Annotated in this window: 50 protein-coding genes (2 of these 50 running past the window's edge); 7 read left to right on the top strand and 43 right to left on the bottom strand. The window is 47.9% G+C overall.

Annotation, left to right across the window (positions count from 1 at the left end; translation table 11 throughout):
• From MKY73_RS09490 to MKY73_RS09470, 5 genes are all read right to left on the bottom strand, one after another.
• Positions 1-1,300: the 5' portion of a nucleotide sugar dehydrogenase gene (locus MKY73_RS09490; protein ID WP_339256293.1), read on the bottom strand. Its footprint begins 68 nt before the window's first position; 1,300 of the gene's 1,368 nt are visible here — the first part of the coding sequence; its start codon is at positions 1,298-1,300; the stop codon falls past the left edge of the window.
• An 81-nt stretch (positions 1,301-1,381) separates the two neighbouring features.
• Complete coding sequence (locus tag MKY73_RS09485; protein WP_339235638.1) at positions 1,382-2,185, bottom strand: response regulator; 804 nt, start codon at positions 2,183-2,185, stop codon at positions 1,382-1,384.
• A 65-nt stretch (positions 2,186-2,250) separates the two neighbouring features.
• Positions 2,251-3,651: a glycosyltransferase gene (locus tag MKY73_RS09480; RefSeq protein ID WP_339307069.1), complete on the bottom strand. Its 1,401-nt coding sequence runs from the start codon at positions 3,649-3,651 to the stop codon at positions 2,251-2,253.
• 22 nt (positions 3,652-3,673) lie between these two features.
• Positions 3,674-4,882, bottom strand: coding sequence for a HEAT repeat domain-containing protein (locus MKY73_RS09475; protein ID WP_339307068.1), 1,209 nt, complete (start codon positions 4,880-4,882; stop codon positions 3,674-3,676).
• A 26-nt stretch (positions 4,883-4,908) separates the two neighbouring features.
• On the bottom strand, positions 4,909-7,134 hold the full coding sequence (locus MKY73_RS09470) for a hypothetical protein (protein WP_339307067.1): 2,226 nt from the start codon (positions 7,132-7,134) through the stop codon (positions 4,909-4,911).
• 845 nt (positions 7,135-7,979) lie between these two features.
• Between MKY73_RS09470 and MKY73_RS09465 the strand changes: the two genes are divergently transcribed.
• Positions 7,980-9,224, top strand: a complete 1,245-nt coding sequence (locus MKY73_RS09465; RefSeq protein WP_339307065.1) for a DNA polymerase IV — start codon at positions 7,980-7,982, stop codon at positions 9,222-9,224.
• Positions 9,221-9,562: a YolD-like family protein gene (locus MKY73_RS09460; RefSeq protein WP_339307063.1), complete on the top strand. Its 342-nt coding sequence runs from the start codon at positions 9,221-9,223 to the stop codon at positions 9,560-9,562. Before MKY73_RS09465 ends, MKY73_RS09460 begins: the two co-directional genes overlap by 4 nt.
• Positions 9,563-9,774: 212 nt before the next feature.
• On the opposite strand, the gene glsA is transcribed toward MKY73_RS09460, so the two are convergent.
• From glsA to MKY73_RS09410, 10 genes are all read right to left on the bottom strand, one after another.
• Complete coding sequence (gene glsA / locus MKY73_RS09455) at positions 9,775-10,716, bottom strand: glutaminase A (protein WP_339235652.1); 942 nt, start codon at positions 10,714-10,716, stop codon at positions 9,775-9,777.
• A 139-nt stretch (positions 10,717-10,855) separates the two neighbouring features.
• The gene (locus MKY73_RS09450; protein WP_339307062.1) at positions 10,856-11,338 is read right to left on the bottom strand and encodes a GNAT family N-acetyltransferase; all 483 of its coding nucleotides are present in this window, start codon (positions 11,336-11,338) and stop codon (positions 10,856-10,858) included.
• Entirely contained in the window at positions 11,325-11,504 is a 180-nt protein-coding gene (locus MKY73_RS09445) for a hypothetical protein (protein WP_339307060.1), read from the bottom strand. The genes MKY73_RS09450 and MKY73_RS09445 overlap by 14 nt, the downstream gene beginning before the upstream one ends.
• A gap of 98 nt (positions 11,505-11,602) precedes the next feature.
• Positions 11,603-12,838: an OFA family MFS transporter gene (locus tag MKY73_RS09440; protein ID WP_339308541.1), complete on the bottom strand. Its 1,236-nt coding sequence runs from the start codon at positions 12,836-12,838 to the stop codon at positions 11,603-11,605.
• Between the two features lie 180 nt (positions 12,839-13,018).
• Positions 13,019-13,810, bottom strand: a complete 792-nt coding sequence (locus tag MKY73_RS09435; protein WP_339307059.1) for a LytTR family DNA-binding domain-containing protein — start codon at positions 13,808-13,810, stop codon at positions 13,019-13,021.
• 10 nt (positions 13,811-13,820) lie between these two features.
• A complete protein-coding gene (locus MKY73_RS09430) occupies positions 13,821-15,482 on the bottom strand; it encodes a sensor histidine kinase (protein ID WP_339308539.1) in 1,662 nt (553 codons plus the stop codon).
• Between the two features lie 927 nt (positions 15,483-16,409).
• Positions 16,410-16,697, bottom strand: coding sequence for a stage VI sporulation protein F (locus MKY73_RS09425; RefSeq protein WP_278299015.1), 288 nt, complete (start codon positions 16,695-16,697; stop codon positions 16,410-16,412).
• Between the two features lie 114 nt (positions 16,698-16,811).
• On the bottom strand, positions 16,812-18,857 hold the full coding sequence (recG, locus tag MKY73_RS09420; RefSeq protein ID WP_339307058.1) for an ATP-dependent DNA helicase RecG: 2,046 nt from the start codon (positions 18,855-18,857) through the stop codon (positions 16,812-16,814).
• A gap of 10 nt (positions 18,858-18,867) precedes the next feature.
• A complete protein-coding gene (locus MKY73_RS09415) occupies positions 18,868-19,731 on the bottom strand; it encodes a DegV family protein (RefSeq protein ID WP_339235667.1) in 864 nt (287 codons plus the stop codon).
• 76 nt (positions 19,732-19,807) lie between these two features.
• Entirely contained in the window at positions 19,808-21,619 is a 1,812-nt protein-coding gene (locus tag MKY73_RS09410; RefSeq protein WP_339307056.1) for a DAK2 domain-containing protein, read from the bottom strand.
• A gap of 636 nt (positions 21,620-22,255) precedes the next feature.
• Here MKY73_RS09410 and rpmB point away from each other — a divergent pair.
• The gene (gene rpmB / locus MKY73_RS09405) at positions 22,256-22,444 is read left to right on the top strand and encodes a 50S ribosomal protein L28 (protein WP_017687459.1); all 189 of its coding nucleotides are present in this window, start codon (positions 22,256-22,258) and stop codon (positions 22,442-22,444) included.
• Between the two features lie 193 nt (positions 22,445-22,637).
• On the opposite strand, the gene spoVM is transcribed toward rpmB, so the two are convergent.
• The 19 genes from spoVM to MKY73_RS09310 form a co-directional block, all read right to left on the bottom strand.
• Positions 22,638-22,718 (bottom strand): stage V sporulation protein SpoVM, encoded by an 81-nt coding sequence (spoVM, locus tag MKY73_RS09400; RefSeq protein ID WP_019424875.1) that lies wholly within the window; start codon positions 22,716-22,718, stop codon positions 22,638-22,640.
• A gap of 167 nt (positions 22,719-22,885) precedes the next feature.
• The gene (locus tag MKY73_RS09395; RefSeq protein ID WP_105410212.1) at positions 22,886-23,137 is read right to left on the bottom strand and encodes a hypothetical protein; all 252 of its coding nucleotides are present in this window, start codon (positions 23,135-23,137) and stop codon (positions 22,886-22,888) included.
• A gap of 3 nt (positions 23,138-23,140) precedes the next feature.
• Positions 23,141-23,800 (bottom strand): ribulose-phosphate 3-epimerase, encoded by a 660-nt coding sequence (gene rpe, locus MKY73_RS09390; protein ID WP_062835352.1) that lies wholly within the window; start codon positions 23,798-23,800, stop codon positions 23,141-23,143.
• Between the two features lies 1 nt (position 23,801).
• The gene (gene rsgA / locus MKY73_RS09385) at positions 23,802-24,710 is read right to left on the bottom strand and encodes a ribosome small subunit-dependent GTPase A (protein ID WP_339307054.1); all 909 of its coding nucleotides are present in this window, start codon (positions 24,708-24,710) and stop codon (positions 23,802-23,804) included.
• Between the two features lie 61 nt (positions 24,711-24,771).
• The gene (gene pknB, locus MKY73_RS09380) at positions 24,772-26,985 is read right to left on the bottom strand and encodes a Stk1 family PASTA domain-containing Ser/Thr kinase (RefSeq protein WP_339307049.1); all 2,214 of its coding nucleotides are present in this window, start codon (positions 26,983-26,985) and stop codon (positions 24,772-24,774) included.
• A complete protein-coding gene (locus tag MKY73_RS09375; protein WP_339235676.1) occupies positions 26,982-27,758 on the bottom strand; it encodes a Stp1/IreP family PP2C-type Ser/Thr phosphatase in 777 nt (258 codons plus the stop codon). Before MKY73_RS09375 ends, pknB begins: the two co-directional genes overlap by 4 nt.
• A gap of 7 nt (positions 27,759-27,765) precedes the next feature.
• Positions 27,766-28,806: a 23S rRNA (adenine(2503)-C(2))-methyltransferase RlmN gene (gene rlmN / locus MKY73_RS09370; RefSeq protein ID WP_036614609.1), complete on the bottom strand. Its 1,041-nt coding sequence runs from the start codon at positions 28,804-28,806 to the stop codon at positions 27,766-27,768.
• A 254-nt stretch (positions 28,807-29,060) separates the two neighbouring features.
• Positions 29,061-30,563 carry a 16S rRNA (cytosine(967)-C(5))-methyltransferase RsmB gene (rsmB, locus tag MKY73_RS09365; RefSeq protein ID WP_339307047.1) on the bottom strand — a complete coding sequence of 501 codons (1,503 nt, stop codon included), beginning with the start codon at positions 30,561-30,563 and terminating at the stop codon, positions 29,061-29,063.
• Complete coding sequence (fmt, locus tag MKY73_RS09360) at positions 30,560-31,513, bottom strand: methionyl-tRNA formyltransferase (protein ID WP_339307045.1); 954 nt, start codon at positions 31,511-31,513, stop codon at positions 30,560-30,562. Before fmt ends, rsmB begins: the two co-directional genes overlap by 4 nt.
• A 12-nt stretch (positions 31,514-31,525) precedes the next feature.
• A complete protein-coding gene (def, locus tag MKY73_RS09355) occupies positions 31,526-32,014 on the bottom strand; it encodes a peptide deformylase (protein ID WP_145322836.1) in 489 nt (162 codons plus the stop codon).
• Between the two features lie 117 nt (positions 32,015-32,131).
• Entirely contained in the window at positions 32,132-34,681 is a 2,550-nt protein-coding gene (gene priA / locus MKY73_RS09350) for a primosomal protein N' (protein ID WP_339307043.1), read from the bottom strand.
• Between the two features lie 3 nt (positions 34,682-34,684).
• Complete coding sequence (gene coaBC / locus MKY73_RS09345; RefSeq protein ID WP_339307041.1) at positions 34,685-35,920, bottom strand: bifunctional phosphopantothenoylcysteine decarboxylase/phosphopantothenate--cysteine ligase CoaBC; 1,236 nt, start codon at positions 35,918-35,920, stop codon at positions 34,685-34,687.
• Positions 35,921-36,057: 137 nt separating this feature from the next.
• Complete coding sequence (rpoZ, locus tag MKY73_RS09340; RefSeq protein ID WP_091028645.1) at positions 36,058-36,270, bottom strand: DNA-directed RNA polymerase subunit omega; 213 nt, start codon at positions 36,268-36,270, stop codon at positions 36,058-36,060.
• Between the two features lie 157 nt (positions 36,271-36,427).
• Positions 36,428-37,000, bottom strand: coding sequence for a guanylate kinase (gmk, locus tag MKY73_RS09335; protein WP_017687445.1), 573 nt, complete (start codon positions 36,998-37,000; stop codon positions 36,428-36,430).
• Between the two features lie 13 nt (positions 37,001-37,013).
• Complete coding sequence (locus MKY73_RS09330; protein ID WP_006209218.1) at positions 37,014-37,274, bottom strand: DUF370 domain-containing protein; 261 nt, start codon at positions 37,272-37,274, stop codon at positions 37,014-37,016.
• Positions 37,275-37,325: 51 nt separating this feature from the next.
• Complete coding sequence (locus MKY73_RS09325) at positions 37,326-38,225, bottom strand: YicC/YloC family endoribonuclease (RefSeq protein ID WP_076211386.1); 900 nt, start codon at positions 38,223-38,225, stop codon at positions 37,326-37,328.
• 19 nt (positions 38,226-38,244) lie between these two features.
• Positions 38,245-40,134 (bottom strand): bifunctional homocysteine S-methyltransferase/methylenetetrahydrofolate reductase, encoded by a 1,890-nt coding sequence (locus MKY73_RS09320; protein WP_339307039.1) that lies wholly within the window; start codon positions 40,132-40,134, stop codon positions 38,245-38,247.
• A gap of 212 nt (positions 40,135-40,346) precedes the next feature.
• On the bottom strand, positions 40,347-41,180 hold the full coding sequence (gene dapF, locus MKY73_RS09315; RefSeq protein WP_036614947.1) for a diaminopimelate epimerase: 834 nt from the start codon (positions 41,178-41,180) through the stop codon (positions 40,347-40,349).
• A gap of 183 nt (positions 41,181-41,363) precedes the next feature.
• A complete protein-coding gene (locus MKY73_RS09310) occupies positions 41,364-44,222 on the bottom strand; it encodes a cation-translocating P-type ATPase (RefSeq protein WP_339307037.1) in 2,859 nt (952 codons plus the stop codon).
• Positions 44,223-44,578: 356 nt separating this feature from the next.
• Here MKY73_RS09310 and MKY73_RS09305 point away from each other — a divergent pair, with 356 nt between their 5' ends.
• A complete protein-coding gene (locus tag MKY73_RS09305; protein WP_339307035.1) occupies positions 44,579-46,354 on the top strand; it encodes an NFACT RNA binding domain-containing protein in 1,776 nt (591 codons plus the stop codon).
• Between the two features lie 372 nt (positions 46,355-46,726).
• Positions 46,727-47,173 carry a GNAT family N-acetyltransferase gene (locus MKY73_RS09300; protein ID WP_339307033.1) on the top strand — a complete coding sequence of 149 codons (447 nt, stop codon included), beginning with the start codon at positions 46,727-46,729 and terminating at the stop codon, positions 47,171-47,173.
• Between the two features lie 141 nt (positions 47,174-47,314).
• Here MKY73_RS09300 and MKY73_RS09295 read toward each other — a convergent pair whose 3' ends face one another.
• The 8 genes from MKY73_RS09295 to MKY73_RS09260 all read right to left on the bottom strand — a co-directional run bounded on the left by MKY73_RS09295 (position 47,315) and on the right by MKY73_RS09260 (position 55,621).
• Positions 47,315-48,184 carry a PHP domain-containing protein gene (locus tag MKY73_RS09295; RefSeq protein WP_339307031.1) on the bottom strand — a complete coding sequence of 290 codons (870 nt, stop codon included), beginning with the start codon at positions 48,182-48,184 and terminating at the stop codon, positions 47,315-47,317.
• Between the two features lie 70 nt (positions 48,185-48,254).
• The gene (locus MKY73_RS09290) at positions 48,255-49,178 is read right to left on the bottom strand and encodes a selenium metabolism-associated LysR family transcriptional regulator (protein ID WP_339307029.1); all 924 of its coding nucleotides are present in this window, start codon (positions 49,176-49,178) and stop codon (positions 48,255-48,257) included.
• 143 nt (positions 49,179-49,321) lie between these two features.
• Entirely contained in the window at positions 49,322-49,759 is a 438-nt protein-coding gene (locus MKY73_RS09285; protein WP_017687436.1) for a hypothetical protein, read from the bottom strand.
• A gap of 165 nt (positions 49,760-49,924) precedes the next feature.
• Positions 49,925-50,188: a YlbG family protein gene (locus MKY73_RS09280; protein WP_095290540.1), complete on the bottom strand. Its 264-nt coding sequence runs from the start codon at positions 50,186-50,188 to the stop codon at positions 49,925-49,927.
• Positions 50,189-50,218: 30 nt separating this feature from the next.
• Positions 50,219-50,656 (bottom strand): YlbF family regulator, encoded by a 438-nt coding sequence (locus MKY73_RS09275; RefSeq protein ID WP_339235702.1) that lies wholly within the window; start codon positions 50,654-50,656, stop codon positions 50,219-50,221.
• A 152-nt stretch (positions 50,657-50,808) separates the two neighbouring features.
• Positions 50,809-52,530: a helicase-associated domain-containing protein gene (locus tag MKY73_RS09270; RefSeq protein WP_339307027.1), complete on the bottom strand. Its 1,722-nt coding sequence runs from the start codon at positions 52,528-52,530 to the stop codon at positions 50,809-50,811.
• A gap of 36 nt (positions 52,531-52,566) precedes the next feature.
• Positions 52,567-54,261 (bottom strand): DNA repair helicase XPB, encoded by a 1,695-nt coding sequence (locus MKY73_RS09265; protein ID WP_339307025.1) that lies wholly within the window; start codon positions 54,259-54,261, stop codon positions 52,567-52,569.
• 190 nt (positions 54,262-54,451) lie between these two features.
• On the bottom strand, positions 54,452-55,621 hold the full coding sequence (locus MKY73_RS09260; protein ID WP_339307023.1) for a M20 family metallopeptidase: 1,170 nt from the start codon (positions 55,619-55,621) through the stop codon (positions 54,452-54,454).
• Positions 55,622-55,831: 210 nt separating this feature from the next.
• On the opposite strand from MKY73_RS09260, the gene MKY73_RS09255 reads away from it, so the two are divergent.
• Both MKY73_RS09255 and ftsW read left to right on the top strand, forming a co-directional pair.
• The gene (locus tag MKY73_RS09255) at positions 55,832-56,179 is read left to right on the top strand and encodes a YugN family protein (RefSeq protein WP_017687430.1); all 348 of its coding nucleotides are present in this window, start codon (positions 55,832-55,834) and stop codon (positions 56,177-56,179) included.
• Positions 56,180-56,192: 13 nt separating this feature from the next.
• Positions 56,193-57,482 carry a putative lipid II flippase FtsW gene (ftsW, locus tag MKY73_RS09250; protein ID WP_339307021.1) on the top strand — a complete coding sequence of 430 codons (1,290 nt, stop codon included), beginning with the start codon at positions 56,193-56,195 and terminating at the stop codon, positions 57,480-57,482.
• A 130-nt stretch (positions 57,483-57,612) separates the two neighbouring features.
• Here ftsW and MKY73_RS09245 read toward each other — a convergent pair whose 3' ends face one another.
• Positions 57,613-57,671, bottom strand: the 3' end of a protein-coding gene (locus MKY73_RS09245; protein ID WP_017687428.1) for an Asp23/Gls24 family envelope stress response protein. Its footprint extends 304 nt past the window's final position; the window shows 59 of its 363 coding nt (coding positions 305-363); its start codon lies beyond the right edge, outside the window; its stop codon occupies positions 57,613-57,615.

The following is a 57,671-nucleotide window of genomic DNA, read 5'->3' as shown; positions in this document are numbered from 1 at the left end:
GCGGATGTGTGTACGAACGGAATGCATTACGTGTATCCAGAATCGGCACACCCATCTCGGCAATATCAAAGTAAGGCAAATCGCTGTGGTTGGTGATCAACACGATGCAATCGTATTTCTTGAACTGTTCCAGATTGAACGCTTCGCTGTGTACCGTCTCCCCATGCTTGTCCTTAAAGGAATCCGCGTGTGGATCATAGTAGCTTACGTTGGCTCCACTTTCCTTGAACAGTTCATATACTTCCAGTCCTGGTGATTCACGCAGGTCGGCAATATTCGGTTTGTATGACATACCGAGCAGCAGGATATTGGATTTACGTACAGATTTCGCGTATTCGTTCAGAATCGTTGACGTTTTGTTCAACACATAATATGGCATGTTGTCATTGGTCGATTGCGCCAGTTCTATGAATTTGCTATAGAAACGGAAACCTTTGGCTTTCCACGACAGGTACATCGGATCAAGCGGGATGCAGTGTCCACCGATGCCTGGGCCTGGATAGAATGGCATGAAACCAAATGGTTTCGTTGCTGCCGCATCAATTACTTCCCAGATATCGATGCCCATGCGGTCGCACATCATCGCCATTTCATTCACAAAGGCAATGTTTACACTGCGGAATGTGTTCTCCAGCAGTTTGGACATTTCAGCCACTTTTGGCGAAGATACCGGTACTACGGTTTCTACATACTTGCCATACAGTGCGGTTCCAAGTTTCAGGCAAGCTTCGGTTGTGCCCCCGATCACTTTCGGTGTATTAAATGTTGTAAAACGTCCGTTGGACGGGTCTACACGCTCAGGCGAGAAGCACAGGAAGTAGTCTTTGCCTGCTTCATGTCCAATTTTATCCAATTCATCCTGGATCAGTTCCTCGGTGGTACCTGGATACGTGGTGCTCTCCAACGTAATCAGCATGCCTGGTTTCATATGCAGTTTGATCTGATCTACAACCGTCTCGATGTAAGATGTATCCGGGTCCTGATTCTCACTGAGCGGTGTCGGTACACAGATGCTGAGTGCGTCAATGACGCGCAGCATGCTGTAATCTGTCGTTGGCTGGAAGCGACCGCTTTGCATCACTTTTTTCAACTCATCGGACGAAATATCGTGAATATAGGAATCCCCTTGATAGATACTCTCTACTTTGGACGCATCCAGATCAATTCCGATTACCGTGAAACCTTGATTGACCATTTCCACGGCAAGTGGAAGTCCTACGTAACCGAGCCCGACAACGCCGAGTACAGCTTCTTTATTTTCAATCGCATTCAGTAATGTGTGGAATTGTTGATTCTCCATGATATTCCCTCCGGGTAGTGTATTTGATGGTGCTTCAAATCCATGTAAATAGATGGTTGTCTGTTGCTCTTTTTTTATCTTCTAATGCAGGCAGCGTCTGATTCGGGCATCCAGCTCTACGGGCGAGAACGGTTTGGTCATGTAATCATCGACCCCGCTGCGGAAGCATTGACTGATCGTTTGCTCAACACGTTGCTCGGTCAACACGACAATTTTGGGCGGTTGCTCCATCTCCAGCTTCTGAATATGATGAATGAACGGCAGACCGTCGATGCCATACAGATTCAGTTCGGTGAGTACCAAGTCCGGTGTGACTTTCTCGATCAAGTCCAGTGCAGCCAGTCCATCTACAGCCTCATAGGTTTCGTATCCCTGCATTTTCAAACGCAACTGCAGGAACTCCCGTACCGTAGGATCGTTGTCCACAATCAAAATGCGTTCCGGCTCGTCCGCTGTATTGTCCAGCGTGTAGATATGAATCTCCGACGAATCTACGAGCTTCGAGGATTCAGCCATATGCTGAATGGTTGCTTTCGAAGGGCGCTCACCCTCTGCAAAACTGGCCAGTGTGATCTGTGGATCGGCACCAGGTACGGTCTCTTGAAGCTCATGCTTGATCCGAAGTCCTTTATAGTGAACCTCATCCAGTGACAACCCCGGCAGCAGGACGGCAATCGCCTGTGTCGCCCCATCCTTCCACACCTGGAAGGCAGACTCGCTCGTCTGTTCCAGATGTGTCCTGACCTGCTGCTCAGGTTGAGCGTGTCCTGCACAATGGATGAACATTAAGCCGCATGTTTCGGCACCCGTTTCCTTTAATCCCTGTTCTACACTTCGGTACACATTAACGGCAGCCTCACGCTGCAATGTCGCCGTATTTGGCATGTTCTTTTCCACCCTTCTCCTCGATTATCTATACAAATTGCTGCAACTTACCATGATCTCTGTACTTATGCGGCTTCGCTTGTTTTCTTCTCATCCTCGGACCAGCTTTGACGTGTCATGGTCCCCCATGAGTTGTTGTTTTGCAGGAACTGCACATGTCCCTGCAATCTCCACAGTACGCCCAGCTGATGATAACCCACGAATTTGAGCGCAGAGTAGACCAGCATTTTGACCAGATCGGAGAGTTTGTTGTACCGCTTGAAAGCAATCTCCTCCAGGACAAGTGCGCCTACACTCAGCAGATAACCACTCACGAAGTTCAATAGTCCGAACAGGAGCAGGATCGGCCACTGGGTCATATCCAGAAGGACGTATCCAGCGAGAGCCAGCAGTCCGGTAATTCGGAAATACGGGTTCAGTGCTTCAAAAATGACATTATACGGCATCGTTACCATACCCATCACTTTGTATTTGGGATTGAACAGCATACCTCGATTCTCCAGCATGTTCTTCAGATTCCCGCGGCCCCAGCGCTTGCGCTGACTGGACAGAATCCGGTAGGAATCTGGAGCCTGTGTCCAGCACACCGCCTCAGGGCAGAAGGCAACGCGGTACTTCAATTTGTTTTCCAGCATATAACGGTGAAGCTTGATAATGATGTTCATGTCTTCCCCGGGATAACCATCCCGGTATCCGCCTACGGCAATTACAGCATCCTTACGGAACATGCCGAAAGCACCAGAGACAATGATCAGACCGTTCATATGACTCCAGCCAATCCGTCCGCCCAGGAAGGCTTTGAGATATTCAATCGACTGGAACATGGGCCAGATTTTGCGCGGCAGCGATACATCTTGCACTGCCCCGTTTTCGATTTTGCAGCCATTGGCGATCCGTACATCGCCCCCGATGGCTACTGTCTCTTCCGGATTCTCCATATACATGCGTGCCATACGGATCAAAGCATCCTTCTCCAGCAATGAATCGGCGTCAATGGAAGAGATCAGCGGATAATGAGACAAGTTGATTCCTGCATTGAGGGAATCCGCCTTTCCGCCATTTTCCTTGTCAATGACATACAGATCAGGGAACTCCGGATTATGGTAAATCCCGCGAATTTTCTGACAGGCGATCTTGCCCCGAATCTTCGTATTGGGTACCGGCTTCAGGCGGTATTCATCCAGCAAAATCTTCAGTGTGGAGTCACTGGAACCGTCATTAACGACGATTACTTCATATGTTGGATAATTCAGCGTCATCAGACAGTTCACATTTTCAATAATCGTCAGTTCCTCGTTGTATGCCGGTACCAGCAGAGAAACCGAAGGCACCAGTTCCGATCCTGACAAGGTATTATATTTGGAATAATGCGACCGGCGGAAGATCGTCCAGATGTTACGGAACGATAAGGCCAGGATGGAAAAATAGAGCGTATTGACGAAAACAACATAGTAGATTGCGACCATGCCGTAGATTAATAATAGATCCCTAAGCAGTGTAATCCCCTCCTACCGTAGCGACGCCTGTGCGTTTCTTGCTGGTTCTGTTCTCTCGTACAGGCCCAAAATAACGATCGTACAGCAGCCTTTTTTTGTTATGAGCAATCATCTGCTCTACAGCTCTGTCATCGGTTCTCGTATGCTGCATGGTACTCTCGATCTGCTGCATCGCAATCTCGCGTTCCGCACCTGTTCCTTGTACCGCAGCCTGACACAGCGCTTCAAATCCCGGTTCGCCAAGCTTACTTAGACTCTCCGCACTGTTATAACGAACTCTCCAGTCTTCATCCCGCAGCGCTTTGCGCAGCAGTGGAATACTACCCGATGCATGCTTCGAACCAAGTGCTTGCACCACTTCGGCACGAACTTCCGGGTCAGTGTCCTGAATCAGCTTCAGAATCGTCTCATCCCGCAGTGCCGGACTTGCGCTAAGATACAGCTTCACCGCCTCGGCACGTACATCCTGATGTTCGGCTCCTACAAGTCTGTCCAGTGCAGGCATTACTTCAGGCACAGCCTGTCCCCACATCGCAACGAGTCCGACTTTGACAAAATCCGGATTCCGATCTTCCAGCAATTCAATTAGAATTCTGCTGGTATCCAGACCGGTTTCAAGCAGAATATCTGCTGCAAGATGGTGAATGGACTTGCCTTTGTTCAACAGCAACGCCAGCATGTCTTTTAGTTCCCCTTGACGGGTTGTACATCTTGCGATGGAGCGACCAATCATAATGGCCATCGGCCCCGGCTTCTCATCCTTCAGCAATTCCATCAAGCCGGGAACAGCTTCTGGACAACGCATGCCACCCAAGCGATAAGCCGCATCAATCTGGCGACCGTAACGCAGACGGCCTAATTCCTTCAGATCATGCTCTACAAATCCTGCTTCACGGCATAGTGCAATTAACTTGTCGCGATATTCACCCTTGAACTGGTCGATCCATTCAATCAGCCTGTCCTGAATAACTCTGCGTTCCAGCGGAGCCAGCTTGCCTGGTGGCAATCTCAGCGGGCTATTCTCGGTTAAGGCCGTTTGCAGATAAGTGAAGTAGTCGCGCTGTTTTAATTCATAGAACGCCGTCTTGCGTCGTTTGCCGTTGTGGGACATTTTCATGGCAAACAATACGATGACGCCTACAACAACAAGTGCGATACAGATGTACAAAAACAGATAGGCCAAAGCCAAACTTGGAAACATGTGAAAAGGTCCTCCTTTATACTCATTTATTCGATCTGAAAACTAGGAATTTTATCGTAGCTCTTCTTCATTTTTTCGTAGCTAAGCTTCAGCCGTTCACTATACTGCACCTGCTCCCAAGGCTGCCAGCTATATACCGGCAAAGTCTTCAGATCCAGGGTTGTTTGTTCACCCCCAGGCCAAGATACTTTCTTCGTGGCGCGGTCCGTTAACCATGGAATGAGAGTGACACCTTCCACAGCAACTGTGGAGAACTCACGTCCATTCTTGAGCGGTCCATAGTCAATCGCTTGCAGTGAACTCGGATCACCGAACCCAAGTAACATCCAGGGAATTCGCATCTCCACCTGATTGCCGTTATACTGCCATGCCGTTAACGAATCCGTGTCGGACTGACCGGGAGCTGTCGTTCCCCGTTTCAAAGTTCCGACCTTTTCATTCATGAATGGATGAGCAGATCGGGTATCCGGCGGTGTCATCCTGAGGCTGACTGCCAGATTCCATGGGTGGAACGGATCTGATGAGTCTGCCTGCTGATCTGGCAGCATGTCGTATCCTTCCTTGCCGTACAGACGCTGATTGAAGTCATAATCCTTGGCAATCTCCACCTGAGATTCTTCATCCTGTCCCAGTGTAATCACCGTCTCAAGACCATCACTGAGCGTCCGTCCAGGGAGTAACGTATCAGGCTGACTGCCTCCAGCAAGTGTATCTGTGCCAATTCGCAGCACTGTCTTATCCGGGTCAAAAGGTTGATCCAAGGTCAGCCCAATATACAGATAGGCTTCATCATGGGTCATCTTCATTTCCTGAATGCCATCCACTTGGCCCTGCCAGGTGGTGACTTCTTCATCCTTCAGGTCCTGCCAATCATCCAGTGTTCCATCGATGGTCAACTGTTCCTGTTTACCCGGGTCCATGGCAAGCAGACCAAACATCTTCTCGTTTGTCAGCACGTTCAGCCAATATGCACGTCGATCAGCAGGAATTTCCAGTGGCATCGTGTTCCATGTTTTTTTGAACCATTCATCCTGCCACATGAACACAATGGCTCCCGAATATCCCTCATCATAGATATCCTGCGTCAGTGACGCGTCAATATCTCCCTGCTCTACTTCGTTATGTCCACCCTGATTCCGGCCTCCCATACCCAGATGGGAAATACCAAGAGAAGAAGGTACGCCATACTCCGTAACCATTACAGGCATATCGGAAAACTCGGCTTTTAGTTTGCGCAGATAACTTTTGTACGTGTTGTACTCGCCATTCTCATCCTTGATGGTTTGGAGCGTTTTATCAATATGGAACAGATCCGGGTAATACGGGTACACATGGTAGGCTGCAAAATAACCTCCCTGCCACCCCTCAGGCTGAATATGCCGGGCATCCACACTGACGAGATCCTCTTCATACAGCGGCTCGCCGGGATGATCCAGCACATCGGTCGTTACCCAGTTGGTGAAGGTCATCGGATGCTCCCATCCATACTTCTTCTCCAGTACCGCCGTATGATCCAGCAGCTCTGCGAGCCAGTTCTCAAACGGTGATGCTTCTGGCGTAGCCGAGAAATGAACTCCCTTGTACTGCGGCACGTCCGCATGTTTCTCGTTTGTGTTGTCTACCATCGCCGGGTCCCATTCCGTACCCACATGCCAGGCCATCAGATATTTTCCTGCATTTGTCTTGTATTTGCCGCTGGACTCTCCCTGCTTGGCCGGAATGTCCGCATCGCCATAGACAGCAGATACGGCCTTTTCAATCTCCTGCTTGAACGTCTGCTCAATATGGGCCGCGTAGGCATCCTGCTTCTCAATCAACTCTTCTTCAGGTGACCATATTCCCTGTATAAAATATAACGGTTGCTCCCGTCCACGGTTATATTCGACCAATGCGGTGTAGAAAATCGGTTCGTGAACCGTGTATACCCGGATTACATTGGCTCCCAGATCCTCAATCTGCTGGAACCATCGCAAGTAATCCTCTTTGGTCAGCGGGAATTCTCCCGGGTAATGTCCGGGTGAAGTTGCGCCCAGGTTGACACCTTTGACGAACATCTCCCTCCACGTTCCATCCGACCCATATTCCATGAACCGGTCTCCATCGGTCTTGAATTTCATCTCCGTGCCGTTCTCCGCTGTGTACGTAACAAGCTTGGGTTGCATATAGTGCCATCCGGCAAATATCCCGCCGGTCACCACCACTGCGCCTGTCAACACCGTTAATAACCAGCGTCTTCGTCTTTGTCTGCTCATGTCGTTAGATTGCTCACCTCTCTAATATCATCCTGCTTCAACATCGAATGGTCCAACATGAAGTTTACGAATCATTCCGCTTCGGATGTCCGCTTGGTAGAGATGTCAGCGGTGTAGTTCTCACTATAGCGCTAAGACTCTGCATTTGTAACTAGGCTGATGGAAGCAAACATGAAATGGAACATTCTGCCCATGATTCGTAAAAAGCGCCATCAACGGGTACCCGAAAGCCTTCAGGGTACGTCTGATTCCCGAACACTAATATCTGCTTGAATCGCATGGTTTGGATACCGTGCTGACCTTGCAATTCTGGAACCTTTATTGTTATGTGCAACGCGGGTACAGGCAACGTTTGTCGTTAGAACGCATACCCCATTAAACGCGAGTTATATTTTAAAGTTGCGGACGTTTTTACAGTATTAACCATAAAGATTACAAAATTGATACTATAGTCTGATAACGCATCAGCGATATTCCGCGTCACATCAAGGTTTTCTGAAAAGTGCAGAAAACCAAAAAAGGACATCAGTCCCCCTCTATAGGACTGTACCCATTTATAACCCTTTTACAAAAACCTAAATGAACGCCCGGTCATCACCCTCAAGTCATGGATCACTCACATTAAATGTAAAAAAGCACATCTTATTTCCTAATTACTGACTCTAATATGGTCTTAGGGCAATTGTGTCCAATTTGCAAAATAATTCCGGTTGCCGCATTTCGAATTGTCGGATATGCTTATAAAACAAGAACACTTGTTCCATACTGTAAATAAACTGTTAATTATCGATACTCAAATGAAGATAACAGAAGAGCACAGCATCACGGATAAGGAGAGAAGTCTTATGCCCCGCCAAGACAGACGTGTCATCATGCTGGCCGATTGCCAGTCATTCTATGCCAGTGTGGAGAAGTCTGCACATCCCGAATACAAAGACCGCCCCCTCGTTGTTGCGGGAGATCCGGCGCGCCGTTCGGGGATTATTCTCGCAGCCTGTCCACTCGCCAAGTCCTATGGAATTACGACAGCAGAACGACTAGGCGAAGCACTCGCCAAATGTCCGGATGTTGTGGTTGTACGCCCTCGGATGGCCGAGTACATTCGGGTGTCCCTTCATATTACACGCATCCTTCAGTCTTACACCGATCTGGTAGAACCCTATAGTATTGATGAACAGTTTCTCGATGTAACCGGAAGTCTGGAATTGTTCGGCAGCCCCGAGACGATTGCTCGCAACATACAATCCAAGGTGATGGAGGAGACGGGTGTATACATTCGGATCGGCATCAGTGATACCAAGGTCGTTAGCAAGATGGCCTGTGACCTGTATGCCAAAAAAGTCCCTTATGGCATCTGCACGCTGCCTCGCCAAGATCTGCCGTCCACCATTTGGAAGAAGCCCGTCCGAGACATGTTCATGGTTGGTTCCCGCATGGCTCAGCATCTCTATAAGATGGGGGTCCATACGATCGGTGATCTGGCCCAGACTCCACTATCCCGACTGAGAGAACGTTGGGGTGTGAATGGCGAGGTATTATGGCGTATCGCCCGCGGTATCGATGATTCCCCGGTCAAACCCGGGACATATGCTCATCAGCAGCAGGGAATTGGACATCAGATGACACTGCCCCGGGACTATGACTCATGGGAAGATATCAAGGTAGTACTGCTTGAACTGGCGGAACTCGTCAGTCGACGTTCCCGGGACAAATCACTCATGGGTCATGTCGTCTCGGTTGGATGTCGCGGACAGGATTATGATCGGCCAACCGGTTTCTCCCGCCAGATGAAGGTGAATGAACCCACCAACATTACGGATGAAGTATACGATGCAGCAGCAGCTCTGTTCCTGCGCCATTGGGACGGATTACCCATCCGCCGCATCAGCGTGTCACTGACCGGACTTGTACCCGATTCCGAAGTGCAGCTGTCCTGGTTCGATGACCGCGAACGCAAAAGAGAACTGGAACGTGCGACAGATGATATCAAGCGCAGGTACGGAGATACCGCCATTATGCGGGCATCCTCCCTCTGCTCGTCCGCGCAAGCCCATGAACGTTCTCATAAAATTGGAGGTCATTATAAATGAGTAAAAAATTACAGCAAAACGGTATCTTCGAGTCCTCACGCATGATGCTCCCCGAACACCGGGAAGCCTACATACTTCATCAGGAACAACTTGCTCCCCGCACCCGCCCATCCCTGGATGCCCAGGCCGCGGAAGAAATGTCCCGTCTGCTCAGCAACTCAATGATGCTTGGATATAGGGTCACCATTACGTTGTTTCACGAACATGACGATATTCGGTACACCGGCCAAGTGCTTCGGCTGGACCGTCCTGCCCGGACCCTCAGACTACGGATGGAAGACGGGTCCCGGGATATTCAGATGAACCTCATTACAGATGTGGCCCAAGCCAATGACTGAGGGCGTTTATACCTACCCCAGTGTTGTGGATTCTCCATGATAGGTGCACCTTAGTCGTTACATTCAGGACTGTCTTCCTACACATCCTGATGAATACCAAAAGCAGCCGACAAAACATACCCGGGCCATTCACTTCGTTCAAAAGAAGTAAAATATCGGATACATGATTCATCGGCTACTTATAAGGGTATGGCTTTTTTTTAGAAAACTTTTTAGAAAAAGCTCCAGTCGAATTCCTTGGACAGACGCTCAAGCAGATGCACGCCTGCAAGGCTGTTACCTTTGCGATTCAGAGCGGGTCCAATCACTCCAATACCGAACTGTCCCGGTACCAGAGTCAGAATCCCTCCGGATACCCCACTTTTGGCGGGCAAGCCAACTTCAATGGCAAATTCACCTGACGCATTGTACATCCCACAGGTCGTCATGAAGGTTTTCGCAATCTGTACATACCGACGAGGGATGAGTTCTTCACCCGTAATCGGATCGGTCCCATCGTAAGCCAGAACCAGCGCCATTCGTGCCAAGTCCGCACAGGTCACTTCAATGGAACAATGACGGAAATACACGGCAAGTACATCTTCCACGTCATCCTTGATCACACCATTATGCTTCAAGAAATATGCCAGTGAACGATTCAGGTGACCACTCTCCGACTCGGACTTGAATACATCCTCGTTATAACCCAACTGATCATTATGCGCGAGCCTACGGAAGAACTCCAGGATTCGCCGTGATTTCTCCTCTTTGCAATCTCCTCCAATGAGGGAGGACACCGTAATCGCGCCGGCATTGATCAACGGATTGAACGGAATTCCGGGTTCAACCAGCTCGAGCTTGATCATCGAGTCGTAATCATCGCCTGTAGGTTCTTTTCCTACATTAAAGAAGACTGCTTCTTCTCCATGATCCATTAAGGCCAGAATTAAGGTGAAGACTTTGGAGATACTTTGCATCGTAAATGGCACACCGCAATCCCCTGCCGACACATGATTGCCTTCGGCGTCCATGATATGTATACCCAGCTCATCCTGAGAAGCTTTGACAAGCTCCGGGATATAAGAAGCGACTTTACCTTGCCCTGTGTGCAACCGACTGGTCTCCAGCCACTCCGGCAGTAAATCATTCAGACGCTCCATGGTTGTATTGCTCATATGTCATCTCCTCCACATCTCTATATGTACCTCTTGCATGAAATGTGCATGGTGAGCGCCCATATCATTAATGAGCAAAGAGCTCCATCCATCCCATGCAAGATGCCTCATATGTCTGATTACCCGCAGAACAGTTACTTTACCGCTTCATTTGAAGATCTAACTCCAAAATCTCACCAGGAAGACCATCATAATCACCTGTCCAGGTGGATACAAAGTTCTGTCTGGTTAAAATCTGGCGGGAAGCGACGTTAGACGGATCGATAACAGCATAGAGCGATCCAATCCCTGCGGCTTGTGCCTGGATAATCAACCGTGACGCAATGGATGTGCCTTGGCCTTTGCCCCAATGTTCGGGCAGAATCATATAACCTATTTCAGCCCGATTCGGGTCTGTCTGATCTGGAATCAGTTTGGCATAGGCTACTCCCGCACCTTCTTCACTGAATACTCGGTAATGTCCACATGTGGAACGTTCATTAAACTCCAGCATGGATTCGAATTGCGTTCTCGCCTCTTGCTCCGGTATTGCCCTTTCTGTAATCTGTTTCATCACTTCCGTATTGGAAACCAATGCGTAATAATCGTCAAAATCAGGTTGTGTGTATTTAATGAATTTCATGATATGCCTCCTCTGGGGTACATAACTTGGTCTTGGTGTTGTTGAATTCACCTAGAGTATAACAGAAGCGAATGATGGAATGCACACAAGGTACCCCACTTGCAGGCAGCCAGATGGTCCAATAGGCCAACAGTCTGGTCAGCAATTTGGCAACAGTAGATACCAAAAAACGGTCTCATTTGGAGACCGCTTTGTTTACTTTGTTTTTAATTTGCTTTTTAAGATGAAGAAATATTCTCTGTTCTGTGCTTCCAATGCATGCTATTAGCTTGCCCGTGATGAAGGCTTAAGGTTCATCTGTTTTTCACGTTGACGTGCACGACGACCTTGACCTGGAGGGGTAATGATCAGTGCGAGCAACAGGGAGACTGCACAGAGTACGGCAATCACGATGAAGGTTAGATGGAACCCGCCCAGCAGGGCGCTGATGAATGATCCTGCCAAAGCACCAAATCCAAAGCCCTGATAGATCACGCCATAGTTTTTGCTCTGATTTTTCAGTCCGAAGTAATCAGCCACAATCGCCGGGAATACCGTAATGTTACCGCCGAAGCAGAATGCAACGGCCGCCACACAGGCGAAGAAGATCCCGAAGGTCAATGGAACCAGACTAAGTGTCATGACAGCTACAGCTGTCACCAGCAGCGCACCAGCGATGACTTTCATTCGTCCTACTTTGTCCGACAGCGCACCGAGAATAATACGTCCTGCCGTGTTAAAGATCGCAACCATGGCCACTGCGTTGGCAGCTGTAGCTACATCTAGACCTGCAAGCTGTACACCGATGTCTTTGACAATACCGATCAGATAAAGACCGCTCATACACGCCGTGAAGAAAATAACGAACAACATGTACGCTTCTTTTGTACGCAGCATCTCTTTCACCGTGTAGTCCTGACGCGCCACCACTTGTTTCGGGCCATTCTTGCTTGCCGGAGCCTGTTCACGAACAACCGCTTCACGGATCAGGAATGATCCGGCAACCACCAGAACCAGAACAATAATGCCCCAGTACATAAATGCCTGAGCAGGACCAACGGCCCCGATCAACGCCGAGTTCACATATTTGAACAATAAACTACCGGTACCAAAAGCTCCGACTGAGATCCCCGAGATCAGACCTTTACGTTCCGGGAACCATTTGATCAGATTGGACAACGACGTAATGTACGCCGTACCATCTGCAAAACCAACGACAAATCCAGCCAAAATATACAGCAGAGTTAACGAAGAGACTTGGGAACTTAGAATAAGACCCAGCCCAAGCACAACCCCGGCCACACGGATCAGGCGCTGAAGACCCCAACGTTCCTGCAACCGCCCTGCAAACAATGTGGCAAATGCCAAAGCAAAACTGGTAATTGAAAAAGTTATCGCGACCGAGCTGACGTCCCATCCGAAACGATCAGACAGCGGTTGATTGAATAAACTCCACGTATAGATGGTTCCAAGACCCATTTGTACAATGATAGTCCCCAAAACAATAAGCCAGCGGTTCATTTTTGTAGGTGTAATTGTTGATGTAGGTGCTGATGAAGCGGATGAAATAGCTGCTTTCATCGTGATCTCCCCTTTGCCGATGTCATATACATGAATGCGTTCACAAGGTAATCATACATGAAAGGGGATTCATTACACCGTTTTGAGCATGAGTTGCATCAGATGCGGAATGAAATGCTTCTAGATGCGCATGAGTTGCCTGAACTCTTTGACCTTCCCGCGACTCACGGGCACTTCAGCTTCCAGATCGCGCAGGCGAAGCAGGTACGTATTGTTGAACCAAGGCACGATTTCACGGATTTGCGACAGATTTACAACGTACGAACGGTGGCAGCGAAAGAACGTATCCTGTGGCAGACGGCTGTGAAAATCCGATATGCTCACTGGCATGGTGAACTCCCCATTTTTGGTATATACCTTCGTTACTTTCTCTTGCGCTTCCGCATAGTAGATATCTGCCGTATCCGTAACAATAATATTGTCATTCCGCAGCAGATTAATTCTTCTGTTCGTATGGGAATTCGTATCTCGTACCAGTTCACCGTGCGCAGCAGATCCGTCTTCCATAGGGGCTGGTCCATCCTCAACATGTTGCTCCATCTGCGTATCACGCTTGAAAGCCATCTCCAGCTTATGGAGCATCGCAGCGATTCTCTTCTCGTCATAAGGCTTCAGAATATAATCGAACGCCTCCAATTCAAAGGCTTCTGCTGCATGTTCCTTATACGCCGTAGTAAATACAATATAGGGTTTGGTTGCAAACTTCCCAATATGATGGGCCAGCATCATGCCGTCCAGCGAGGGAATATTGATATCGAGGAAAATGACGTCAACTTCTTGTTCCTGTAAAAATTTCAGTACATCCAGCCCATCTTCAAGGCGATCCACCACCTCAATGTGACTATGTTCCTGAATTAAATAATTCAATTCCTCGCTTGCCAGAATCTCGTCTTCCACAATAAGAGCTCTCATTGATCCATCATCACCTTGTTACGACATCTCCTTTGGGCACATCAAATAAAATATCGGTTCCTTGTTCCAGCCGTGTAATGGTTACACCTTGTCCGTAAATAAGCTTGACCCGGCGATGCACATTATACAGCCCGATCTGGTTACCAGGCATACGGTCATGGTAGACCCGTTCAATAATATCTGCACTGATACCTGCTCCTGTATCACTGACGCTGATTCGCACAAAATCCGGATAATCCTGTACCCGAATTCGAACAGTCCCAGGTCCTTTCACCTTGAGAATGCCATGAATAATGGCATTTTCGACGAGCGGCTGAATGACAAGACTCGGGATATGCACCGCGACCTCATCAATCTCATAGATTACATTCAGTCGGCTGCCAAAACGCGCTTTCTCAATCTCTACATAATTACGGACCTGCTCCAGTTCCTTATGAATATCAATTAACTCATCCGACAGTTCCAGATTGTACCGCATGTACCCGGATAGATTCACAATCAGCTCCCTAGCACGATCCGGTTTGGTGCGGATGGACGAAGCAATCGCATTTAGCGCATTAAACAGAAAATGAGGGTGAATGGTTGTCTGTAATGCGCGTAGCTCCGCTTTGTTGGCAGCAGCCTTGATCTCCTCTACCCGCGATACCTCCATCTGGGTTGAGATGATCTGCGACAGACCTACGGCCATCGTTTGCAAAGGATACGTAATTTTATAGGCTTTGCGATAATAGATTTTGAGTGCACCTGTAATGTCTCCTCGTTCTTTGAGCGGAATGATTAACAGCGAGTGGATATCCGGTGTTTTCTCATCAATGACATCATTACTGATTGTAATCTCCCCGCTGGATATCGTCTTCTTGGTCATCTCACTTATAATTTCATTGCCAATATGATATCGTTCCTCACCAAATCCTACATATGCTAGTACATTCCGGGTATCCGTGATCGCAACGGCATCTGCCTGAATATCCTCCTGAATAATACGGCAGATTTTGCGCAGAGAATCCTCATCAATCGATCGAAAATAAGGCAAGGTCTTGTTGGCAATCTCTAACGCGAGCTTCGCCTGACGAGCCGCAATCATTTCCTTTTCCCCTTCAACACTCTGCACCAGGAGCACAATTAGCCCAATGTTGACTTCACCCAGAATCATAGGCAGCGCAATCTTGGAAACAATATCTGCACCCAATGGATCGGGATAGGAAAATAGCAGGATCAGTAACATCGTGAGCGCTTCACAGATCATACCTGCACCAATACCAATAATCCATCGCTTAGGCTTGGCCGTATACTTATGTATATATCCGGAGACCAGACCTGCAAGGATACTCGTGATTAGACACGGTATGGCTGTGACCCCGTCCATATCGATCAAATACCGATGCAACCCGGAGACTATCCCCGTAATAATACCCACAGGCGCTCCAAACAAAATACCACCCGATAACACGGCGATGATCCGTACATTCACCAGTGAACCTTCAACATTAATGCCCGTATATGTCCCGAAGATGGCAAAAGCACAGAATAACAAGGTAACCGCAATAGACTCCTGCCACCTTAATTTCCCCTTTTGCAGAATCTGCCTGAACCTCGGCACCCTCGACAGAAAGAATAAAAATATAATCAGCAGCGCCGCTCGTTCAAATAAACCCAGCAGCATCGTAAACATTTCCAATCGTACTTCCTCCACATCTGTCTGAAAATAAAAGGTATGTCTCATTGTAATGCCAATCCGCCACAAGATCTATAAATTAAGCCTGATTCACACAACTCGTATGCAACAGTTTACCGCTCCCCCTATAGGAAAGCAAAGTACATCCTGTGAAAATCATAAAAAGAGTCATATGTAAAGGTCAACGATCCCTTCATATTTCCATAAAATCAACAAATACAGAAATTCCTATGATATAATTAATGACTTGTCATGTTATTCCAATTGGTCAAAAATTAATTACAGAAAGGTGTTCAAGCATGCTTGCCATTATACTCCTAGGTTCACTTCTGCTTTTTAGTCTAATATGGCTTATCCTATATGGTGTCTCCAGACGATCCAACGATCCGGATCGCTCATCAAAGCTTGTCCTGCAAATGATTCTATTTATTTCTATCCTGGTCTTACTTGTGCAAGACTACATCCTGAAAGAATTGCCTTCCAATAGCATTATCATTGTAGTTTTAATCATAACTTTAATATTCCTCAGCTCTTTTCCTGATCAAAGTAAGAGTTCAGCAGATAAAATTACATAAAAAATTCCATTTAATGCCAACTAAAACCTCCATCATCCCAACTGCTCTCCACCACAAAAAAGGTGTTCCATCATGTCATACATGACTAGTGGAACACCCCTTACTAAATTACCAAACAATCATTCATGTAATTTGGTTTTATAAAATGAACTCCAGCTACACAGTAACGGAGAGTGCAGAACCAATCTGAAGAAGCGAAGCGTGCGCCTTTATCCCCGGATTTTACCCTTTAGAAAGGGAATCCAAAAAATCCGGGGATAACAGCGATCGGAAGATGGTACTGCACTCGTAGTGGTCACGTGTAACACCCTGTAGTTCATTTTATCCCACCCAACATTACATCGAATCCCTACCTAAACATCCCCCACAGCTTAATCAAATGAAACGTATTGTTCGGATCAATCTTCTGCGCGAGTACAAACGCAACAAACTGCTCCTCCTGTGCCGCAGAAAAATTCTCATTCATAATGACTGCGGAAGACTTGACCAGCCTTCTGACTTTGGCCTTATCTTGCAGATCAGACTTGGTCACCCCATCAATCAACTTTTTGATACGCTCTTTGACAGCGGGGTTTTTCATCTTTAGTTTGATCCGCTCCACCAGTTGCGGACTAATTCCATATTGTTGGTAACCCAAAACGTATAGCACCTCCCAAAAAATGAACTCACTTCTTATTCATATGTCGGAAGGGCTTGTACACTTGTCTTTTTTTACAAAGGTAATATGAAAAACCAGCTATCAAAGCAAGCTTTAGTCAATCAGATCACCCTTAAATACTTGCTGTTGCTGTAGGAAATCACGCAAAGGTGCATAGTCCATAGACGTCCAGAAATTTACTTCCGCAATCAACTGGGATACATCATCTCGGGCTTGTTCCAGCACAGCAAAATCGGCAACCATATCAGCAAGACGGAACTCGGGCAATCCGCTCTGTTTGGTACCAAAGAAATCACCCGGACCCCGGAGATCGAGGTCCCGACGAGATACCTCGAATCCATCCTCCGTTTCCGTCATGACCTTCATACGTTCCTGTCCGACCTCTGTCTTGGGATCAGCAATGAGTACACAATAGGATGCATGGGCCCCACGACCAACCCGACCACGAAGCTGATGCAGCTGGGACAGACCGAAACGGTCCGCATCCATAATGACCATTAACGTGGCATTCGGCACATCGACCCCGACCTCCACAACGGTGGTGGAGACGAGCAGCTGAATATCATTGCTATAGAAGTCACGCATCATCTCTTCTTTCTCCGCAGCCGTCATCCGTCCATGCAGCAGACCTACACGATATTTCGGAAAGTTCTGCTGCATCTGCACATGCAGATCAATCGCATTCTGCACATCCAGCTTCTCCGACTCTTCAATGAGCGGACAGATCAGATAGGCCTGACGCCCCTGATCCACTTCTCGGGAGATAAACCCGAGCACCCGCTCCATCATATCGTGCTTGACCCAATACGTGGAGATCGGAATCCGTCCTTTCGGACGTTCTGAGATCGTGGATACCTCAATATCCCCAAAAGCCGTAATCGCAAGTGTCCGTGGAATTGGCGTAGCCGTCATCGTTAACACATCCGGGTTGTATCCTTTGCGTCGTAAAACGCTGCGCTGATTCACCCCGAAGCGATGCTGCTCGTCCGTCACCACAAGACCCAGATCACGGAAGAAAACATCTTCCTGAATCAGGGCGTGTGTCCCGACCACGATATCCATCATGCCCATTTGCAACGAGGCGATCAGATCTTTACGTTTACGCCCATTCACACTGCCTGTTAACAGGCCTACAGTTACCCCAAACGGTTCAAACAGCTTTTGCAGTGAACGCATATGCTGCTCCGCCAGAATCTCTGTAGGCACCATCAGAGCCCCTTGAAAACCGGATCGGACAGTTGTGTATAACGCAATTGCCGCAATAACCGTTTTACCCGATCCTACATCACCCTGCAATAACCGATTCATTGCATAAGGCGAACGCATATCATGCAGAATTTCAAGCTCCACCTTTTTCTGAGCATCTGTCAGTTCAAATGGTAAACTGCGTACAAACTCCCGAATCGTTGTATTGTCCGTGGTATGTACCACACCATCCATCCGATTCCGGTTGAGCGCGCGATACGCCTGCATTTTCAGCTGGAACAGAAACAGCTCTTCATACACCATCCGCTGTCTGGCCTGTTGGCCTTCCCGGTTGTCCTGTGGACGATGAATTCCCGCAATCGCCTGCTTTCGCGGCATGAAGCTGTATTTCCTCATCAAGGACTGGGGCAGAATCTCGGGAATCATATCTCCGAATTGGATTAATCCCTGATTGATCGTTTTGCGCATCCACTGTTGCGTCAGCTTGCCTGTGACCGAATATACAGGTTGCAGTGTACCTGAACGCCCATCGCCTTTATCGGGAAACTCCGAGTCGGTAACTGTCATCTGCATGCGTTTTTGTTCCCACTTCCCCGTAATCACAATCTCACGATTGGGCGTAAGCTGTTCTTTGAGAAAATGGCGATTGAACCAGGTAGCTGTAATCATCCACTCTTCCGTCATGATCTTACAGGTGAGACGGGACTTTTTGCCGTATCGTTGTAATACAGGAATGCCCATCACCTGTCCCTGGACCGTAATCTTGTCCCCATCCTTCACTTCACTAAGCGAACGCAGACGATAGTCCTCATAACGGAACGGATAATATTCAAGCAGGTCTTTAACAGTAGAGATGCCAAAGGCGTGAAGCTCTCCCTCTTTGAGAGCACTCACGCCGTTAATTTGCTTAACAGATATTTCTTCCAATTTCATGTCTAATCCCTCATTCCGGAACAGGCCACATAAAGATCGCAATGACACCAGGTCCAACATGACTGCCAATTACGGCTCCAATATTGGTATAGATCACTTCATTCACTGTAAAATGACCACGCAGCTGCTCTGCACAAGCGATCGCTGATCCCGGGTCAGCGGTATGACCTACCGCGAGGTTAACCCGTTTGCCTGCAAGATCCTTCTGGAACAGCTCAATAATACGTGCCATTGCCTTTTTATGACCTCTGACTTTCTCAACTGCGTAGATAACGCCTTCTTCATCAATAGACAGGATCGGCTTAATGTTAAGCAACGTTCCCAAGATGGCTGAAGCTTTGCCAATCCGACCGCCTTTTTGCAGATACTCAAGGGTATCCACGAGAAAGAACAATTTACGAGATTTTTGCATCTCTTCAATAGCAGCAGCGATTTCGACTGCTGACTTCCCCTGTTCGGCAAGTTCAGCAGCCTGTACCACCATTAGACCGTATCCATACGATGCTGACTTCGAATCCAGCACGGTGATGTCACCCTCACGCTCCAGCAAAGACTTGCCAAGCATGGCCGATTGGTAGGTACCACTCATGCCGGATGACAGGTGGATGGATACAATCGGGCGTTCCGGGTTCTCATCCAGAAGTGATTGATATACATTCATGAAATCAGTTGGAGAAGGCTGTGAAGTTGTAGGCAACACAGAAACCTTCTTCAATTTTTCGTAGAACTGTTCCGAAGTCAGATCAACGCCATCTGCATAAGTCTCTTCACCGAACAGAACGCGCAACGGAACAATATGAATCCCGTATTTGCGAATGAGTTCTTCGGGAATATCCGCCGTACTATCTGTTACTATCGCAACCTTGTGGCTCATGACTCTCCTCCTCTTCGCCAGAGTGCTATTGGTACCTGTTCAAAAACTCAACAAGAGACGTTTTGAACAACCTTTATTAGGACTCTACGGAGAACAAATAATAATACACAGGCTGTCCTCCACGATGTACCTCTACCTCAGCATCAGGATACTCTACTTCAAGCCATGCAGCGAGGGCAGCAGTAACCTCAGGGTCAGCTTCGTCCCCTTCAAGGATCGTCACTACTTCATCTCCGCTCTCCATCATCTGCTTGAGCAGACCTTCACATGCTTGAAGCATGACTTCATCCGTCGCTACAATTTTGGAGTTATGAATACCGATATAGTGTCCCGCCTTGATATCCAATTCATCATATTGCGTATCACGAACCGCATGAGTTACTTGACCGGACTGTACCCGGCTGATGGCCTCCAACATTTGGTCACGGTTCGTTTCCGCAGACTCATCTTCCTGGAATGCAAAAGCAGCAGCCATTCCCTGTGGAATGGTCTTGCTTGGAATAACCGTAATTCGGCGCTCATCTTCAAGCAGTTCACGTGCCTGCTCCGCAGCCAGTACAATATTCGAGTTATTCGGGAGTATGAATACCTGCTCCGCAGCAATGGAGCGAACAGCTTTTACAAAATCCTCCGTGCTCGGATTCATCGTCTGTCCACCAGACAGAACAACATCGACGCCAAGACTTTGGAAAATCTCTGCAATACCGTCACCGGAGGATACCGCAATAAAACCATACGGTGCCATCTCATCTGCAGGAAGCACAGCCTCTTCCATACTGCGTGCTGCCTCAGGTGGAATCTCTGCAAACAATTCAGGTGATGGAGCAATATCCATGCCTGCTGTCAGGAGATCCCGATGCTGTTCACGCATATTGAGAATATGAATCTGTGTAATCTCACCATAATGCAGTGCCAGATTCAACACATCGCCTGGAGTTTTGGAATGGACATGAACTTTGATAACTTCATCATCGGCAATGATAATGATCGAATCACCATTAACTGACAACGCTTTCCGGAATGCCTCATCATCAAATGCCACTCCTGCGTTCTCTCCAAGCTCACGATTAATGAAGAATTCCATATCATACAGGAATTCAATATCCTCCGTTTCCAATCTCGCCTGCGCAGACAATGGCATCTCAGGCGCAATCACCTGCTGCTGTGCAGGCTTCTTGATATCCACTTCTCCCGGTGCAGCCGGTTTCAAAGCAGATGCTGCCACGGATGGAGTTACTTCTTTGTTCAGCGAAGTACGATTCACACCGTCACTTTGCAGCAATACTTCCATAAAGCCCTCGTAGATATATACAAGCCCCTGACCACCTGAATCCACAACACCCACCTGTTTCAGTACAGGAAGCAATTCCGGAGTCATGGCCAGTGCTTCTTTTGCTTTTAACAAAACTTCATTCATTAATTCAGTAATATCATTCGTCCGTCTTGCGTAGTAGTTGGCATGTTTCGCCGCTTCCTTGGCTACGGTAAGAATGGTCCCTTCAACGGGTTTTACGACTGCTTTGTAAGCTGCGTCAACACCGTTCTGCAGGGCTGCTGCAAATTGGAGCGTATTCAGTTCCTCATAGGGAGCAGCTGAACGACTAAAACCACGGAACAATTGCGACAGAATAACTCCTGAATTCCCCCGTGCGCCCATAAGCAGGCCTTTCGATAGAATACCGGCAGCTTCGCCGATGGAGGCAGAACTTTTTCTTTTAATCTCTGCGACTCCTGCACTCATTGTCAAATTCATGTTCGTTCCCGTGTCACCATCCGGCACAGGGAAAACATTCAGGGAATTGACGTGCTCTGCATGCTGTCCAAGTTGTTCCGCTCCGGCAAGTACCATAGCGGTGAAATCTGTTCCATTTAAAGAACGTATACTCAAGTGAGAATTCCCCTTCCTAGCTTGATACACGAACACCTTGCACCAAGATGTGTCTGGTCTGTTCATGCGCTAACGCGGACTGCGTTATTCTTCGTCCATACCTTGTCCGGCACAGGCATACAATACAACATGTCAGCCGGATTAACGGTCTGGGCGGCCGGGCTACCAATATCCTGCACTCTCTGCACCCCTAACTTCGGGGCATACGGATATGCACCGGTATCAAGAGCCGGCATGAATGCCGCGTGGAGACTGGTGCCAATGATGGAATGCCGCAGCTCACAGCGTTGCCAAAAAGCAGACCACCGACCTCTAGGTACGGTGTATTCTCCGACTTCCTCGCGGCAACAGCCTGTTCACCACTGTATTATGGACTACTCAACATTGTACTATATTAGGCAGGAGAAATAAATAAAGTTTTTGGATCAGTTGACGAAGCTTTTTTGATTATGATATTATATTCAAGTATTGTTTTATGCAGGTTAAGTAATGGAAATGATCCGGTCATGCCGGCTTAAACAACGCCATTAGCTACTGAAGCCTGATCTTTATGATCAGGAAGAACAATTTAGTCCTTATGGAATGACTTTTCGTTTCTGAAGGCAACTGGTTATTTTAGGATAGGAGGTGTAATCTATGTCTCGCAAATGTTATGTGACAGGTAAGAAACCGGGCACCGGTAACCACGTATCCCACGCTAACAACCGTAACCGTCGTACTTGGGGCGTAAACGTTCAGAAGGTCCGCATTCTCGTTGACGGCAAACCAAAACGTGTATACGTAAGCACCCGTGCACTGAAAGCCGGTAAAGTGACTCGCGTATAATCACGCAAAGCTACTATAAATCGGGTAAGCAAAAAGCACCTTGTTCCTTGCAGGTGCTTTTTTGGTATTCAAAAAAGGGATTCTTGAATACACTCATGAACATGTGAATGGCCGCCGCATGGCGCTTCGCAGGTACGAATTCCAGATTAGCCTGAGCCAAGCGGCGGTATTCCCTGTTACCTTATCAATCAGATCAGTTCTTTTGAAACGTATTAAGAATCGCCTTTACAAACCCTCCCAAAAACTTCGGCAGTTTGAATGTGTAAAATTTCATAATTCACCCTCCCCATCATGCTCATGCGTCCGCCGTATCCTATGCTTCAGGCCTTCTTTACCTCAAACACGACAAAAAAGGCTACATGAGAAACCTGCTCATGTAACCATATTTATGCGGAACCATCGATCCCTATTCCACAATGACAAGCCCGAAGATCAGGTCATTTACGTTTGGGTAGGAATATATTGATAGGCAGCGATCATGAAAACACTCATTAGATAATACAGTATGCCGAAGATAACAAAAGTAACCCGATGTCCCGTACGATCAAATTTGCGGAAATACATAATAACAACACCCACCCCGATCAATGACGTAATGGCATTATACGGGGACTGAATAACCGCAAACAGAGCAAGCACAAGTCCCGTTACGAGACTCGCAGCCATCGTCCACAGCGTCTCCTTAAGAGTCATCAATTAGCCTCCGTAGCTACGGCGAATTTCAGAAATCGCTGCAGCACGATCTTCACGTCCAAATACGGCACTACCGGCAACGAGTACATCTGCTCCAGCTTCCACCACAAGCGGGGCTGTGTCGGCAGCAATTCCGCCATCCACTTCGATATGTACATCATGACGTCCCTTTTCATTCAACCAGGTACGAATTTGCTTGATTTTGTTCATGGTACCTGAGATGAAAGCCTGTCCGCCAAATCCAGGATTGACCGTCATCACAAGAACCATGTCCACATCATCCAGTACTTCAAGAATGGCAGACGCTGGCGTTCCCGGATTAAGGGCAACTCCTGCCTTGACTCCCTGCTCCTTGATCAGATGAATAACGCGGTGCAGATGCACACAAGCCTCAGCATGCACGGTAATGACTGCTGCACCCGCTTTGGCAAATTCCTCAACATAACGTTCCGGATTCTCAATCATCAAGTGCACATCGAGCGGCAAGCTTGTATGCGGTGCGATCGCCTTTACAATCGCAGGTCCAAGCGTAATATTAGGGACAAAGTGACCGTCCATAACGTCAACATGGATCCAGTCTCCTCCTGCAGCTTGGGCTTCGGCAACTTCCGCACCAAGGCGGGCAAAATCAGCTGATAATATCGATGGGGCAATTTTAATCATGTTAATACCTCCGCTTCTTATCTTTCATTTCGGTAAGGAACTGCACATAGTGCTGATATCGGCTTTCGGAGATTAGACCTTCCTCCTTGGCCGCGAGCACACGACAACCTGGTTCATGGGTATGGGTACACCCCCGGAACTTGCACTGATCTGCAAACTGGGCGAATTCCCGGAAACACGTGGAGAGTTCCTCCACACCAATCTCCAGAAAGTCCAGTTGGCTGAACCCTGGCGTATCCGCCACAAATCCACCATTATCCAAGGGGATAAGTTCTACGTGCCTGGTGGTGTGTTTCCCTCGTCCAAGACGCATGCTGATTGCACTCGTCTCCAGCGTCAGCCCGGGCATCAATGCATTTAACATGGACGACTTGCCTACACCGGATTGACCAGAGAATACACTAATCTTGCCAGCGAGACGATCTCTGAGCAGTTCACTGCCTTCGCCGGTACGTGAACTTGTGGAGATCACTTCATAGCCAACCTGTTCATACAATGCTTTCACTTCAGCAACCGTGTCTTTGGCTGGATCAGCCAAATCCTGTTTGGTCAGCACAATTAGAGCATCCAGACCAGCCTGCTCGATGTGAACAAGGAACTTGTCCAACAGATTCAGATTCATGTCCGGTTCTTTCACCGAGAACAACAGAACAGCCAAACTTACGTTGGCTACCGGAGGTCGGATGAGTTCCGTCTGACGCTTCCGAATTTCATCTACCGTTCCTTCTCCATTCTCCGTCAGCATGTAGCTGACGCGGTCACCTACAAGCGGTGATGTTCCCCGTTTTCTGAAGATACCTCTGGCTCGACATTGAACGGCGGAACCTTCAACCGAAGGAACCCCGTTGTCTTCCACTGGCATGACATAATAGTAACCGCTTAGCGCTTTAACGATGATACCTTCTGGCATAGCTCCGTCGCCCTCCTTTTGATGATGGTACATTTAATCCAGACGCCAGCATAAGCCGCCCTTATGGACGGCTTGATGCGTTAACGACTTCCTTCTTCTTCTTTTCTTTTTCCTTGCCGTGTCCCTTACCATTATTCATGGCAGAAGTGTCTTCATCAACGTTGTCACTTTCACCGTCTGCCGGTGTGGACTCAGGCTCGCCTTCCTGATTGGGGTCAACACTGCCCTCATCTACGCTGCCTTGCCCTGGATCAGGCTCATTTTCTGGCGGCGTCTGTGTGTTTTGTTCAGGGTCAATGGAAGGTACATTCACTGTTCCGTTTTTGGCTTCACTGTAGGAGACAAGATACGTATCCAGGAACTGTCCATCACGATATACAGACACAGCTCCATTTTCATTTGGAGCCAGCACGAGCGGAATGGTCAAGGTCTGGGTTGAGTTCACCGTGCGTGTTCCCCATTCCTGATTCTTGCCGCGTGCGTCTTCATATGTGATACGGATTTTACTGTTTTTTCCATCTTCTTTGGGTGATACATTGATATTAAACGGATATTTCAGCGCTTCAGGCGGGTACCCAGTACTGATAAAGATTGTAATCTTATCGCCAGGACTAACCTCTGCGCCCGCTTCCACAGGCCATTGCTGTGTCACTTTCCCCTGATCCACCGTATAACTTGATTCTTCCTGCACCTGAGCAAGCACAAGTCCAGCAGATTTCAGTTTTTCTTCGGCTTCACTGCGGGTTAAATTTTTCAAATCAGGCATTTTGACCGTTTCAGTGCCTTTACTTACGGTTAGCTCAATCTGAACGGCCTCTGGATCGAATTCCTCATTGACACCCGGTGTCTGGGAAATAACAGAACCTGAAGGCACATCATTAGAGAATTCATCTTTCCGCTGAATCTGATCTTCCTTAATGCCAAGCGCAGTCAGCTTCTTGACAGCCTCATCATAAGTTTCCTGTTTGACATCAATCATCTTCACCAGTTCTTTTTCTGCACCCACACTGAGTTGGACCTCAGAACCTTCTTTGACGACATCGCCTTCTTTTCTGCTCTGGTCAAAGACAATACCGGGTTCGACACCCTCCTGATAGAGACGGATGACCTCATCACTGACGACGAGTCCTTTCTCCTCAAGCATTTCGCGAGCTTTTTCTTCTGTCTGGGTGATCACGTTAGGCACGGTAACTTCAGGAACAACCAGCATACCCTTGACATACCATACAACGCCCACCATGGCGATTAGAATAAGAACGGTTAATGAAATGAGTAATGCTGGTTTTTTCCAGTTCTTAGCTTTCGCTTTACCCTTGCCAGTTTCTTCGTCAGACTCCATCACTGGCACCGTACCCGTCGACGTAATTCCGCGCGGTTCAGGCTTGATCGCTGGCATAACGCGGGTCTGGTCTATATCATCCTCATCCGGAAAATCAATTTTCGTTTCATTACGTCTCTCCGGCATCAGGCAAGTTTCCAGATCAGTCTGCATTTCCTTGGCCGACTGATAACGTTCCTGCGGATTTTTACGCATGGATTTCAAGATGACATTTTCCACACTTTGCGGAATCAATGGATTGAATTTGCGTGGTTCATCGAACTCTTCCTGCAAATGCTTCAATGCCACACTGATTGGACTTTCACCCAGAAACGGAAGTTGCCCAGTGAGCATTTGGTAAAGTACGATCCCAAGAGAATATAAGTCCGATTTTTCACCAGTAACGATGCCTTTGGCATGTTCCGGTGAGAAATAATGTACAGAACCAACTACTGAACCCGTCTGCGTAATCGTTGTAGATGTAACTGCACGGGCAATCCCAAAGTCCGTTACCTTCACGCGGCCATTTCGGCCAATTAATATATTATGCGGTTTGATATCCCGATGAATGATTTGATTATGATGTGCATGATCAAGAGCATCTGCAATCTGTGAAGCAATGCGGACCGATTCGTCCACTTGCAGAGGCGCACGCTCTTTAATAATTTCATTCAGGTTTTTGCCTTCCACATACTCCATGACAATATAATGAACGTCATCTTCCTGCCCCACGTCATAAATGCTAACTACATTCGGATGAGACAGTGATGCTGCCGATTGTGCTTCTCTGCGGAAACGGCGAATAAACTCTTCGTCATGCACAAACTGTTGTCTTAGAACTTTAATCGCTACATTCCGGTTCAACAGAAGATCCTGGGCTTTGTACACAAGAGCCATGCCGCCACCGCCGACACGCTCAATCACTTCATAGCGTCCGCCTAGCTGGTGCCCAATCATGACTCACACCCCGTTTCCGTATCCACGGAACCATCCTTCTGCAACTCGAACAAGGCAACCGTGATGTTGTCGTCTCCACCAGCAAGTAAAGCCAACTGAAGCAGTCGGTCTGCACGATCTTCTAGTGCCAGTTCCAGATTACCGGCAACCTGAATAATCTGCTCATTGCTGACCAGGTTACTGAGACCATCACTGCACAGGAGAAGAACTTCGCCTTCCTCCAGCTTGACGGTATCCAGGTCTACCTTCACCTCGGCATCTGTTCCAAGTGCACGAGTTAACACGTTGCGACGTGGATGATGGGACACATCCTCTTTGCTAATCTGACCGTTTTTGAACAATTCATTCACCAGTGTATGGTCCTCGGTTAGCTGGATCACAGCTTTGTTCGCAATTTTGTAGGCTCTGCTATCCCCGATGTGTCCAATAACACCTTCCGTATCGTTCAATAATGCCGCAACCACGGTTGTTCCCATGTTGTGATACTTGTCATCTGTGGATGCCGTGCGGAAGATAACTTCGTTGGCATGCAAAATAGCATCGCTAAGAGCTGCAGACAGAGACGCATGTGACAGACCTGGTTCCAGTGTTCCCAAATCTTGTACCAACGTCTCCACTGCCAAGCGGCTTGCCGTATCCCCTGCAAGATGTCCACCCATGCCATCGGCAACAATACCCAGAATATATCCTGTATCGAGATTACGAATCCAGGCTGAATCTTCATTCACCGAACGCACTCGTCCGATATGGCTCACATGAACTGTTTTGATCAAAACGTTCTCACCTCAACTCCATATGCTTTGCACGAAGCTGACCGCAAGCGGCAGCAATATCATGTCCCTGTTCACGACGAATGGTTACATTAACACCCTGTTCCGAGAGAATCTTTTGAAAATTGAAAATGTCGCTTCTCGATGTTCTTACGTACTTGCGTTCAGGTACATGGTTAACCGGAATAAGATTCACGTGGCATAACATGTTCTTAAGCACACTTGCCAGTTCCGCTGCATGCTCTGGCTGATCGTTTACGCCACCAATCAGTGCATACTCAAACGTAATTCTCCGACCTGTTTTGGCCAGATAATAACGAAGGGACTCCATTACGTCTTCAAAAGGAAAACGACGGTTAACCGGCATCAATTTCGAACGAAGTGCATCATTCGGTGCATGAATCGAAATGGCGAGGTTAATCTGTGTATCTTCATCTGCAAACTTGTAGATGTTCGGAACAATTCCGCTCGTGGATACCGTGATGTGGCGCTGACCAATGTTCAATCCTTTTTCATGAATCATAATGCGCAGGAAAGTCATCGTTGCTTCATAGTTTTCGAAAGGTTCACCCGAACCCATAATCACGATGCTGCTGACACGCTCGCCGCGTTCATCCAGAATTTTCTGAGCCTGTACAACCTGGGCAACAATCTCTCCAGCCGTAAGGTTACGCTTGAGTCCACCCAATGTAGATGCACAGAACGTACAACCAATCCGACATCCAACCTGCGTGGTTACACAGATGCTGTTCCCGTAGTTATGCTTCATAATTACGGTCTCAATGGCATGATCATCATGCAGACCAAAAAGGAATTTAACCGTTCCATCCTTGGATTCAAACTTTGTAATTTCCTTAAGCGTTACGAATTCAAATTGCTCTGTCAGCTTCTCACGCAATGGCTTGGACAGATTCGTCATTTCACTGAAATCATTCACGCGTTTTACATAAATCCAGTCAAAGATTTGACCACCGCGAAACGCCGGCTCCCCATTCTCCACAGCCCATTGCTGCAATTGTTCCAGAGAATAATCATATATAAAAGGTTTCATTTTGTTGTCAACACCTATTCCTTCTTTTCTTTTCGTTTGGCTTCCTGCTTTTCGTTCCATTCGTCCTATTCTATCACAAAGACCACGTTACATCCATGTATACCCTTGATATCTGTACTTCATGCATTATAACACCTGAATGCCGCCATCGCACCCTGTCATCCCTTTTCTCTAACCATTATGCTGAAGTCCCATCACAAAGAAATCCGCCGAAGTTCCCCTCGGCGGCCGTGCTTCCGTGCTCTATTAAACTGTTATTCCACTGTTTTTGTCAACCGTGCGATGAAAAATCCGTCGCTGTGAGCGTATTGTGGCAAAATCTGAACGCCTCCGTTCACAACCTTCAATTTCGCTGTCTCCGATTTAGTCCAGACAGATGCTTCTGCTGGACGATATTCCGGATGTCGATTCAAGAAGTCTGCGACCATATCCTCATTCTCAGCAGGCTCAATTGTACATGTGCTGTACACCAAAATACCACCTGGTTTTAACAACGGCGCAACACGATCAAGCAGTTCACGTTGCAAGCTTGCGATATCTTCGATGTCTTCTACGGATTTGGTCCATTTTACATCGGGCTTCCGTCGAATAACACCCAGGCCGGAACATGGCGCATCCAGCAAAATGCGGTCAAACGATGCTTCCGGATACCGCTCGTTCAGATCAAGAGCATCTCCAGTTACAGCATCGATACAGCTCAGACCGAGACGCTCCGCCTGATCCAGGATCAGCTGGCGCTTATGAGCATGTACATCGTTAGCGACAATTCGACCACGATCGTGCATTTTCTCAGCCATATGAGCTGTTTTACCACCTGGAGCTGCGCAGCAATCCAATACTAGTTGGTCTTCTTCCGGCGCAACCGCTTCAGCTACAAGCATGGAACTTTCGTCCTGTACAGAGAACAAACCATCCCGATACCAGGACGTAAGTGCCATATTCCCGCCACTGCGTACAAGAATTCCATCGGAACTTAACTGAGAAGCTTCAACGACTGCACCTGTGCTTGCCATCTCATGCATCAGTTTGTCCCGTGTGGTCATCGTTGTGTTGACTCGGACACTTACTGCTGGCGGCTCATTGTTCGCACGACAGATCGCTTCCGTTGTCTCCTCGCCGTAATAGGCGATCCAGCGTTCAACCATCCATAACGGGTGGGAATGTTCCAGTGAAATACGTTCAGCAACCGGCAGATTCTCTGGAATACGAAGTTCATCCCGATTGCGAATCATATTGCGCAGTACACCATTCACCATTCCCGAGATTCCCTGATGGCCCAGTTTCTTCGCCAGATTAACCGCTTCGCTCACCACGGCGTGCTCCGGAATACGATCCAGATATATCATCTGATATACGCTGATCCGCAGCAGGCTACGAACCCATGGTTGCAGTTTGGATACTCCTTTGGCGACGTACCGTTCCAGATAATAATCAAGTGTATTCAATCTAGCGATTGTTCCATACACCAATTCGGTAGCTAGTCCAGCATCCGCAGGGCTCAGTTCAGCCTCTTTCAGACGACGATTCAACTCCAGATTACTGTATGCTCCATCTTGCTCAACAGCACTTAAAACTTTCACTGCCAATGCACGAGCAGATGTCTTCGGTTTCTGGGAACGAGATGCTCCATTTGCAGAAGCATTTCCTGCGCCACCCGATTTCCCCGGATTCGGACGACGATTCCCTCCGCGCCCGGCTGCATTTGAGGAAGCTTTCTGACCTCGTCCTGACGAACGTCCCGATGTATTACCACTCATCGCAGCACCGTTCCAGGTTTCAGTGTACCGCCACGGGCAAAGTCAGTGGCTTGCATCACCTTTTTGCCTGCTGGTTGCACTTCAGTCAACCAGAGAGACCCATCCCCTGTGCGAACTTCAATGCCTGCCTTGTTCATTTGCAGTACGGTTCCCGGTTCTGCTTGTCCACTATCCGAAGAAGTTTCCAGATCCACCTGATTGGGGTTAGCCGCAGCCCATACTTTGAAGACCTGATCTTCCCACATCGTGAATGCACCCGAAAATGGCACAAGACCGCGGATCTGATTGAACAATTCACGTGAAGTCCGACTCCAGTCCATCTTCTCGTCATCCCGAGTCAGATTGCGAGCATACGAAGCCTCGGCATCATCCTGAGGGACCGCCGTTGTCTCGCCTGCAATCAATCGTGGCATTTCAGCTTGAAGCAGTTTGGAACCCGCCTCACTTAATTTATCAAACATCGATCCTGATGTGTCTTCGTCTGTAATTGGTAGTTCCACACGCGAGATCATATCTCCGGTATCCAGGCCTTCAGCCATATACATCAATGTGACTCCTGTCACGGATTCCCCGTTAATAATGGAACGTTGGATTGGAGCTCCTCCCCGATATTTCGGCAAAAGAGAGCCATGCACGTTCACACAACCGCGAACAGGCATATCCAGCACGGATTTGGGCAGAATCTGACCAAAAGCCGCGGTCACGATCAGATCCGGCTTCCATTCAGCCAAGCGGGCTACGGCTTCCGGATCACGCAATTTAACAGGTTGAAACACCGGCAGACCGTGGCGTTCTGCCGCGGCCTTAACCGGTGTTGGCGTAAGTACTTTTTTGCGTCCCTGTGGTTTATCAGGCTGAGTCACCACACCCACCACATTGTATCCCTCTGCAATCAGCATATCGAGAGAAGGAACTGCAAATTCAGGTGTTCCCATAAAAACAATATTCAAATCGATCACTCCTTAATTACGACGCGGTCCCGTTTGATCGGCCGCAATTTCGTACACTTTCTCGGCGATATCCGTAAAGAGTACGCCATCCAGATGATCAATTTCATGCTGGAATGCACGGGACAGCAAGCCGCTACCCGTAATAATCAACTCTTTGCCTTCACGATCCAGCCCTTTAACCGTAACGGTCTCGAAACGGCGAACATCACCATTAATTCCAGGGATACTCAAGCAACCTTCCGGTCCAAATTGCTCTCCCTCACTTGCAATGATCTCCGGGTTAATCATCTTGATCAGCCCTTGCTCATCACCTGCGTCAATAACAATCAGACGTTTCAAAATTCCAACCTGCGGCGCAGCAAGACCTACACCTTCCGCATCGTACATGGTATCAGCCATATCATCCAGCAATTTTTGTACGTTTGGTGTAATTTTGGTTACTTCTTTGGCTCTCTTGTGGAGCACCTCATCTGGTTCTTGCACGATAATGCGAATCGACATGTTGTAAGCACCTTCCTAATCCTCATCATAATTTCAGGACGATATTCTGTATTTTTGGGGTATTCATTTTAATCTATGTTTATACCGCTTGTTTACATCCGCATTGCTGCAAAATGCTTACATTAACATTTGCGGGTCTACATCCAGACTAATAAGCAATTTTTGCGCCTGAACATCATCATCCATGCGCCGGGCTGTTGCCAGAGCGAGTCCTATGGCATCTACATCCCCCCGCCATTTTATCATACATTGGAATCTGTATCTATTCTTGATCCGGGGAATCGGGGACGCTACCGGCCCTAATACATCAAAGGCATCATTGCTGAAACGATCCAGACTGCCGAGCCATCCGGCCGCATTAGCCTTCTCTTTCAGTATTCGCGTGTAGTTCTCGGCAAGACGAATCAATACTGGAAGCTGCTCATGCGAAAAGGTCACCAGAATCAGGCGACAGTATGGCGGATATTGCAAATTACGACGATGCAGCAGTTCCTCACGTACAAACGATACATAGTCATGCTTACTCGCATGGCCAATAGAATAGTGCTCCGGCGTATAGGACTGAACAAATACCTCACCAGGCAATTGGTGCCGACCAGCTCGGCCAGCTACCTGTGTTAGTAACTGAAACGTTTTTTCGGCAGCACGAAAATCAGGCAAATTCAATGCTGAATCCGCTGTGATCACGCCAACCAGAGTCACATCCGGGAAATCGAGCCCCTTCGCAACCATCTGGGTGCCAAGCAATACGTCAGCCTTTTTCTCACGAAACTGTTTCAACAGCTTCTCATGAGCCCCTTTTTCCGTAGTTGTATCCACATCCATCCGTATGACGCGAATACCCGGAAAGAGCTTCGCAAGCTCTTCCTCAACCCGTTGTGTACCTGTACCAAAGTATCGAATATGCTCACTTCCACAATCCGGGCATACTTCCGGAGCCGCTTCCGCATACCCGCAGTAATGACAACGCAGATTATTGGAGCGTTGATGGTACGTCAGTGAAATATCACATTCGGGACAACCTGCTACATATCCACAACTGCGGCACATGACAAAGGTTGAATATCCCCGGCGATTCAGCAGAAGCACCGTCTGTTCACCACGCTCCAAGCGCTCCTCCAGCCCTTTGTGCAAAGCTCTGCTGAACATGGAGCGGTTACCATCCTTCAACTCCTCGCGCATGTCAACAATTCGCACCTCGGGCAGCTTGTTACCCAGTGCACGTGTTGGCATCTCCAGCAAGAGTGGTGCAAAATCATCGTTGCTCTGCGAGCGTGCCGCATAGTAACTTTCCAGCGAAGGTGTCGCTGAACCCAGAACAACCACGGCCTGATGCTGCTGTGCTCTTTTAACCGCTACATCCCGGGCATGATATTTCGGAGTTTCCTCCTGTTTGTAGGAAGTCTCGTGCTCCTCATCCATAATGATCAACCCAAGCCGACTGAATGGAGCAAATACGGCTGAACGCGCCCCAATCGCAACCTTCACCTGGCCCTCACGAATTTTGCGCCATTCATCATAACGTTCACCGCCGGACAGACGACTGTGCATGACCGCAACCTGGTCGCCGAATCGCCCTTTAAAACGTTCCACCATCTGTGGTGTTAATGCAATCTCGGGTACCAGTACGATGGCCTGCCGATCCTGCTCGATGCATTGTTGAATGGTTTGAAGGTAGACTTCCGTCTTGCCGCTGCCTGTGACACCATGTAGCAAAAATACCCCGTGGCGTTGTTCCTGCAATCGGCCATTGATATTGTTGTAGACATGCTTTTGCTCATCGGTCAGAACCAGCGGTTCAGTCGCTTTGAACTTCCTGCCCTGATAAGGGTCGCGAAAGACCTCAACGTCTTCGGTGACGATCAGTCCCTTTTCCTCAAGCCCCTTCATCGTTGCGGCTGATACCTGCAGAGTAGATAACACTTCTTTCATCGGCATGGGCAGCAGTTCTTTCATTTCCAGCAAAAAAGCCAGAATCTCCTTCTGCCGCTGTGCTTTCGCCGGGAATGAAGCAAGTGCTTCCTGAGCAGCAGCAATATCTACAGCCAGATCAACGGACTTCATCGTTTTTTTATTTAATTTGTCCTTGATGGCCTGACTCTCCAGCAGTACACCACCAAGCAATAATTTTTTAATTAGTGCAGCATGATTGGGATATTTTCGACTCAGTTGTTGCAGCGGCACCTGACCCCGACTTTTGACAAAACGGATGATATCCTGCTGCACTTTCTCGGTCGTAGACTCTTCTCCCCAAACAAATAACACCTCATCATCCGGTTGTGCACCCGCGATCTGTCCATCGAGTGCATCTCCCAGCGAGATGTATCGCTCTGCTTTCCCTTTCAATGCCGTCGGCACCATGACCTGCAATGACAAAATCCGGTTACTGGCATAACGCCCACTCATCCATTCAGCTAACTCAACCAAATCCTTTGACAATGGTGGAACAATGTCCAGCAACTCCTGGATCTGCTTAAGCCTGAATGTTTCCTCTCCGGTGCGTGGCACAAGATCAATCACGAATCCCTGCACCGTCCGATGACCAAAAGGTACACCCACCCGGCTGCCAATCTCGATCCATTCCCTCATCGATTCAGGTACCAGGTAATCAAACGGCCGGTCTGTTTCCTTCACGGGAACATCGACTATGACCTTGGCAATCTCCATATCCTAATTCCTCCCGGCAATGCGCTCCGCCGCAATCCGGAGCAACCGATGAGCCACATCGTCCTTGGCCATCACTGGAAGCTCCTCCACCAAACCTTCCCGGTCATAGATATGTACCGCGTTGGTGTCTGTTCCAAATCCTGCACCCGTGCGGGTTACATCATTGGCTACGATCAGATCACAGTTTTTCCGTTCCAATTTCTCACGTGCATACATCTCAACCGACTGAGTCTCCGCAGCAAAACCAATCAAAAACTGATGGGTTTTCTGCTTGCCCAGCGTTTCAAGAATATCTATATTTTTAACAAGTTCGAGTGACAGCGTGTCGCCTTTCTTCTTGATCTTCTCGGTGTAAACTTCCTTTAGGCGATAGTCGGCAACAGCCGCCGCTTTAACCACGATATCTGCGTCATCCCACTCACGTGTTACGGCTTCATACATATCCTGTGCAGACTGTACAGGGATCAACTCAACGTTCTCCGGTGGTTTGGCTTGGGTATTGCCCATAACCAATTTCACATCTGCCCCCAGATCACGCGCAGCTGCGGCTATGGCAAATCCCATTTTGCCAGATGAATCGTTCGTAATGTATCGTACTGGGTCAATGCGCTCAATCGTACCTCCAGCCGTAACAACAACCTTCTTGCCTTGTAACAATGAAGCTTGTCCCTGCCGGCTAATGTCTGCTGACTCGCGCTGTTCAAAGAAACGTTCCACCACATCCACAATGCTCTCCGGTTCTTCTAGACGTCCCTTGCCTACATATCCACACGCAAGCAGACCTTCACCCGGTTCAATCATCATGGCACCCCGTTCAACAAGCAAGTTCATATTATGCTTTACAGCTGGATGATCATACATATGTACATTCATCGCTGGTGCAATCATAACAGGGGCTGTCGTGGCAAGCAGAGTTGTTGAGAGCATATCATCTGCCATGCCATGCGCCATCTTGGCAATTACATTGGCTGTAGCCGGAGCAACCAGAACAAGATCCGCCAGATCGGCCAGATGAATATGAGATACAACTGCTGGTTCACGCTCATCAAATGTATCGGTATATACGGTGTTTCGGGTCAACGTTTGCAGCGTTAATTCGGTAATAAACTGTGTAGCGGAAGCTGTCATAATTACATGAACATCCGCTCCCTTTTGTACCAGTCTGCTGCATAATGTTGCCGCTTTGTAAGCGGCTATGCCGCCAGTCACACCAAGCACGATTTTTTTACCGTTCAACATGTTTATTTCCCCCGATATTTATACGACGTCTAAGTAAGATTCCGTTAAAATATGCTTATTCGTAAAAAAATAACAACCTCTCGGTTGTCAATTAATCCGGCTTACGCCGTATGCAGTTGAAGAGCAGCCACAAGGGCTTACTCTTCTTCTTCGTCCTGTCCTTTGATGACAACGAGCAGGTCTCCATAGATTTCTTCCAGTGCAACGCCCACTTGTTTATGGGATCTCGCACCTCTTAAATCCGATTTTTCACCTTCACGTAGCTGTCTAGCCCGGCGGGAAGCAGCAACAACAAGGGAATACTTGCTGTCGACTTTGTTCATCATTTCATCAATAGAAGGATACAGCATATTAACAAACACCTCTTCGCATTAGTATAATCGCAAGTTGCCGCCTGACAGAACTGATGTGGCATGTCTTCACATCCGGGCATTCCGAGAAGGACTGCTTCAGTACATGATATGACAACTGCCCCACTTATATCGCATTCTGCAGCGGCAAAAGGGATTATTTATTGATCTTACAATGTTCGGCGATTATGATGCTTTCTATTCTCTTGCACGCCAAATCAATTTCATCATTAACAACAGCGTAATCATACTGCTCCAGCAGACTGATCTCATCAACCGCCACGGACATCCGGTGATCAATGGTAGCCTGGCTTTCGGTACCACGGCCCTGAATGCGATCTTTCAGCTCGTCCAATGAAGGAGGAAGCAGGAAAACAAAGATGCCTTCCGGGAATTTCTCTTTCACTTTTAACGCGCCTTGAACCTCAATCTCCAGAATGATGTCGCGGCCTTCGTTAATCGTTTTTTCTACAAAATCACGCGGTGTTCCGTAATAATTACCAACATACTCCGCATGTTCCAACAATTGATCTTCAGCAATCATGTTCTGGAACTCTTCATGACTTCTGAAGAAATAGTTCACACCATGTTCTTCACCCAGACGAGGCTGACGGGTTGTTGCCGATACGGAATAGATCAATTCCGGCACCCGTTTGCGCAAAGCGCTGCATACAGTACCCTTCCCGACCCCAGATGGGCCGGACAACACTACCAGTAATCCCTTAGACATATTACACTCCATTTTATTCGTCGTTATCATCATCTTTCGAAGAAAGACGATGGGCGACCGTCTCAGGCTGAACTGCAGACAAAATGACATGATCGCTATCCGTAATAATTACGGCACGAGTACGTCTTCCGTACGTTGCATCAATCAGCATGTGACGATCTCTTGCCTCTTGTATAATTCTCTTGATCGGCGCCGATTCCGGACTCACGATGGATATAATCCGGTTCGCCGATACGATGTTACCGAATCCAATGTTAATGAGTTTGATTGCCATAATCAGGTTCTTCCCCCTATACATGCGACTCTTTTGCCGAAATGTGGCCGTTCATTCGATATTCGCAGCTTGCTCACGAATCTTCTCCAGCTCCGCCTTCATCTCGACAACACGATTCACCAGAGCCAAATGGTTGGCTTTTGATCCAATCGTATTGACTTCCCGATTCATCTCTTGAATTAGAAAGTCCAACTTACGACCTACGGGCTCATCACTCTTCAGCAGTTCCCTGCTCTGTCCAAAGTGACTCTGTAGACGCGTAAGCTCCTCTTCTATGTTAGAACGATCGGCAAACATTGCAATTTCCATACCCAATTTATGCTCATCAAAAGGGAAAGAGCCTTCTTCCTGCATTTCCGTAAGCCTTTGTCTTAGCTTGTTGCGATAATCACTTACCACAGTCGGTGCAAGATCAAGCATCTCGGTATGCAGTGACTCCAGACGGGTAATCCGCCGTTCCAGGTCACTGGCCAGATGAAGACCCTCGCGAGCGCGCATCTGTTCAAGGCTGGACAGAGCCTCTTTCAATCCTTCCTGCAGAACTCGCTCCCATTCGTCCTTCTGCTCTTCGGGAATGGAACTTGTCCCATCCGAATGAACCATGACGTCCGGCAGACCAAGCATATCCACAATACTTGGTTTGCCCTGCATTCCATATTGGGTCTCCAGTTGCTCTGCAGCCTGCAGATAGGCCCTGACCGTCTGTTCATTCAGAACAGCGGGAAGAGCCTGGTCTTCCTCTTTTTCTTTCATTACATAAACATCAATCCGCCCACGTTTCAAACGACTCTGTACGATTTTCCTCAAACCGTCTTCATAATACGTCCACTCTCTTGGCAGACGCATCATCACTTCGCAATAACGATGATTAACAGATTTGATCTCTAATTGTACCTTATAGCCGCCAAAATGAAAGGCGGATTGACCGTATCCGGTCATACTGAATGACATCGGCATCACATCCGTTTTACTATTGTAATTGATTATTAGGGTTGAAACAAGTAGGACATTGATGCTCCGACTTCTCCCATACGTATTGAGTCAGTTCGGCCGTCATGCCGTAGAACATAAACGGTGTCATAAGATAGATGCCTTTGAAATGTGCTGTTGCTACGTCCAGCAGTTCCTTGGCAATTTTTACCCCCATCGCACGGCCCTCTTCGCCTTCCAGACCTGCCATACGGGAACGCACTTCATCCGAAAGCTGAATCCCGGGAACTTCGTTGTGCAGATACTCTGCATTCCGTCCACTTGCCAGTGGCATTACACCTACAAAAATGGGCACATCTAGATGTTTGGTCGCTTCATGCATTGCCACGATTAACTCGGGGTCATACACAGGCTGAGTCATGATGTAATCTGCACCAGACGCAATTTTCTTCTCCAGACGTTGTACAGCTTTCTCCAAATATTTCACATTAGGATTAAATGCCGCTCCAATTACAAAACCAGCTCTTTGCTTCAGCGGTTTACCTGAGAAAGCCACTCCATCGTTCAACTGTTTGATCATGCGTATGATTTCAAAAGAAGTCAGATCGTATACTGAGCTTGAACCCGGCAAATCACCAAATCTGGCAGGATCTCCCGTTACAGCCAGTACATGATTAATGCCCAGAGCATCAAAACCCATCATGTGTGACTGTGTTCCAATGAGATTCCGGTCACGGCAGGCAATATGGACCAATGGGCGGAGACCCGTGCGATCCTGAACGAGGTGACCCAGCGCCATGTTGCTCATCCGTGTAACCGCGAGTGAATTATCGGCCAGTGTCAGGGCATCGGCTCCTGCTGCTTTCAGTGTCTCGGCACCCTTCATGAACTTGGCAATGTCCAAGTCACGTGGCGGGTCAAGTTCAACAATGACCGTGTGACGCTGCTTGACCAGATCAACGATTGTAGGCTGTCCTCCACGTCCGGAACGCTCATCCACATTTTCATGCAACACGATGCGCGGTTTGGATTCTGACGGATCAGGCTCCAGAATGGGCGAAGGCACATAGTCAGCAAGCGCCTCTTTCATAGCGGTAATATGATCAGGCGTCGTACCACAGCAACCGCCAATAATACGAGCGCCGAGTTCCGCAAATTTCACTGCCGTCTGACCAAAGTACTCCGGAGTCGCACCATAACGGAACTCACCATCGACATAATCTGCTGCACCCGCATTCGGATAGACAGACATTGGAATACCGATACGTCCGGAGACGGTTTCCATGGCACGCATAATTCCGTTTGGACCTGAGCGACAGTTAAAACCGATCACGTCCGCACCCTGCTCCCGCATGATCCGGAATGCTTCAGGCATTGTATATCCGTCCAGCGTGTGTCCTACATCCTCTACCGCGAACTGTCCAATCACGGGCAGATCACTGAGCTTGCGCGCTTGCAAAAGGGCAATATCCATTTCCTCGATATCATAAAAGGTCTCAAGCAGGATGCCATCCACGCCTTCATCAAGCAGTGCAAAGATCTGTTGTTGATAAAAGCGTTTCAGTTCACTTGTGGAGACGTTCGTCCGCTTGCCGCCGCGAATAGAGCCTACTGCACCAAGTACATAACCGTTAGCTCCAGCCACTTCTTTGGCAATACGAACGCCGGTACGGTTCACATCCTCCACCTTGGACTCCAAACCAAACTTGGACAACTTGTCGTAATTGGCAGAATACGTATTGGTTTCAAATATCTCTGTACCTGCGTCCCGATAACGGCGATGTACTTCCGCCACCACTTCAGGTGAAATCAAGTTTAATTCTTCATATGAAATCCCTACCGGGAATCCCATTTGGTACAGATACGTTCCCATGGCCCCATCTCCAATGAGAACTCGTTCCTGCATAACTTTGCGCAAATCCACCTTCATCCCTTTTCCCCCCGCCTAGCTGTGATCATTTTCATACTAATGTAACACAAAAAACGCTAAAAAACGAAGAAAAACACAGGTTTTTGTTGAATATCCAGCTCATATGGACTTTCTTTCCACATAACACCCAATATGTCTCTGTACAGGAGACACGCACTGTCCTTTAACAAAAAAAGAGGCCCGCAGGCCTCTTGGGTTACACCGTTCTCTTATTATGAAGTGATTCCCTTGAAAACAACTTCAGCCGGGCCAGTCATGTACACATGATTGTCAGCTTCATTCCACTCAATGTGGAGATCCCCACCCTTGAGGCTGATGACTGCTGTACGATCTGTATGTCCATTCAGGACAGAGGATACCAGTGTTGCACAAGCTCCGGTTCCACAAGCAAGTGTTGGGCCAGCTCCACGTTCCCATACACGCATGTCCACATATCCACGGTCACGAACTGTTGCGAATTCCACATTGATTTTTTTCGGGAACATGGGATGTACTTCAAGAAGCGGGCCCCACGTCGTGAGATCAAAATTAACAGCATCATCAACATAGATAACGGCATGCGGGTTACCCATGGATACGGCAGTGAATTTGAACGCATGTCCGTTCGCTTCAATGTAGTGATCAACCACGGGATTGGCATCCACTGTTGTAGGCACTTGAAGACCGTTCAGGATTGGCTCACCCATATCCACACGAACCGTTTCCACTTTACCATCACGAATGTTGAGACTCACAGGCTGTACCCCTGCACCAATCGTTTCAATGGTGATCTGCTCCTGGTTAACATGACCATGATCGTATACATATTTGGATACACAGCGAATGGCATTACCGCACTGTTCTGCTTCCGATCCGTCCGAGTTCATGATGCGCATCTGAAAGTCCGCCTTTTCTGAAGGCAGTATATAGACCAGGCCGTCCGCACCGATGCCGAAGAAACGGTTGCACCATTTCACAGCCAATTCTGCTGCGTCTGCCGGAAGTTCCTTTTCACCAAATACAACGATAAAATCGTTACCAAGTCCATGCATTTTCGTAAATTCCATCATCTTGCCCACTCCTTTTGGCAGTCTGCTGCCAAAGCTATATTCTTGCTCTTCTACAGGATTACCATAGAAATTCATATTCAACATGTACACAAAAAAAGCTATCCTGCAAAATGCCAAAGCTGCCGCTTCGAATCATTTTGAGGATAGCATAACGAAATAGGTAAGGAAAAGGTATTGATTTTATGCTGAAAACTTTGTACTTTTCGGTACGAAGCGTCCAGAACCACCCATACGGCGGCGGTTACGACGACCACCCCACACGCTGCCCGCGCCCATAAGGAACGTTGGAATGCCAGCAGCAACGATACAAATTGCCCATTCACGCAAACCTAGCGGTACGGTTTTGAAGATCGGCTGCAGCGGTTCAACGTACATGACAACCAGCATCAGTACAACCGATGAAATCACGGCAAGAACGAGATATTTGTTTTGCAGTGGATTTCGATGGAAGATGGAGCGCGAACTGCGGCAATCAAAAACATGAATGAGTTGCGCCAATACGAGTGTAGCGAAAGCCACAGACTGTGCTTTAATCAATTGACCCGGGTTATCCGGCGCAGCCTGAAGGGTGAGCCAGAACGCTCCGAGTGTACATAGTCCAATCAATACACCCCGGCTGACAATTTTCCAACCCAGTCTGCGGGCAAAAATGTTTTCTTTGGCACCACGGGGTTTGTGTTCCATCAGATCTTTTTCCGGCTGATCTACCCCGAGCGCCATTGCAGGCAAACCGTCCGTTACCAGGTTAACCCATAGAATCTGTATAGGTACAAGCGGCAGTGGCAAACCCATCATCATCGCAAAGAACATGGTCAAAATCTCACCCACGTTCGATGCCAGCAAATAACGGATAAACTTGCGAATGTTCTCATAAATGTTACGACCTTCTTCTATAGCAGCAACAATCGTCGAGAAGTTATCATCACTCAGAATAAGCGCCGAAGCTTCCTTCGTGACATCCGTTCCTGTAATGCCCATCGCGATCCCAATGTCAGCCGCTTTAATCGCCGGAGCGTCGTTCACCCCATCCCCCGTCATGGCAACGACATGTCCTTTGCGCTGCAAAGATTTCACGATGCGAAGCTTATGTTCAGGAGACACTCTTGAGAATACATAGATGCCCTCTACCTGTTTATCCAGCTGCTCATCCGTCATGCCTGCCAGCTGCTGACCACTTAGAGAAGCACCACCGCGTGGAAGAATCCCGAGTTGATGAGCAATGGCTTCTGCCGTTGTTCCATGATCACCTGTGATCATGACCGTTCGTATCCCCGCCCTGCGGCATGTTGCAATCGCATCGCGCACTTCACGACGCGGCGGATCAATCATGCCTGTAAGTCCCACGAATACCAGCTGACTCTCGGCGGCGTGTTCATCAGCCACTTTTTCTTCCGGACGCACTTCACGATAGGCCATCCCGAGGACACGCAGTGCAGCTCCGGCCATGCTCTCGTTGGCTGCCATCACTTTCTGCCGCAGTGTTCCAGTGAAAGGTACGACCTTGCCTTCCCACAAAATATAACTGCAGTGTCCGATCAATACATCCGGTGCACCTTTGGTATAGATCATTCGGCCTCCCTGGTGATGAACCAGGACCGACATGCGTTTGCGCTCCGAATCAAACGGGAACTCCTGCTCCCGGGCATACAACTCTTTGAGGCCGGCAGGAGTAAGCCCCATTTTGGAGGACAATGTGACGAGCGCCCCCTCCGTCGGATCACCCTTCAGCTCCCAGAATACATTGTCTCGCTTGACCGTTTCTTCCTGGAGATCCCCTTTTTTCGTTTTTTTCTTGCCTTCCTTTTTGTTATCCTTGTCCTTTTTCTTGCTCGCCCCCTCGCTTGCAACATTCTCCACAATACTGGCATTGTTGCAAAGCGCGCTGATCTGGAGCATTCTGCGTAGCGACTGGTCACTCTTCAGTTCCACCGTTCGACCGTTCTCCAGCATCTGCCCTTCAGGTGCATAACCATCTCCGGTAACCTTGATGCTGCGTCCCTCCAGCCACACATCCGTTACCGTCATCTTGTTTTGTGTGAGCGTACCTGTCTTATCCGAACAGATTACGGAAGCACAGCCAAGGGTTTCGACAGAAGGCAGTTTGCGCACAATGGCTTTACGTTTGATCATACGCTGCACGCCTAGTGCGAGTGCAATGGTTACAATGGCCGGCAGACCCTCCGGTATGGCAGCCACCGCAAGGCTGACCCCTGCCAGGAACATGCCAACGGCTGGTTGTCCGTGCAATATGCCTGCGACAACAACCATAATGGTTAATCCCAATGCGACAAAAATCAGAATTTTGCCCAGTTGTTCCAACCTGTGCTGTAAGGGTGTTTCCTGCTCCTCCGTATTCTGGATCAGATCAGCGATTTTGCCCATCTCCGTCTCCATGCCTGTACGGATAACCACACCTTTGGCCGTACCACGAGTGACCATGGTGCCCATAAAACCAATATTCTTCTGATCACCAAGTGGAACGTCCTCATCGGCAATCGGAAGGCAATGTTTGCTTACGGGAACCGATTCCCCGGTAAGAGCAGACTCCTCCACATCCAGGCTGTTCGTTTGCAGCCAGCGCACATCAGCAGGAATGCGGTCCCCACTCTCTACCATGACGATATCCCCAGGGACAAGTTGTTTGGCGGCAAGGTGTACTTCCTGGCCTGAACGAAGCACTTTCGCAAGAGGTGCAGACAACTGTTTCAATGCACGAAGAGATCGTTCAGCCCGGAATTCCTGTACAAACCCCAGAATGGCATTCAGTACGATAATGGCCACAATCGTTACCGCATCCAGATACTCACCCAGCAATCCGGATACCAACGTTGCTCCCATCAACACCAGCACCATAAAATCCTTGAACTGATTCAAGAGCAATGTAATCGGAGATATACGTTTCCCCTCGCTCAGCTCATTCGAACCGACCACTTTCCTCTTCTCTGCTACAGCTTCATCCGTCAATCCTTCCTGCGGGCTGACGCCAAGAGTGTTACGAAGCTCTTCATCACTAAGTTGATGCCACTTGGTATGTTCCATGCTTCATGTTTCCCTCCCAGTCTGTATTTCATCTGCTAAATAAGCTCACATGCTTCACCGGCGTGCTGGTCGACAGGCTGTACACAATGCCGGACAAACTACCTGCTCTATATGTATTCGGACAGGTCCGTGATTAGCACCCGGAAGGTGAATCCTTTCCCTGATGGACAGAATAGGCTAAAATAAAGGTCTGCGATGTTCTGCGCAGTACCATGTTCAGTGTTCAACAGGTAAGCAACGAAGAATCTGCATCCGGTCCTTGTTTTTTTACATATCTGGTTGCACGTTTCAGTTATATAGATGAAGCATTGCGCATGATAAATGCAGGTGCTCGATAGAGAGAGGAAGTGGAAAAAATGGCATTGGACGGCATCGTAACACGGGCCATTGTTCATGAATTGCAAGGCTGCATTGGTGGACGTATCAGCAAAATCCATCAGCCGAATGGTCATGACGTAGTTCTCACACTGCGAGCTCAGCGCGGTAACAGTAAATTGCTTGTTTCGGCAAGCCCAACATATCCCCGTGTGCATTTTACGGAAAAAACATTCCTTAATCCTACGGAAGCACCCATGTTCTGCATGCTGCTCCGCAAGCACTGTGAAGGTGCAATCATTGAGGAGATCCGTCAGATTGGCATGGAACGTATCATCCACATCGATGTGCGCCAACGCGACGAATTGGGGGATGTTTCGGTTAAACGGATCATCATTGAATTAATGGGTCGTCACAGTAACATTATTTTGCTTGATCCCGTTACAGGAACGATTCTGGATGGTATTCATCATGTGACTCCGTCCATCAGCAGCTACCGGGTCATCATGCCCGGCTTCTCTTACACCGCCCCACCCGAACAACATAAAAGTAATCCGCTCGAAATAAGCCGTGAAGCATTCGAGGACAGCTATCATGCCACTGAAGACGAAGCATCACGCTGGCTTGTGAATTCCTTCAGCGGTTTAAGCCCGTTGATTGCGGGAGAGATTGCAGCCCGCGGGACTGCTGCTGGGGACATTATGCATTCAGCGGCGAATGTGGTTGAGGGTGAGAGCCGAGTTGAGGCCGATGCACTCTGGAACGCTTTCGAAGCCGTGATGGGACCTGTGAGAGAACATGTCTACACGCCTGTAACCGGAATGAACGCCAAAGGCAAAATGATTTTCTCGGCGGTTCATCTTCAGAGCATTCAGGACCTGGAGAAAACCTATGACACAATGAGCAAGTGCATGGAAGATTATTACGGAGACAAGGCTGAACGGGACACGGTTAAACAGCGAGTAAGTGATCTGCTCCGTTTTCTACAGAATGAGCGAAGCAAGAACATCAAAAAGCTGGACAACCTGAACAAGGACCTGCTGGAAGCCGACGATGCAGACAAGTTCAGACTATGGGGTGAGTTGCTGTTTGCCTCTCTGCATCAGGTCCACAAAGGGGACAAGAGCGTGGAGCTTGTGAACTTCTACGATGAAGATCAGGCCAACATTACCATTCAGCTTGATCCGCTGCTCACACCTTCTGACAACGCACAACGTTATTTCAAACGGTATAACAAATATAAGAACAGTCTGGCTGTCATTCATGAGCAGCTTGGCAAAACCAAAGACGAAATTGACTACCTCGATAACCTGTTGCAGCAGTTGTCCATTGCATCGATGAATGATATTGAGGAAATACGGGACGAGCTTGTGCAGCAAGGGTATCTTCGTGATCGCAATAAAAAGGGTAAAAAGAAGAAGAAAAGCGATCGTCCGACCGTGCACCAGTTCACCTCCTCGGAGGGAATTGATATTCTTGTAGGCAAAAACAACCTGCAAAACGAGTACGTAACGAATCGTCTCGCTTCTTCCAACGACACCTGGCTGCATACCAAAGACATCCCTGGTTCTCATGTCGTTATTCGCAGTACGGACTTTGGTGAAGCTACGTTGGAAGAAGCAGCACAGCTTGCCGCCTACTTCAGCCAAGCCAAGGAGTCCAGTAGCGTACCAGTGGATTACACGTTTATCCGTCATGTACGCAAACCAAGTGGTGCGAAGCCAGGATTCGTCATCTATGATCATCAGAAAACCTTGTTCGTCACGCCAAATGACGAGTTGATCAAGAGTCTGCCATCCACCATTAAAAATGGATAAGGCTATATAAGTTGAACTAAAGATTATTTACACTGACACTACGATGACAGAACAACCTTCCAATCGCTGTTATCCCCAGATTTTTTCGATCCCTTTTCTCAAGGGAAAATCCGGTGATAAAGGCGCACGCTTCGCTTTTTCAGGTTTTTTCTGTCCTCTCCGTTATCGTGTAAATGATTAGTTCAACTTATATAGATGTAACAGTAGAAAAATCCCCTGACCATTAACGGTTCAGGGGATTTTTGCGGTTGCATTACTTGTTTGAATGATATGTGAAGCTCAGCTTATTCATCTTCCATATTGAATATTAATTCTTTAAAACGTATAATAATTCAATTCTCGCGAAAAAAATTATAGTTAAGGAAGTGTACCATGACCATACATATCAGAGAAACTCAACCTGATGATCTAAAATCACTAACTGCATTAATGCATGACTATGTGGTGGGGTTCTACAATAATCCCTGGCCCGGTGATCAATCCATCCAGCTTTTGATCAACAACCTGCTTAATCAGCAGATCGGTGCTCAATTCGTGGCAGAGCAGGACGGGGAGCTTATCGGATTTGCCACCCTGTTCTTCACTTACAGCACAATGAAAGCAGAGCGTGTCGCAATCATGAATGATTTATTTGTTACGGAAGCATTCAGAGAAGGCGAAGCAGAAGCCAAGTTATTTGCACACTGCCAGCAATATACACGTGAATATGGGTGTGCTTATATGTCCTGGATCACAGCCGTGACTAATGAACGAGCACAGCAATTATTCGAGCATCTTGGGGCTAAACGCGGCGCTTGGGTCAACTATTCGATTACATAAACTCTTTTTGACACAAAAAAGGACATGAATACATGCAGGTTTATCCCTTGCATGCTCCATGTCCTTTTCTCAAACATCCCTAACATGTATCCCTCTAAAGCAGAATTCATTGTGGTCATAAAAAGCGTTACCAAGTTTAGCTTATACTCCCTTTTGCTGTAAGGCAGCTGCCTTCAGCCTTTCCAACACATCAACCATTACGGTCTTGCTACCCAGATCTCCGTGGAAAACGACACCTTGCCGTTCCCCATGATAATCGGATCCGCCAGTCTCGATTAACCCATAACCCTTAGCCATCTCGGCGTATCTGCGCTCATCTTCCGGTTCATGGTCCGAGTGAAACACTTCGAGTCCATCTGGACGGCAATCCTCAATGATTCGCCGTACCAATTCATCATCTTCATAGAGGCCCGGATGGGCAATCACTGCGGCTCCACCTGCGGCTCTGATCCATTCGCACGCATCCTTCGGCGCAACGCGGGGTACAGATACGAAGCCAGGCTTGCCTTCGGCAAGGTATCGATCGAATGCATCCCGCATGTCAACCGCATATCCCTTCTTCACCAGCACATCAGCCATATGAGGTCTGCCGATACTCTCGTCAGGCTCTAGTGGCCGTCCCAGCTCATCCAGTACTTCCTGCCAGCTGATATCAAGCCCAAGTTCCTGAAGCTTCGCGATAATGAGATGATTCCGCTCATCTCGCGCTTCTCGTAATCCGCGCAACCGTTGCAGGAATGGCTCATCCTCCGTATTCACATAATATCCGAGCACATGAATATCTTTTCCGCCAGCCCGAGTGCTGATCTCCACTCCGGCAACAACATCAATATTGTACTCTTGTCCCGCTTGCTGTGCTTCCGCTACACCAGCAACTGTATCATGGTCTGTTAGGGCAACCGCCGATAGCCCTTTTTGTTTGGCAAGCTTCACATTATCAGCAGGTGGCTGCATTCCATCCGATGCCTGACTATGGGTATGCAGATCACAGCGTCCTTTGCTTTGATTCATGTACAACAACTCCTTTCTTTCCAAAAGTGGTTTGTGATTACATCTTATCTATCATTAATGGTGCGAACGATTATGCCTTCCTCGTCTTGGACTCCGGCTCAGGTTGCTCCTGTTGACGCAGATAATTCAGGAAAGCCACTGCCGAAAGGGGCAACAAGGACGATTTTAGATGGATGGCATAGAATTGCCGTTTGAATTCGAGTCCTCGGATATCCACAATATGAACAAGTCCCAGAGCCAGTTCATGCTGCACGGAAGAAGGAGATAACATCGTAATGCCTACCCCTGCCTCCACGGCTGATTTTACCGCTCCTGTACTGCCAAGTTCCATCACAACATTCATATCCTGTGGATCAATCTTTTTCTTTTGCAATTGGTCTTCCATCACCTGACGAGTACCTGAGCCCTTCTCACGCAGCACAAAGGGATAATTCATGACATCCTCAATATTCACTTTGCTACGCTTAGCCAGATCATGCCCGGCAGGTACAATCAGTTTCAGCTCGTCCTGCATGACAGGCTCTACAATCATGTCCGGATGGTGTACTGGCGCTTCAATCAGACCAAAATTAAGCTGGTGCTTTAAGATATCATCCATAATTTGCGTTGTATTCATCACTTTCATGACGATTGAAATATCCGGATATTGAAGTGCAAAAGGTCCGAGCATGCGTGGAAGTACATATTCCCCGATCGTTAAACTAGCTCCAAGCTGAAGTCGGCCCTGTAACATTTGGGTAAACGCTGACATCGCTTCATCCGTCTGTCTAACCAGTTCTACACTTCGTTTGGCATGAGGTAATAATGTCCGACCCGCCTCGGATAATTCTATTTTTTTGGTGGAACGATGCAATAACTTGGTCCCGAAATAGTCCTCCAATGATTGAATCTGCATCGTCACTGCCGGTTGAGTCATATGTAATGCTTGTGCAGCAGCCGAGAAGCTTCCTTTCTCTGCTACCGTATAAAAAATATGCAATTGGTGAAAATTCATATCTTCGCCCCTCTTCGATTACACTCTCTATATTGTAGCCGATTTCCCGCTTGGCAACAAAAAAAGCATGCAGCTTGTCTGCATGCGATACGACTTGAATCTATGATTTCAACATATTGAATCTCATATTGAATCTAATCAACTTACTTATGCTTACGGCTATTTTTGACCAACGTCATTCTTCTTGAGTGTCTTAACCATGAATAGTATGACTTCAGGTCCCTTAATTCAATGGTCTCCGACATTCGTCCCAGAAACGTAACTACGATCATTTTGTGCAAGGGGTTGCCCGCAATATCATATTCCCCTTCAAGTTCGGAAAATTCGGCGACCACCACCAGATCCTCATCAATCAGGTAGACGTCCTGTTCATTACGGTAGTATGGTGTTATACGGTCCTGCTTCAGACACTCCCATAACCACGCCGCAATATGGTCATCATCACTACGTGCAGGCTCAATACGGTCTGCATACCGCATCTTGGCATGATGGGTAATGACGATGTCGGCCACTTTCTTGTCTCCAAGAGCCACGAAAAACGGCTCGTAGGTGCTCCAACGTTGCATCACCTTATCACGCATGGGAATCACTCTCCACCAGATAGGACTTTCTATCTATTTATTACCAAATATATTACAACATTAGTCCCGCAACCTCAAGGCGTAAGTGTAACTTTTTTTCACTAAAGTTCATTTGTGCATAATTTAAGAAAAGAGCGACCCCAAGGGGCCCCTCCAGTTTCTCGTCTATATTCCGTAAAAGCTCGTTTTGTCCATGGTTTTGCTGGCATACTCAGTTTTGATCTCATTACGATACGATCGTTCGATCTTGCGCACATAGGAAAGTCGCTTCACGTTTTTCATCGTATCTTCTGCCCGTTCTGCATTAACATACATGACCACATAATGCATACGGCGGGAGATATAATGCACGGTGCCATATTTTTCGAGATTACGGGCAGCCTTCAAATCACTGACCCAAATAATGAATCCTGTCCTTTCCGCAAACATCATCGTTCCCCGCCCTTCTATAATGATTACTTAACTGCAACCACACTTGCCGCCACTACCGCAGCCGCCCTTCGGATTCGGATCATTGCTCGGTACCTTAATGGTCGTTGACACTGCGAATGCAATGGTCTCTGACATTTGGAATAACATGTCATCCAGAGACTTCTCTGCCTGTTTGAAGCGGACCACCGCCTCAAAATTTTCCAACTCCTGTTCCAGAGCCTTCACCTGGTCTTTCGCTGCATGATAATCCGGGTGAAAATGACCGAAACGCTGTGTTTCTTCAAACAATTCCTTCTTGGCATTCAGCTTCCGAATCCCCATCTGAATCTCAGGGGAAGTCTCGACTTGCTGCTTCCAATATAAATAATCCGATACTTCGGCAGATTGGTTAATCATGTCGCCCAGTTCATATGCGCCCGTTAACACTTGGGCCATATCGACCGTGTTCATTTCCGCTACGCTCATGAAATATTCATCCTATCTATATATAAAGTTCTACTTAACGTAGACTACCCCATCATAGCATATCCATGAATAGTTAAGAAGAGTTTTTCCTGCAATTAGAAATAGCGAGAGCTTTAAAATTCGCCTTTCAACCTGATATTCACGAATAACAGTCAGGTTGTAACATCATCGGGCAGGATAAGACGCATTGTATCCCACTCCGACGGAGAGAATGTACGCCATTCCGTCTCTGATGTATGTTCATTTGAATCCAGCATGTACCAACCACTTAAAGTCCATTGTTCATGACCCTCAACCTGATCTGGAATGAGGTATCGCGTACAATTTTCCTGCTGTATCCCTAGCTTGGTCTGCCACTCAACGGCTTTGGCAGCAATCTGTCGTGCGGTTGAACTATGATATCGACGCCACTCCTTGTACCATGTCTCGGGTATCTCCTCCAATCCGAGCAGAGAGAACTTCTTCTCAATGACAGAATGATCACGCTCCAACCCATGCAGAAGTTCAGGGACATTAACCAGACCTTGATTATCGAGTGTGTAGAAAGTAGAAGCACATACATCGGTCAACACATCTTCTTCTAATAATTTCGAAGGCGCTTCGGAACCTGTACTTGCCTCCGTTGCCTCCATCTTCCGTTCTACAGTCAACGGTGCAGCAACCGTCTCCCTTCCCCACCCTTCCAACGCAATACGTACATTCTCCGGTATGCCTGTCAGGGCATATTGATCCAGAAACTCCATCATTTCATCTAATCCACGCCCTTTGGCTAAGGCCGAAACGAATCGTTCTCTTGTCATGCGATAGATGGACATCCGGTCACGCGTTACCCGTTCTGCGCATTGCTCCAGCATCCAGATCACATCAGGCCTTGCTTCCGGTGGCACCAACATTTCGAAATCAGGCTGCATGTAAAATCCACTCGGTTCCGTCTCACTTACCATCTCTCGTTCTCGATATAAAAGGCTCTGCGGGTCGATCAGCCAACGAAATGCCAGATCTCCCGACTGATCCTCTCCAACTTCACCATAACCCCACCCAGCAAGGGCATAGAGCCAGCCCATAATTCGTGGTTTCAGCTCCGAATTCGCTATATGGCACCATATGTTTTTTTCTGGAACAAGCACTGCCAATTGATAACGGAAATGCTGTAACGCGGGTTCAACTTCTCCGTATCTTTCCATACACGCTTGATATATTTCCCGATGCATCTGTGTCCACGATAGCTCCAACCATTTTTTTAATTGATGATCTTGAATCTGGATTCGCCCATCTGACTTCTGAACTAGATTCAGACTGAGAAGTAGATCCAGAAGAATGGCAACGTGGGTCGGATACAACTCCGAATGTTCATATCGGATACCCAAACCATCAAAGTCTGTCGAAGATAACACCGTGATCATACTTAATTTTTGAACACTTTTCTTATGTATAGTGCCTTTACCTGTCAAAGGAAGTCCTTCTCTTCCGATCCAAGCGATCAGATGAAGTAACTCTCCAGCAACATCCGACTTTCCCTCCTGTATTACATGAGCAAGATTTATATCCTGATTGACGGTTATGCCCACTCTTTGCGCATAAGCAATAGTCAATGTCTCCATCAGTGAAGCAGGAATATAGAATAGTCGCTCCCCCCAACTCTTATGCACAGATTCGATCCATTTTTGCTGCCGAAGGTTGGCGAACGAAGAATTGGCTTCTGCGACACTTAGTCCTTCGATGGCCCATTGTTCTCGCGGCATGAGGGAGGAAAAAGGCCGACCAGCGTGTTTGTGAAAAATTGCACCAAGCACTTTTTGTTCCACCCAAGTAAGCTTTGACCATGAATCAAGGTTCTGTACCACAGGTTCATTTGTTGGTCCAGATGATGACATTTCCCAATCCCTCCTCTTTTCGCGATTATAAATGGACTATTCGTTCTCATGAACGATAGCATATTCATATCCCTGCTCCACCAAGAACATCTGACGGTTTAATGCAAACTCCTGTTCCTTACTATCCTCTGATACAAGCGCATAGAAATATGCTTTATTTTCCCCCGCTTTCGGTCTCAGAATTCGTCCCAACCGCTGTGCCTCTTCCTGCCTTGAACCGAAACTCCCGGATATTTCAAGCGCAACAGCAGCATCGGGCAGATCTACAGCAAAATTGGCAACCTTGGATACAACAATCGTTTTAATCTCTCCACGTCGAAAAGCGCCAAACCATTTGATTCGCTCCTGCTGTGACATGGTTCCCGAGATTAAAGGTGCTTCAATTTCCCGGGCAATCAACTCTAGTTGGTCCAGATATTGTCCAATTACTAGTGCAGGTAAATCCCGATGACGTTCTAGCAAACGCTTAACCACACGTACCTTCGCCGGATTCTCTGCAGCCAATCGAAATTGATGCTTAACCTCGGCTTGCAGATAATTCGATCTTAATTCCGGGGAGAATGGGATACGTATCTCCTGGCATTGTACATCAGCAATCCACCCTTGCTGCTCCAGTTGTTTCCACGGCATGTCATAGAGCTTCGGACCAATTAACGAAAATACATCCTGTTCACAGCCATCCTCTCGAACCAACGTGGCTGTTAATCCCAGCCTTCGCGTAGCTTGAATATCCGCAGTTGCACGAAACACCGGCGCTGGAAGCAAATGTACTTCATCATATATGATCAGCCCCCATTGCCGCTCACTGAGCAGTTTGATATGGGTAAAATCAGCATCTTTTGATTTCCGGTGTGTAAGAATCTGATATGTAGCTACAGTCACAGGTTTCACCTGTTTTTTCTGACCTGAATACTCACCAATCTGTTCGCTGGTGATCGTGGTTTTGTCTTGAATTTCCTGAATCCACTGTCGCACAGACGTTGTATTGGACGTCAAAATAAGGCATTCACATTGAAGCCGCTCCAGCACGGCCATACCAATGACCGTTTTGCCTGCCCCACAAGGAAGTACAAGTAGACCGCTTCCTCCCATGCCCTCACTGCCTTCGAATGCATCCACAGCCTCTTTCTGGTAAGAACGCAGTGCAAATCGCTCAGAGTGAGCCCCTGAATCATTGGTTCGCCATTCAAATGAAAGCTCGGTTCCCTTCCGATACCCCACGTAATCAAGTACGGGGTAACCCAGTCGTGTTAATTCCCTTTTTAATAACCCTCGCTGTTCTCCCGGGAGCATAAGTTGATGAGCGTCCTTACGTTCCATACGAAAGGCAGCTATCGTTTTCAATCCACTTAATTCATCGAGCAACCGTTCATCCTCACTGTACAGGCGCATTCTGGTGTGATCTGCTTCGGAATGCAGCTTTAATTTGCCATACTGATCCATAATTCTCCGAACATCCTGTATCAGTGCAGCAGGCACGTTCCAACGCGATACCAGCTCCAGACTTGCGATGACCTGATCTGAATTCCACCCTAGCGCAGCTGCATTCCAGAGCGACAGCGGAGTGATTCGGTAGGTATGAAATGCTGCGGGTGTCTTGACCAGTTCTGAATACATCCCAAGCTGCTCTCTTGCCCTTTCGAATCCGGGGTGGCCGACTTCCAGCAAAACCGTAAAATCTCGCTGAACAATGCAAGCATCCGTTCTACCCATATGTTCTGTTCCTTCCATTCGCGCCTTCCTCCTATCACAAAAAAGTCCAGTTCCGGCTGCTTCCGAAAATGAACCTGTATAATTGCGAGTTCAACAAGTCTTATTTCAGTACCGAAAAGTGGACTCATTGAACAAACTCTAAAAAAATCCATAAAAAAACACCCTGCCCATACCTCGGTATGAACAGGATGCCCAACTGCATCTAAAGTCATTCGGCTGTGTAACCCTTAGCCATGGCGATAAATAATCTCACAGCCGTCTGCATCGCATCTTCGTCAAAATCAAACATCGGATGATGATGTGGATAGATCGCATTTTTATCCGGGTTGCCTGCTCCAACAAACATAAAGCACCCTGGAACCTTCTGCAGATAATACGCAAAATCTTCCGCTGGCATCAGCATCGGGGAGGCTTGCACTCGTTCTGCCCCAAATAACTCTGTAGCTTCCCTGAAGAAACGTGCTGTCTCCTGTTCATCATTCACCACAGGCGGATATCCCATAATATATTTCACTTGCGTCTCTGCTCCATAGGCTGCCCCTGTCTGATCTACCATGGTAAGCACACGCTCTTTCATCACGTTTCGGGTCTCTTCATCAAACGTTCTAACTGTACCGCTCATTTTACATTGCTCTGCAATTACATTCTGAGCAGATCCCGCCTGCATTGTGCCAATGGTCAGCACCGCCGGTTGTAAGGGATCCACCGAACGGCTGACAACCGTCTGAAGCTGCATCACAAGCGCAGAACCGGCGATAAGACTATCTATTGTGGATTGCGGCATCCCGCCGTGTCCACCTTTGCCCTTGATCTCAATGTAAAAATCGTCCGCCGCCGCCATCATTGGTCCTGCTTTACTGGCAACCACACCTACAGGGAGCGGGGTCCACAGATGAATTCCGTATATGACATCTACACCTTCAAGCGCACCATCCGCAATAACCTGGACTGCACCGCCTGGAAGCAGTTCTTCTGCTGGCTGGAACAAAAAGCGAATCTCGCCTCGAATCTCCTGCTTGTGACGGCTGAAATACAATGCCGTACCGAGCAAGATGGAGATATGACCATCGTGGCCGCATGCATGCATCGCTCCTGCTTGTTGTGAAGCATACTCGATATTCTTTTCATCCTGAATCGGCAATGCGTCCATATCAGCTCGCAGCATGACGACAGGACCCGGCTTGTCGCCACGGATTGTACCAATGACCCCGTGACCACCAACATGACGCCTTACTTCAACGCCAAAGCTCTCCAACATATCCGCTACAAAAGAGGATGTCTTCTCCTCATGAAAGGAAACCTCTGGATTGCGATGAAGGTGACGCCGCCATTCCACCATGTGGATCTGCAGATCTTCCCACCATATATTATTAGTCATGTCTCTCCACCCTTTCAATCTTGAACGGGACTTATATCAAGCCCGAACCTGCCTCTTCGAACCTATTGCTGTATATTGTAGCAGAATTGGAAGAAAACCGATACGAAACGCCCTTGGAAAGCTTGCACGGGAAGGGGAAACATACTATCATGAACTAGAGAAATACTCGAGAAATTATACTCGGAAGCTTATGAGGAGGATCAAACGCTTATGATTTTTGAGAATACAGGCTTGGATGGCTTGAAGAGCGACTTGGCATACCTGGATGAGAGCGCCGAGAAAGTCGGATTTGTCCGGTGGCAATGGGAATATTACCGCGCTACATACGACTACAAAATTGAAGATGAACAAACCAACTCAGAATACTTTGTACGCATTAATACCCGCGCCGTGGAAGGCAAATTGGAAAAACCGGATACCGTTCTTGCTGTTGAAGCAGTGTACCTTGGCAAAGCCACCTTCCCTCACGGCCTGGACTATGACTCTTCCGTTCCTCAACCAGTCGTGAAGCTGGCAGCCCAAAAATTACAGCAGCTTAAAGAACTGCTGGAAGCATAGGCTGGGCCAAACGATGAAACAACAAACGGCCCAAACGAAAACGAAGAGAGGCACGCCGGATTTTCAACTGCTAATCCTCACTTTATTGTTGGTGGGCTTTGGACTGGTGATGGTATTCAGCTCCAGTTCCAGCATTGCAATCGCAAGCGACAGATTTAACAATGATGCCCTTTACTTCACGAAAAAACAACTTATGTGGGCGATTATCGGTCTATTTGGCATGTTCTTTGCCATGAATATCCGCTTCAACAAGTACAAAAAGCTCTATGCACCCTTTTTCCTGCTCACTACGGTCATGCTGGTGATTGTTTTGATCTCAGGCGCAGTATTGAACGGTGCACGAAGCTGGATTCACATTTTCGGCTTCAGTCTTCAGCCTGCGGAATTCGCCAAAATTGCTATCATTCTATATCTCTCTGCTCTGATCACCAAAAAAGGTGAGAAATTCAGAGTTTTCAAGACAGGTTATTTTCCCGTCTTGTTCATCGTAGGATTCATCGCAGGACTGATCATGCTGCAACCAGACTTTGGTACCACCTTCATTCTGGTGTCCACTTGTGGTCTATTGATTTATGCCGGTGGAGCCAGTATGAAACATATCTTAGGTTCGATTCTCTTGGTTGCACTCGGTGGAGCCCTGGCGTTCGGAGCGAATTCCCTATTTTCTTCCATGTCTCCCTCCGACACGACGACCGCTACAACAGCAGTCACTGCGGAGCAGAACTACAAGATCGGACGTATCCAAGCTTTCCTGAATCCATTATCCGATATTAATGGCGGAAGCCTTAACCTCTACCGTTCCCTTGTTGCCATTGGTGATGGCGGCATGACAGGTTCCGGGATTGGACAAGGCACGATGAAGCTTCACTATTTGCCAAATGCGTATAATGACTTTATTTTCTCCGTGATTGGTGAAGAACTCGGGTTCATCGGAAGTACATTATTCCTGCTCGTTTACCTGTACTTCATCTGGCGAGGAATTATTGTCTCTCTGCGCTGTCCCGATCCATTCGGAACATTGGTCGGCATAGGCATCATGGGACTGATCGCGATTCAGGCATTTATCAACATCGGTGGTGTAACTCAGACCATTCCGGTGACGGGGGTCACGCTTCCGTTTATCAGTTATGGGGGTACCTCGCTCTTTGTGATGATGGTTGCCATGGGCATTCTGCTCAGTATCTCGCGCACCAACAATCTGGACGTAATCAAGGAAGAGAAAACGAAGTCCGTGACTGTACAGACACAGACTCGTACCTCTCCTGCTCTTCGTTCACGGGAATCCATCCGTCGGATTCGGTAAAAAACAACATAAAAAAAGGCTGTGCACCTAATGGATGCGCAGCCTTTTTGTGTGTACTCGTATGACAATTCTGTCTATCAAGATGAAAAACAGGTTGATGTTACCTGTTCTCCATTGCGGATTGCGATGTCTACAGATCGTCGCCTTTGAAAGATACGCCTTCTACCTTTACATTGACTTCAACCACGC

This window comes from Paenibacillus sp. FSL R5-0519 (assembly GCF_037974275.1).
Lineage (GTDB): Bacteria > Bacillota > Bacilli > Paenibacillales > Paenibacillaceae > Paenibacillus.
The sequence above is the reverse complement of the archived record's forward strand: the minus strand, read 5'-3'. Positions and strand labels throughout refer to the sequence as shown.

What these genes read in the sequence shown, in the direction of transcription:
- MKY73_RS09415 (WP_339235667.1), bottom strand. Translation starts at nt 19,731, where the DNA reads ATGAGCCACAAGGTTGCGATAGTAACAGATAGTACGGCGGATATTCCC.
- MKY73_RS09465 (WP_339307065.1), top strand. Translation starts at nt 7,980, where the DNA reads ATGCCCCGCCAAGACAGACGTGTCATCATGCTGGCCGATTGCCAGTCA.
- rpoZ (WP_091028645.1), bottom strand. Translation starts at nt 36,270, where the DNA reads ATGCTGTATCCTTCTATTGATGAAATGATGAACAAAGTCGACAGCAAG.
- MKY73_RS09440 (WP_339308541.1), bottom strand. Translation starts at nt 12,838, where the DNA reads ATGAACCGCTGGCTTATTGTTTTGGGGACTATCATTGTACAAATGGGT.
- MKY73_RS09460 (WP_339307063.1), top strand. Translation starts at nt 9,221, where the DNA reads ATGAGTAAAAAATTACAGCAAAACGGTATCTTCGAGTCCTCACGCATG.
- recG (WP_339307058.1), bottom strand. Translation starts at nt 18,857, where the DNA reads ATGAAATTGGAAGAAATATCTGTTAAGCAAATTAACGGCGTGAGTGCT.
- rsgA (WP_339307054.1), bottom strand. Translation starts at nt 24,710, where the DNA reads ATGCCAGAAGGTATCATCGTTAAAGCGCTAAGCGGTTACTATTATGTC.
- MKY73_RS09435 (WP_339307059.1), bottom strand. Translation starts at nt 13,810, where the DNA reads ATGAGAGCTCTTATTGTGGAAGACGAGATTCTGGCAAGCGAGGAATTG.
- MKY73_RS09320 (WP_339307039.1), bottom strand. Translation starts at nt 40,134, where the DNA reads ATGAAGGTGGATTTGCGCAAAGTTATGCAGGAACGAGTTCTCATTGGA.
- MKY73_RS09265 (WP_339307025.1), bottom strand. Translation starts at nt 54,261, where the DNA reads ATGGAAGGAACAGAACATATGGGTAGAACGGATGCTTGCATTGTTCAG.
- MKY73_RS09305 (WP_339307035.1), top strand. Translation starts at nt 44,579, where the DNA reads ATGGCATTGGACGGCATCGTAACACGGGCCATTGTTCATGAATTGCAA.
- MKY73_RS09330 (WP_006209218.1), bottom strand. Translation starts at nt 37,274, where the DNA reads ATGGCAATCAAACTCATTAACATTGGATTCGGTAACATCGTATCGGCG.
- MKY73_RS09260 (WP_339307023.1), bottom strand. Translation starts at nt 55,621, where the DNA reads ATGACTAATAATATATGGTGGGAAGATCTGCAGATCCACATGGTGGAA.
- rlmN (WP_036614609.1), bottom strand. Translation starts at nt 28,806, where the DNA reads ATGAAACCTTTTATATATGATTATTCTCTGGAACAATTGCAGCAATGG.
- rpe (WP_062835352.1), bottom strand. Translation starts at nt 23,800, where the DNA reads ATGATTAAAATTGCCCCATCGATATTATCAGCTGATTTTGCCCGCCTT.
- MKY73_RS09325 (WP_076211386.1), bottom strand. Translation starts at nt 38,225, where the DNA reads ATGTCATTCAGTATGACCGGATACGGTCAATCCGCCTTTCATTTTGGC.
- MKY73_RS09310 (WP_339307037.1), bottom strand. Translation starts at nt 44,222, where the DNA reads ATGGAACATACCAAGTGGCATCAACTTAGTGATGAAGAGCTTCGTAAC.
- dapF (WP_036614947.1), bottom strand. Translation starts at nt 41,180, where the DNA reads ATGGAATTTACGAAAATGCATGGACTTGGTAACGATTTTATCGTTGTA.
- MKY73_RS09480 (WP_339307069.1), bottom strand. Translation starts at nt 3,651, where the DNA reads ATGGTCGCAATCTACTATGTTGTTTTCGTCAATACGCTCTATTTTTCC.
- pknB (WP_339307049.1), bottom strand. Translation starts at nt 26,985, where the DNA reads ATGATTGGGCACCAGCTAGGCGGACGCTATGAAGTGATTGAGCGTGTC.
- MKY73_RS09295 (WP_339307031.1), bottom strand. Translation starts at nt 48,184, where the DNA reads ATGAATCAAAGCAAAGGACGCTGTGATCTGCATACCCATAGTCAGGCA.
- MKY73_RS09270 (WP_339307027.1), bottom strand. Translation starts at nt 52,530, where the DNA reads ATGTCATCATCTGGACCAACAAATGAACCTGTGGTACAGAACCTTGAT.
- MKY73_RS09485 (WP_339235638.1), bottom strand. Translation starts at nt 2,185, where the DNA reads ATGCCAAATACGGCGACATTGCAGCGTGAGGCTGCCGTTAATGTGTAC.
- MKY73_RS09395 (WP_105410212.1), bottom strand. Translation starts at nt 23,137, where the DNA reads ATGACTCTTAAGGAGACGCTGTGGACGATGGCTGCGAGTCTCGTAACG.
- MKY73_RS09430 (WP_339308539.1), bottom strand. Translation starts at nt 15,482, where the DNA reads ATGTTTACGATGCTGCTGGGTTTATTTGAACGAGCGGCGCTGCTGATT.
- MKY73_RS09285 (WP_017687436.1), bottom strand. Translation starts at nt 49,759, where the DNA reads ATGCGTGATAAGGTGATGCAACGTTGGAGCACCTACGAGCCGTTTTTC.
- def (WP_145322836.1), bottom strand. Translation starts at nt 32,014, where the DNA reads ATGTCGATTCGCATTATCGTGCAAGAACCAGATGAGGTGCTCCACAAG.
- MKY73_RS09280 (WP_095290540.1), bottom strand. Translation starts at nt 50,188, where the DNA reads ATGTTTGCGGAAAGGACAGGATTCATTATTTGGGTCAGTGATTTGAAG.
- MKY73_RS09475 (WP_339307068.1), bottom strand. Translation starts at nt 4,882, where the DNA reads ATGTTTCCAAGTTTGGCTTTGGCCTATCTGTTTTTGTACATCTGTATC.
- gmk (WP_017687445.1), bottom strand. Translation starts at nt 37,000, where the DNA reads ATGTCTAAGGGATTACTGGTAGTGTTGTCCGGCCCATCTGGGGTCGGG.
- glsA (WP_339235652.1), bottom strand. Translation starts at nt 10,716, where the DNA reads ATGAGCAATACAACCATGGAGCGTCTGAATGATTTACTGCCGGAGTGG.
- MKY73_RS09290 (WP_339307029.1), bottom strand. Translation starts at nt 49,178, where the DNA reads ATGAATTTTCACCAATTGCATATTTTTTATACGGTAGCAGAGAAAGGA.
- rsmB (WP_339307047.1), bottom strand. Translation starts at nt 30,563, where the DNA reads ATGAGTGGTAATACATCGGGACGTTCGTCAGGACGAGGTCAGAAAGCT.
- MKY73_RS09255 (WP_017687430.1), top strand. Translation starts at nt 55,832, where the DNA reads ATGATTTTTGAGAATACAGGCTTGGATGGCTTGAAGAGCGACTTGGCA.
- coaBC (WP_339307041.1), bottom strand. Translation starts at nt 35,920, where the DNA reads ATGTTGAACGGTAAAAAAATCGTGCTTGGTGTGACTGGCGGCATAGCC.
- MKY73_RS09300 (WP_339307033.1), top strand. Translation starts at nt 46,727, where the DNA reads ATGACCATACATATCAGAGAAACTCAACCTGATGATCTAAAATCACTA.
- priA (WP_339307043.1), bottom strand. Translation starts at nt 34,681, where the DNA reads ATGGAGATTGCCAAGGTCATAGTCGATGTTCCCGTGAAGGAAACAGAC.
- MKY73_RS09275 (WP_339235702.1), bottom strand. Translation starts at nt 50,656, where the DNA reads ATGAGCGTAGCGGAAATGAACACGGTCGATATGGCCCAAGTGTTAACG.
- MKY73_RS09470 (WP_339307067.1), bottom strand. Translation starts at nt 7,134, where the DNA reads ATGAGCAGACAAAGACGAAGACGCTGGTTATTAACGGTGTTGACAGGC.
- MKY73_RS09450 (WP_339307062.1), bottom strand. Translation starts at nt 11,338, where the DNA reads ATGAAATTCATTAAATACACACAACCTGATTTTGACGATTATTACGCA.
- spoVM (WP_019424875.1), bottom strand. Translation starts at nt 22,718, where the DNA reads ATGAAATTTTACACATTCAAACTGCCGAAGTTTTTGGGAGGGTTTGTA.
- rpmB (WP_017687459.1), top strand. Translation starts at nt 22,256, where the DNA reads ATGTCTCGCAAATGTTATGTGACAGGTAAGAAACCGGGCACCGGTAAC.
- ftsW (WP_339307021.1), top strand. Translation starts at nt 56,193, where the DNA reads ATGAAACAACAAACGGCCCAAACGAAAACGAAGAGAGGCACGCCGGAT.